General features: G+C 68.1%; 40 protein-coding genes and 8 pseudogenes (1 of these 48 only partly in view). 15 read left to right on the forward strand and 33 right to left on the reverse strand.

Going from position 1 to position 56,570, the window contains the following annotated elements; translation table 11 throughout:
• The 14 genes and pseudogenes from ACIBK5_RS40690 to ACIBK5_RS40755 all read right to left on the reverse strand — a co-directional run.
• Positions 1-706, reverse strand: the 5' portion of a protein-coding gene (locus ACIBK5_RS40690; protein ID WP_399028124.1) for a transposase. Its footprint begins 65 nt before the window's first position; only the first 706 of its 771 coding nucleotides appear in the window; the start codon lies at positions 704-706; its stop codon lies off the left edge, out of view.
• A 377-nt stretch (positions 707-1,083) separates the two neighbouring features.
• A complete protein-coding gene (locus ACIBK5_RS40695; protein ID WP_399028051.1) occupies positions 1,084-2,067 on the reverse strand; it encodes a hypothetical protein in 984 nt (327 codons plus the stop codon).
• Positions 2,068-2,339: 272 nt separating this feature from the next.
• Complete coding sequence (locus ACIBK5_RS40700; protein ID WP_399028053.1) at positions 2,340-2,681, reverse strand: phospholipase D-like domain-containing protein; 342 nt, start codon at positions 2,679-2,681, stop codon at positions 2,340-2,342.
• Positions 2,682-3,160: 479 nt separating this feature from the next.
• The gene (locus ACIBK5_RS40705) at positions 3,161-3,553 is read right to left on the reverse strand and encodes a hypothetical protein (protein WP_399028055.1); all 393 of its coding nucleotides are present in this window, start codon (positions 3,551-3,553) and stop codon (positions 3,161-3,163) included.
• Between the two features lie 637 nt (positions 3,554-4,190).
• A pseudogene (locus ACIBK5_RS40710) lies at positions 4,191-4,889 on the reverse strand (GGDEF domain-containing protein); the annotation flags it as partial.
• Positions 4,890-5,315: 426 nt separating this feature from the next.
• A pseudogene (locus ACIBK5_RS40715) lies at positions 5,316-6,809 on the reverse strand (SAV_2336 N-terminal domain-related protein); the annotation flags it as partial.
• Positions 6,736-7,755: an AAA family ATPase gene (locus ACIBK5_RS40720; protein ID WP_399028057.1), complete on the reverse strand. Its 1,020-nt coding sequence runs from the start codon at positions 7,753-7,755 to the stop codon at positions 6,736-6,738. The gene ACIBK5_RS40720 and the pseudogene ACIBK5_RS40715, both read right to left, overlap by 74 nt.
• The gene (locus ACIBK5_RS40725; RefSeq protein ID WP_399028059.1) at positions 7,752-9,839 is read right to left on the reverse strand and encodes a hypothetical protein; all 2,088 of its coding nucleotides are present in this window, start codon (positions 9,837-9,839) and stop codon (positions 7,752-7,754) included. Before ACIBK5_RS40725 ends, ACIBK5_RS40720 begins: the two co-directional genes overlap by 4 nt.
• Entirely contained in the window at positions 9,836-10,834 is a 999-nt protein-coding gene (locus ACIBK5_RS40730) for a hypothetical protein (RefSeq protein WP_399028061.1), read from the reverse strand. The genes ACIBK5_RS40725 and ACIBK5_RS40730 overlap by 4 nt, the downstream gene beginning before the upstream one ends.
• Positions 10,835-11,586: 752 nt before the next feature.
• Positions 11,587-14,994 (reverse strand): hypothetical protein, encoded by a 3,408-nt coding sequence (locus ACIBK5_RS40735; RefSeq protein WP_399028063.1) that lies wholly within the window; start codon positions 14,992-14,994, stop codon positions 11,587-11,589.
• Between the two features lie 231 nt (positions 14,995-15,225).
• Positions 15,226-15,672: a transposase gene (locus ACIBK5_RS40740; protein WP_399028066.1), complete on the reverse strand. Its 447-nt coding sequence runs from the start codon at positions 15,670-15,672 to the stop codon at positions 15,226-15,228.
• Positions 15,673-15,892: 220 nt separating this feature from the next.
• Positions 15,893-16,048, reverse strand: a pseudogene (locus ACIBK5_RS40745) (winged helix-turn-helix domain-containing protein); the annotation flags it as partial.
• 122 nt (positions 16,049-16,170) lie between these two features.
• Positions 16,171-16,539: a hypothetical protein gene (locus tag ACIBK5_RS40750; RefSeq protein ID WP_399028068.1), complete on the reverse strand. Its 369-nt coding sequence runs from the start codon at positions 16,537-16,539 to the stop codon at positions 16,171-16,173.
• Positions 16,440-16,928 (reverse strand): AMP-binding protein, encoded by a 489-nt coding sequence (locus tag ACIBK5_RS40755; protein ID WP_399028070.1) that lies wholly within the window; start codon positions 16,926-16,928, stop codon positions 16,440-16,442. The genes ACIBK5_RS40750 and ACIBK5_RS40755 overlap by 100 nt, the downstream gene beginning before the upstream one ends.
• A gap of 517 nt (positions 16,929-17,445) precedes the next feature.
• On the opposite strand from ACIBK5_RS40755, the gene ACIBK5_RS40760 reads away from it, so the two are divergent.
• The gene (locus ACIBK5_RS40760; protein ID WP_399028072.1) at positions 17,446-22,038 is read left to right on the forward strand and encodes a sacsin N-terminal ATP-binding-like domain-containing protein; all 4,593 of its coding nucleotides are present in this window, start codon (positions 17,446-17,448) and stop codon (positions 22,036-22,038) included.
• Positions 22,039-22,334: 296 nt separating this feature from the next.
• Here the strand turns inward: ACIBK5_RS40760 and ACIBK5_RS40765 are convergent, their stop codons facing one another.
• On the reverse strand, positions 22,335-25,241 hold the full coding sequence (locus ACIBK5_RS40765; RefSeq protein WP_399028074.1) for an N-6 DNA methylase: 2,907 nt from the start codon (positions 25,239-25,241) through the stop codon (positions 22,335-22,337).
• A gap of 160 nt (positions 25,242-25,401) precedes the next feature.
• Between ACIBK5_RS40765 and ACIBK5_RS40770 the strand changes: the two genes are divergently transcribed.
• Positions 25,402-25,524, forward strand: coding sequence for a hypothetical protein (locus ACIBK5_RS40770; RefSeq protein ID WP_399028076.1), 123 nt, complete (start codon positions 25,402-25,404; stop codon positions 25,522-25,524).
• Positions 25,521-26,807: a hypothetical protein gene (locus tag ACIBK5_RS40775; RefSeq protein ID WP_399028078.1), complete on the forward strand. Its 1,287-nt coding sequence runs from the start codon at positions 25,521-25,523 to the stop codon at positions 26,805-26,807. Before ACIBK5_RS40770 ends, ACIBK5_RS40775 begins: the two co-directional genes overlap by 4 nt.
• A gap of 195 nt (positions 26,808-27,002) precedes the next feature.
• On the opposite strand, the pseudogene ACIBK5_RS40780 reads toward ACIBK5_RS40775, so the two are convergent.
• Both ACIBK5_RS40780 and ACIBK5_RS40785 read right to left on the reverse strand, forming a co-directional pair.
• Positions 27,003-28,037: pseudogene (locus ACIBK5_RS40780) on the reverse strand (PP2C family protein-serine/threonine phosphatase); the annotation flags it as partial.
• 1,035 nt (positions 28,038-29,072) lie between these two features.
• A complete protein-coding gene (locus ACIBK5_RS40785) occupies positions 29,073-29,978 on the reverse strand; it encodes a LysR substrate-binding domain-containing protein (protein WP_399028080.1) in 906 nt (301 codons plus the stop codon).
• Positions 29,979-30,052: 74 nt separating this feature from the next.
• On the opposite strand from ACIBK5_RS40785, the gene ACIBK5_RS40790 reads away from it, so the two are divergent.
• From ACIBK5_RS40790 to ACIBK5_RS40810, 5 genes are read left to right on the forward strand one after another with little or no spacing between them, the layout of a single operon-like run.
• Positions 30,053-30,718: an RraA family protein gene (locus ACIBK5_RS40790; protein ID WP_388459246.1), complete on the forward strand. Its 666-nt coding sequence runs from the start codon at positions 30,053-30,055 to the stop codon at positions 30,716-30,718.
• Entirely contained in the window at positions 30,715-31,395 is a 681-nt protein-coding gene (locus ACIBK5_RS40795; RefSeq protein ID WP_399028082.1) for an RraA family protein, read from the forward strand. The genes ACIBK5_RS40790 and ACIBK5_RS40795 overlap by 4 nt, the downstream gene beginning before the upstream one ends.
• The gene (locus ACIBK5_RS40800) at positions 31,392-32,006 is read left to right on the forward strand and encodes an RraA family protein (protein WP_399028084.1); all 615 of its coding nucleotides are present in this window, start codon (positions 31,392-31,394) and stop codon (positions 32,004-32,006) included. The genes ACIBK5_RS40795 and ACIBK5_RS40800 overlap by 4 nt, the downstream gene beginning before the upstream one ends.
• The gene (locus ACIBK5_RS40805) at positions 32,003-33,196 is read left to right on the forward strand and encodes an aminotransferase class I/II-fold pyridoxal phosphate-dependent enzyme (protein ID WP_399028086.1); all 1,194 of its coding nucleotides are present in this window, start codon (positions 32,003-32,005) and stop codon (positions 33,194-33,196) included. The genes ACIBK5_RS40800 and ACIBK5_RS40805 overlap by 4 nt, the downstream gene beginning before the upstream one ends.
• Complete coding sequence (locus ACIBK5_RS40810) at positions 33,193-34,014, forward strand: alpha/beta fold hydrolase (protein ID WP_399028088.1); 822 nt, start codon at positions 33,193-33,195, stop codon at positions 34,012-34,014. Before ACIBK5_RS40805 ends, ACIBK5_RS40810 begins: the two co-directional genes overlap by 4 nt.
• Positions 34,015-34,343: 329 nt before the next feature.
• Here the strand turns inward: ACIBK5_RS40810 and ACIBK5_RS40815 are convergent, their stop codons facing one another.
• The 8 genes and pseudogenes from ACIBK5_RS40815 to ACIBK5_RS40850 form a co-directional block, all read right to left on the reverse strand.
• On the reverse strand, positions 34,344-35,168 hold the full coding sequence (locus ACIBK5_RS40815) for an HpcH/HpaI aldolase/citrate lyase family protein (protein WP_399028090.1): 825 nt from the start codon (positions 35,166-35,168) through the stop codon (positions 34,344-34,346).
• Positions 35,165-36,034: a hypothetical protein gene (locus tag ACIBK5_RS40820; protein WP_399028092.1), complete on the reverse strand. Its 870-nt coding sequence runs from the start codon at positions 36,032-36,034 to the stop codon at positions 35,165-35,167. Before ACIBK5_RS40820 ends, ACIBK5_RS40815 begins: the two co-directional genes overlap by 4 nt.
• A 42-nt stretch (positions 36,035-36,076) precedes the next feature.
• On the reverse strand, positions 36,077-37,438 hold the full coding sequence (locus tag ACIBK5_RS40825) for an MFS transporter (protein WP_399028094.1): 1,362 nt from the start codon (positions 37,436-37,438) through the stop codon (positions 36,077-36,079).
• 47 nt (positions 37,439-37,485) lie between these two features.
• Positions 37,486-38,952, reverse strand: a complete 1,467-nt coding sequence (locus ACIBK5_RS40830; protein WP_399028096.1) for an aldehyde dehydrogenase — start codon at positions 38,950-38,952, stop codon at positions 37,486-37,488.
• Positions 38,953-38,967: 15 nt separating this feature from the next.
• Positions 38,968-39,561, reverse strand: a complete 594-nt coding sequence (locus tag ACIBK5_RS40835; RefSeq protein ID WP_376647776.1) for a thiamine pyrophosphate-dependent enzyme — start codon at positions 39,559-39,561, stop codon at positions 38,968-38,970.
• The gene (locus ACIBK5_RS40840; RefSeq protein ID WP_399028098.1) at positions 39,561-40,097 is read right to left on the reverse strand and encodes a phosphonopyruvate decarboxylase; all 537 of its coding nucleotides are present in this window, start codon (positions 40,095-40,097) and stop codon (positions 39,561-39,563) included. Before ACIBK5_RS40840 ends, ACIBK5_RS40835 begins: the two co-directional genes overlap by 1 nt.
• Before the next feature lie 143 nt (positions 40,098-40,240).
• Positions 40,241-41,053 (reverse strand): annotated as a pseudogene (locus ACIBK5_RS40845) (alpha/beta fold hydrolase).
• A 37-nt stretch (positions 41,054-41,090) separates the two neighbouring features.
• Entirely contained in the window at positions 41,091-42,044 is a 954-nt protein-coding gene (locus ACIBK5_RS40850; RefSeq protein WP_399028100.1) for a LysR family transcriptional regulator, read from the reverse strand.
• 130 nt (positions 42,045-42,174) lie between these two features.
• Between ACIBK5_RS40850 and ACIBK5_RS40855 the strand changes: the two genes are divergently transcribed.
• Both ACIBK5_RS40855 and ACIBK5_RS40860 read left to right on the forward strand, forming a co-directional pair.
• The gene (locus ACIBK5_RS40855; RefSeq protein WP_399028102.1) at positions 42,175-43,374 is read left to right on the forward strand and encodes a CaiB/BaiF CoA transferase family protein; all 1,200 of its coding nucleotides are present in this window, start codon (positions 42,175-42,177) and stop codon (positions 43,372-43,374) included.
• 44 nt (positions 43,375-43,418) lie between these two features.
• Entirely contained in the window at positions 43,419-44,588 is a 1,170-nt protein-coding gene (locus tag ACIBK5_RS40860) for an acyl-CoA dehydrogenase family protein (RefSeq protein ID WP_399028104.1), read from the forward strand.
• 453 nt (positions 44,589-45,041) lie between these two features.
• Here ACIBK5_RS40860 and ACIBK5_RS40865 read toward each other — a convergent pair whose 3' ends face one another.
• Positions 45,042-45,641, reverse strand: a complete 600-nt coding sequence (locus tag ACIBK5_RS40865) for a hypothetical protein (protein ID WP_399028106.1) — start codon at positions 45,639-45,641, stop codon at positions 45,042-45,044.
• A 1,258-nt stretch (positions 45,642-46,899) separates the two neighbouring features.
• A complete protein-coding gene (locus ACIBK5_RS40870; RefSeq protein WP_399028108.1) occupies positions 46,900-48,141 on the reverse strand; it encodes a hypothetical protein in 1,242 nt (413 codons plus the stop codon).
• Between the two features lie 199 nt (positions 48,142-48,340).
• On the opposite strand from ACIBK5_RS40870, the gene ACIBK5_RS40875 reads away from it, so the two are divergent.
• The 3 genes and pseudogenes from ACIBK5_RS40875 (at position 48,341) to ACIBK5_RS40885 (ending at position 49,519) form a co-directional block, all read left to right on the forward strand.
• Positions 48,341-48,676 carry a hypothetical protein gene (locus tag ACIBK5_RS40875; protein WP_399028110.1) on the forward strand — a complete coding sequence of 112 codons (336 nt, stop codon included), beginning with the start codon at positions 48,341-48,343 and terminating at the stop codon, positions 48,674-48,676.
• 58 nt (positions 48,677-48,734) lie between these two features.
• Positions 48,735-49,037, forward strand: a complete 303-nt coding sequence (locus ACIBK5_RS40880) for a hypothetical protein (RefSeq protein WP_037645701.1) — start codon at positions 48,735-48,737, stop codon at positions 49,035-49,037.
• A 39-nt stretch (positions 49,038-49,076) separates the two neighbouring features.
• Positions 49,077-49,519 (forward strand): annotated as a pseudogene (locus tag ACIBK5_RS40885) (hypothetical protein).
• A gap of 161 nt (positions 49,520-49,680) precedes the next feature.
• Here ACIBK5_RS40885 and ACIBK5_RS40890 read toward each other — a convergent pair.
• Positions 49,681-50,355, reverse strand: coding sequence for a restriction endonuclease (locus tag ACIBK5_RS40890; RefSeq protein ID WP_399028112.1), 675 nt, complete (start codon positions 50,353-50,355; stop codon positions 49,681-49,683).
• Between the two features lie 707 nt (positions 50,356-51,062).
• Between ACIBK5_RS40890 and ACIBK5_RS40895 the strand changes: the two genes are divergently transcribed.
• Together ACIBK5_RS40895 and ACIBK5_RS40900 are read left to right on the forward strand one after the other, a co-directional pair.
• Positions 51,063-51,887: a hypothetical protein gene (locus tag ACIBK5_RS40895; protein ID WP_399028113.1), complete on the forward strand. Its 825-nt coding sequence runs from the start codon at positions 51,063-51,065 to the stop codon at positions 51,885-51,887.
• Entirely contained in the window at positions 51,884-52,507 is a 624-nt protein-coding gene (locus tag ACIBK5_RS40900) for a class F sortase (protein WP_399028116.1), read from the forward strand. Before ACIBK5_RS40895 ends, ACIBK5_RS40900 begins: the two co-directional genes overlap by 4 nt.
• Before the next feature lie 7 nt (positions 52,508-52,514).
• On the opposite strand, the gene ACIBK5_RS40905 is transcribed toward ACIBK5_RS40900, so the two are convergent.
• The 5 genes and pseudogenes from ACIBK5_RS40905 to ACIBK5_RS40925 form a co-directional block, all read right to left on the reverse strand.
• Positions 52,515-53,294 (reverse strand): MucR family transcriptional regulator, encoded by a 780-nt coding sequence (locus ACIBK5_RS40905; RefSeq protein ID WP_399028118.1) that lies wholly within the window; start codon positions 53,292-53,294, stop codon positions 52,515-52,517.
• Positions 53,295-53,312: 18 nt separating this feature from the next.
• Complete coding sequence (locus tag ACIBK5_RS40910; RefSeq protein ID WP_399028120.1) at positions 53,313-53,927, reverse strand: antibiotic biosynthesis monooxygenase family protein; 615 nt, start codon at positions 53,925-53,927, stop codon at positions 53,313-53,315.
• Positions 53,863-55,529, reverse strand: a pseudogene (gene alaS / locus ACIBK5_RS40915) (alanine--tRNA ligase); the annotation flags it as partial. The pseudogene alaS and the gene ACIBK5_RS40910, both read right to left, overlap by 65 nt.
• Positions 55,530-55,545: 16 nt before the next feature.
• Positions 55,546-56,115 carry a GNAT family N-acetyltransferase gene (locus ACIBK5_RS40920; RefSeq protein WP_399028122.1) on the reverse strand — a complete coding sequence of 190 codons (570 nt, stop codon included), beginning with the start codon at positions 56,113-56,115 and terminating at the stop codon, positions 55,546-55,548.
• A pseudogene (locus tag ACIBK5_RS40925) lies at positions 56,112-56,570 on the reverse strand (tRNA (adenosine(37)-N6)-threonylcarbamoyltransferase complex transferase subunit TsaD); the annotation flags it as partial. The gene ACIBK5_RS40920 and the pseudogene ACIBK5_RS40925, both read right to left, overlap by 4 nt.

Raw genomic sequence — 56,570 nt, forward strand, 5'->3', positions numbered from 1 at the left:
CCCGTTGACGGCAGTCGCGGAGGATCTTCCAGTTCTTCATCCGGGCGAAGGTGTGCTCGACGCGGGCACGGACGCGCCGGTGTTCGGCGTTGTCTTCCTCCTGGCCGCGCAGGAGGGGGCGTCCGGCTCGTCTGCGGTGCGGGACGATCAGCCCGGTGCCGAGGTAAGCGCCGTCCGCGATCACCGTCGTGCCTGCCGCGAGAGCGGGCAGATCGGACTCCCGCCAGACATGCGCATCCGCCTTGTTGCCGGCTGCCGGCCGGGCTGATGCCACCACCAGGCGGGTGTCGGCATCAATGATGACCTGCACATTCGCCGAGAACCCGTAGTTGCGCGAGGAAGCACCGACCGTTCGGTCACGGACCGGGATCAGGGTGCCGTCGACGATCCATAACCGTTCCACGCCCGCCACCGGCCTGGGCGCCGGCTCCAGCGCAAGCAAGGGCCGCAGACGCTGGATGACCCGGCAGACTGTGGCGGGCGAGCAGCCGAAGAGCGGTGCGAGCTGCCGCATCGTGAGGTTCGTGCGGTAGTACACGGCTACCAGCAGCACCCGCTCGGCCAGCGGAAGACACCACGGCCGGCCACCACCGGGACCGTTGCCGCCTCGCTCCCGCACCACCCTCAGCAGCTTCTCAAAGCGCTCCATCGGCAACCCGGTGAACGTCTCCACCCACACCGGCTCGGCCCTCAACACCCCACCCATACAGGCAAAATGCCCGCTACCAAGCCTTCTGCAACACCCTTTAGCGTTGTAGGTGCGGGTTACAGCAGGCTGATCGCTCGTGGATGATGCGCGGCCGAGTTCGCGGACCATGTCTCCGGTCTTCTCCTCCCACCAGCTAGCGAAGATCCTGCGGTGGCACCATCGAGGCCAGGCGGAACCGTCCTGTGGCCGGGGAAATTGCCGTGATCCCGTGCGTCGGGTTACCTGTTCGATTCGTCATGCAGCTGGAGTCGCGAGACCTGCCCGTTCCCGGCGGGCAAGGGCACCACGGAGCAGTCGAGCCGGACCCCGTGGACGGGCGTTCAGTCGAGCGGACTGGACGCCCGTCCCGGCCATGGCTTGGGTCCGGGCGAACGTCAGCAGCGGAACCCGTGGGTCGTGCCCCGGGGCTCGACGTCGGTGTAAGGCTTGAACCACTCGTCCCACAGGTCGTCTTCGGCCACGTCTGCTTCCAGGAAGTCGTGCGCCCTGTCGCTGACGTCGAGCAGCCTGCTCTCATTAGCGAGGAACTCCCAGTCGTAGTCGAACCGAGAGGCCGGAAGGGTTTGGTAGACCTCGTCCGCGCATACGGATTCGATACTGAACCCGCCGATGCTGCTCACGGCATGGCCGAATAGCACGCTCTCGGCCAGGCAGCGCGGTTCCGGGATGCCACCGGCGAGCAGATCGGCCGCGAGGTCGTAGTACGCGCGAGCGCAGTGAAGCAGGAACCAGTTCGACTGGGCCTCCGCACTGACCGGAACGCTTTCTTCCCAAAAGTCGGGGTCATAAGCGGCGAGGTACGTCTTGTCCGCAAGGTCCTTCAGCTGCCGATGGAGAACGAATGCGGTCCTGGGCGTTACACCAACACCGCCGCAGTCCCCACAGCCGCGCCCCCGGGGGGACGAGTCGCAGACAGCGCACTTTGCGCAGTCCTCGTCCACAGCGCAGCCGCAGTTCCGGCAGTTCCCGCAGTCGGTAGCGCTGAAAAGCGAGAACACGGCCGCGTTGCGCTGTCCCAGGCTCTCCGTAACGGCCCGCGCGGTTCTGCGCGCAGCCTGGGCCCGTGGGGCGTCACCATTTGCGTCCTCGATCTCCTCCGCGATGTCAGTGATTGCCCTCCTGAGGGGGCCAGGCAGGGAAGCCGAACACCGGTGAACCTTCGCGAGGGCGCCTGTTCCTCCCTGGAGAGCCGCATTGAGTGTGTGGGTGAGCAGCTGGGATTCGTCGCGATCCTCGAACGTCCCGATCTTCGAGAGCTCCGGTCCGCGGGGTGTCCCCCGCATGCTGAACAGGATGGCGCCGTTGCCCTTTGGCTGGGTCAGGAAGAAGAGATGCGACGGTGCGGAACGTGCCGGCATGGCTGAGCCTCCGAGTGGTGCGCGCGGGCATCGAGCGCGGGCACGGCAGGGAACACCGCCGCAGGCTCGTGCCTACTACGTGAACGATGAGGTGAGAGACAAGCCGGTGGTCCGGGTGCGTCCGCAGACTCCTTGGCTGAAGCGCAGCTGGTGATCTGGCTACGAGCGAGACCCCGTTGCTGGCACGCGGAAGCCTGCCACAGAAGGTGCCGGGAATGCCAGTGAGTTCACGAAACCTGAGCTGGGGTGAACATTGTTCGATCCCTCAACTCCTACCCCCTCCACCCTGATGTCCTGGTTCCCGGCGTTGCTCTGGCCGTTCGGCCCCGTTTTGCAGACCGTGTCGTAGCAGCGCCAGAGCGGCGGCGCAGCTTGATGCTCGTGCCGCCGCAGCGGGCGCACTTCGGCGGGCGGGTGAACAGCTCGGCGTGCTCGTGTTCCAGGGGCTTGCGGGCGAAGTGGTCGCCGCGCATCGTCACCATGACCTCGCGGGTCCACGCCTGGGACAGGGTGTTGAGGCTGCCGATCATCACCGTCCGCTCGTCGATCACCGCGATCTTCTGGTGCATGACGTTGACGGAGACGACCATGTGGACGACGGCCCGCAGGTCCACGATGAGGCTCTGGCTGTCCGGGCGGGCCTGGAGCTGGTCCTGTCGTCGCGGATGAACACGGTCACGCGCACGCCGCGTCCGGCCGCCTCGTGCAGCAGTGGCAGGATGCCGCGCACCCGGTTCGCGACCCACGGAGCCCACAGCCAGACCGAGGTGCGGGCTTTGCGGATCTCGTCCTCGAAGGTGCTGAAGAATGTCGTCTCGTCGTCGATGCCCGTGACCTCGACATGCCGGGCCAGCACGTCGGCGAGGACGCGCCGAACTCGCCGAGTTTCCGCGCATCCTCGTAGGGCGGGGTGATCAGGTGCCCAGCCCGCAGGCGCCGGACGCCGGGGGTGCCAACCAGCGCGGCCATGGGTACCGGGTTCTCGGTGGCGACATCGAGGTCCTGACGTATCCGCCGGTGAGGACCAGCGGATATGGGGAGCCGAGGGCGATCACATTCGCCAGGAGCCGCGTGTGCAGCTCTGGCATGTCCGTCACGCGGCTGCCCGGCTGCGGGAGGCGAGCTGGGGGAAGGTGTCCTCCCACACAGTGCGCACGGTGCGACCGACCAGGGCGTGCAGCACCGGCCACAACTGGAGGAGCAGATCCTGGTTGAGGTAGCGGGGCAGGTCGTCGCGCAGTCCCTCGTGCAGGACAGTGCGGTACAGGCCCATGCGCTGGCGAGGCTTGCTCATGTCATATGAGGTCATCCCCGACCAGGCCATGTGCAGAGGCAGCTCTACGACCCCTTGGATCGGGCCGTGCAACTCCTCCAGCGACTCCGGCAGACGCCGCCGGAACTTCTCCCGGTACAGCGCGAGGTCCTCGGCCTCCGCCCCCGAGAGGTTCTTCGGCATGGGTGCGGGGTATTGTGGGCTGGAGGGCATGCCTCCATTCTGGGGCCGGAGTAGTGGCGGGTCATGATGAGCCAGCTGGCCTCTGGAGTGAGCGGGACGGAGGCTGCTGAGGCAACTGGTCGTGGCAGCTCGCTCTGGCCCGAGTGGGCGGGATGGGCTATCGACCGTGACGCTCGTTTGACGCTCTGGGCGCGCTCACGCTGCGCGGCGAGCCGAGAAAGCTGCTCTGACCTGGTTTTCCGTGACTCGCTCAGTCCGACATCTTTCCGATGACACCAACAGAAGTGGGCAGCTCGTCATCGGATTCTTTGGCGACCGCCTGTACAACGCCGGAACCAGCTGAGCCCCTTCGCGCCGCTCCACCTGGAAGACCTGGATCTGGCTCCCCAAACGGAACGGTGCCGACCCACACGGGTGGGTCGGCACCGGGTTCTAGTCTCAGACGTCGACGCGGGCGACTCTTACGGCCACCTTGAAGTACAGCTCGGTGCCGTCGAATGCCCCGACCTCGCTCACAACCACGCCGAGCGCCTGCTGCACGGACGCCTCCATGAGCTGCGTGGTCAGCTGGTCTCCGTCTGATTCACGAATGAGGCGAAGGCGGTTCTGCTGAACCACGCGGCGCACAGCTGTGAATACCGCACCGTGACTGCGGCAAAGGTGCGCATCAGCCCGCTGATCTCCTGCCTCTCGGCCCTTCTGCGCGACCTTGGGAGCGAAATCGTTTCTCAATGTACATACGTTCGTCGGCCGAACTGAGCACTTCGTTCGCGGTCATGCCGCAGTGTGCCCACCCGATGCCGAAGCTGGCGCCCACCCGGACGGCCCGGCCCTCGGCGCGGATCGGCTGGATGATCTCGTTGCGCAGGCGCACGGCCAGGTCCTGGGCGTCGGCACGGCCGAGCCCGTCGGCGAGGATCACGAACTCGTCGCCGCCAAGCCGGGCGACGGTGTCGCCGTCGCGGACGCCTCGGGAGAGCCGGCGCGCGACCTCGATGAGCACCGCATCGCCTGCGTTGTGCCCGAACCGGTCGTTGATCGACTTGAAGCCGTCGAGGTCGCAGAAGAGGACCGCGAGCCCCTTGGCGGTTTCGTCATCGGGTTCAGGCGCGACGACGTGCATGTGTGGTGACTCGGCCTCGGACATCTCCACGTCAGGCTGGAGGTCGGAGACTCGTCCGCGCAGGTCGGAGACCATGGGAGAGGCATCGAGCCCACCCGAGTCCGCCTGAGGTTGCTGGCAAAGGCGGGAGGACAGGAGCCTGCGTACTTCGGCGGCGTTCACCAGGTCGGTGAGCGCGTCGTGGGATGCATGGTAGGCCAGCTCGGCCTTAAGGCGCCTGCGCTCTTCGTCTTCCTCGGCATTGGCGGGCCCACCGGGCGATGGGAACATGGCATTCCGCGAGGCGGCGAGTTCAGTCTGCGCTGCCCTGGCCATCTCTTCGCGAGGCGCTTGCTGCTCAGGCCCGGTCGAACTGTCCAATAGCCTGGCAAGAGCGCGGAAATGCCGCGCCAGGGTGCGGTAGAGCTCCGCTGCAGTGAGGGCGTCCTCCGCCGTCGTCGGAGTGTTCGGGCCGGAGCGGCTTTGCCGTGTGCGTGACGCTCTCCCTTGACGGCTGTGGGTGTGGCGGCGCCCGGTTTCGGGGAGACGATCCGCCGGCTCGATTCCCAACAGCCGCGCCGTGGTAGCCGCCGCGAAGGCGATGGGGCGGATGCCGGTTGGCAAGGTCTCCTGAGCGTCGGGTGAGTGGAGGACGACCGGCATTCCGTGAGGGGCCTGAATGCGCTCGGCTAGATGGTCGCTGAGGGCGAAGTAGGTGTCCCACAACTGGTCGCGGGTGAGTAGATCGGTCAGGTGAGAGGAAGCCGCGGGATGGAAGTGATAGATCGTGTCGGCCGATGCGCGGCGAGTGGCGATGAGGAGTCCGGCGGTGAGGAACTCGGCGGTGTCGGCGAGGGAGGCATCCGGGACGAGGCGGTCACGGAGGACGTCCAGGACGGGGAGTGTGAAGGAGCCGAGCGGTGCGGCAGCGATGGCGAGGCGGACGGCTAGGGACCGGCGGTCGTCCGTGAACGCCTCTGCTTGGGTGCGCACTTGGTCGTATGCGGGCATCGCGTCGGGCGGGACGGTCCGGCCGGAGCGACGGTGACGCATAGGCAGCCGACCGGTGGCGGGGAGGAGGACAGCTTCACACCCCGACGGATCGGTGCGCATTAGGGCGCGGGCCCACGCGAGGACTTGATCCGGGTCGAACTGAAGGACGGGGAGCGCTTGCCATGGTTTCGTCTCCTGGGTCTCGCGGAGAAGCCGTGGGCGGCGGTAGGAGAGGAGCCGGTTGGCGGCGGCGGGGACGGACGCGGTTGCGGTGGTCCTGGGAAGATTGAGTCCCGAGCGTTGCCATAGCCGCTTGGGCAACGGGTTGACCAGGGCGACCGGTGCGGTGCGCCCCCACGCATGAAGCATCCGCCACAGGCTGTCCTGTCGCCAGGCCAGTGCCGCACAGTCGGAGACGACGAGAAGGAGGCGGCGGGCCGGCTGGGTGGGGTGCACGGTTTCCGGGTGCAGCGGCAGGCTGGCGCCATGGTGGTCGTACAGCACGGGTCCGTCGCCGGGCGGGTGCTCGAGATGCCAGACCCGGACGTCACGTAAGGCGGCAAGAGCGCGGAGCATCCGGGTGAACACGCGTACCGTCTCGTCCCAGACTGCCATAGCGGTGCCCCGGTCCAAGACGACGACCACCTCAAGCCATGGCTCCGGCGCTGGAGTGAGTAGGGGCACGAGCATCCCGGTACGGGTGTAGTGCTCGACCGTAGCGTCCACATCCAGCCGACGGCGGACCCCTGAGAGCCAGGGGCGGCGAAGAGGACGCAGCGCACGGCCGATGTCGAGGGCGTCGGGGAGGGCGGCCCCGCGGCCGACGCTCACTCGCTTGCCTGGAACGGCGTGCGCCCCGGCCTGCCCTTCCAGCCACACCGAGGCGGCATCCGTCGCATCTCCGTCTGCCGAGGCGTGGGTGCTCTTCGTGCGTCCTGTCGTGTCCTGGTCTTGCTTCCGGCGCTGCGTCTCATGGTCCGCGGCATCGGGAGGCGAACCGTTGGCGCCCCGGTCGGCAGCCAGCCAGGCGGAGGCGAGGACGACGGCGTCGAGGAGTTCCTCGACTTCGATGTCGTCGCCTCCCAGAGCGAGCCGGGCCAGACGCGTGGCGGCGTGCTCAGCCACGCCCCAGCCCCTGCAGCAGCATGTTCTCAAGTGTCTTTCGTTGGCCTGGGCGCGCAACGAGGTCACCGCGCAGCAGATAGACGGCGTTCAGGAGTTGGTCGATCGCGACGTACTCGCCGGCGTTCAGTTTGGCGAGGAAGATTTCGACGAGGTCGGCGGTAGCACTGTCCTCCAAGTCGCCGAGATGCGCGGTCACGATGTCGGTGAGTGTCTCCTGGGAGAGTGGCGGCATCTCGAAGCGGATGCAGCGGCGCAGGAAGGGAGCGGGAAAGTCGCGTTCCCCGTTGCTCGTCAGCACGATGACCGGGAACTCAGTGCACTGAACCCACCCCTGCTCGATGGTGCTCGTGCCGTTCCTGTCAGCGGTGCGGACCTGGACGTCGGGTTTAGGGTGCCTGGACAGCTCGGGGATCTCGAAGCCGCCGCGTTCCAGGACGTCGAGCAGATCGCTGGGCAGGTCCAGGTCGCTCTTGTCGATCTCGTCGATAAGCAGTGCGCGGGGACGGTCATGGGGGAGGAGGGCGGTGCCCAGGGGGCCGAGCTGGACGAATTCGCCGATGTCGTCCGCGTGGTCCTTGCTACCCGCGGGGTACTTCCACCGGGCCGCCTTCCAGAGCGCCCGGCTCCCGCCATCCAGCGTGCGCAGGTTGTGGGCGTGAATGCGGCCCAGGGCGTCGTAGCGGTACAGCGCCTCGGCGAGGGTGCTGCGTGAGGTGATGTGCCAGTGCAGTACCTCTCCGAGGTCGAGCTCGGCGGCGATCTGGCGGATGACGGTGGATTTCCCCGAGCCCGCGCGGCCGGTCAGCAGCAGGGGGCGGCGTAGGTGCAGGGCCGCGTTCACCGCGTCGACGAGGCCGGGGACGGGGCGGTAGGTGGTGGCGGCCTCCTTGCGCGACGCGGGTTCCCGCTGCTGGGCGGGGGTCCGCCATGGGGGAGGGTCTGGCAGCTTGGGCAACTCGGCGCGGTTCTTCGGCGGGACTCCGGTGCCCCGGTAGTACGGGGTCCAGCTCATGCGCGCTCCTTGGAAGTCAGCTCGTCCGGTGCTCTCACGACTGCCCTGGCACGTTTCCGGCAGAACGCCTGCCAGTCCTCGTCATGCCAGGCGGCTCGCACAGCAGCAAGAGGACCGAGATCGTCATCGTGGCTCCGGCACGCGCCACTCACATGCCTCCGATAGGCGTCCGCGATCTTATGGGGCAGAGCCTGCCAGTACCTGACCACGGATGCTTCGACGCCCTGTTGATCGGCGATGGCTCGCTGTCGCGGCCAGACCAGCGCCGGCGTGTGCTCGAGGAGTTCCTGCGCCACGAAGTCCCAGTCGGACTCCGGCACGGTGGCCAGTGCCCATACCTGCTGTCCGAGACCGTGCTTGCTCAAATGCTGTCGCAGGTGGTCGATGGTCTCGAGTTGCGCGGCATGGACCCATCTGGGGCCGCAACAGTCGCCGTCGTCCAAGGAGACCAGCAACTGTTCGCCCACTTGGAGCATGTCGTCGACGGTGAGGTCAGGAGGGGGCGTAAGCAGGCCGGACCAGCGGGTGGTAACAATGTAGTTGACGCCCAGCTTCTCCTTCTTCCGGACCATTTGCTCCTCCGGTGGGTGGTCTAGAAGCATCAGGGTGGGCGCCGCCACGTCGATGTGCCGCAACCGCTTCCCCGCGATGTTCGCCCACGGGGCGGCCCAGGCGACGGCCTCGGTCAGGGCCCTCTCGAGACCCTCGGCTCTGGGACCACAGAGGAAGCGCTGGCTGCCGAGTAGAGCGCGGCCGAAGAGCAGCCAGGCGTCCACGCGCACCACACTTTCGCCTCCGTCGTCGGCCAGCACCAGAACAAGACGTGGGGTCCGTTCACCGTCGGGCTGGTGGTTCAGCTCGCGCAGGCGACTGTTGACCGTGATGGTGAGCTCGAGATCCTGCGCCCAGCCGACGACATCGTCCGGCAGCTGGTCTCCGTGTCCCGTCACATGGGCCATCGCAGCGACCAGGTGAGCCAGTGCACGGTGCCGACCTTCCGCGGCACCTCCGTGGTGAGCGGCGTAGTCGACCATGTCCCGGAGCGCCGGGGGCTGTTCGTACCGCACAAGGTGAAGCGGAAGGCCCGCCAGCATGCCGACCAGCCGGAGGCTGTCCTCGGTCAAGTCCGGACCGAACACCTTGCTGACGATGGTCAGCGTCTTTCGGCCGGCCTCGAGTTCCGTCAACACTTCGCCGAGGCGGTGCACGGCGGCTCGAGAGTGGCCGCTTGCCGTTCGCTGGTTCTCCCTCAGCCATGTGGCAACCTCGTCCTCGGTGGACAGACGCAGATTGCTGTCGACGCGCAGTACCGCCTCCCGTACCGCATTGCTTGCGATCGACCCGAGTGCGTGGTCGAGGAAGGCGGCGCGATTTCGGGCCAGCCAGAGGGCCTCACCGAGGTACGCGCCTCCGTCGAAGACGATCCGTCCCGGCTGCTGGCCATTGATCCGCTTGCGGAGCTGCTCCAGCAGGTCGTCGTCGACCTTCAGAAACTCCCCGGCGTCGGGCAGACCCTCCTCCATCAGACGGGTGAGTTCCGTGCTCAGCCGCATGTCGTACGCCTGCTCCTTCGCGGTGGCCGCGAAGAGGAGCGAGAACCGCACATTGCCTTCCTGGCGCCCGGCGGTAATCACGGGCGTGTTCGGTACCGCACCGCCGGAGAGACAGGTGTCGACGATGGCGACAAGCCCGGTCAGCCCAGGATGGTTGAGAACGCCACCGAGCAGGTCGGGAACGTTGACGTTGGACAGCGACGGCGCGTTCCTACTGCCGGACGTCACGAAGTACAACGGAGCGCCCTCGGCGCCCTCGCCGTGACCGAGCAGGGCCAGTACGAGAGGACCACCGTCACGCCGTGAGATCTCAGCGGCCAGCTCCACTGCGTCGAAGACGCGATTCCTGCCCAGGCCGGTGCCGATCAGCAGGGAGTCCTTACCCCGGTCCACACAACCCCCCGCCTTCGGGTCGACCAGGGCAGCATGCAAGGCACGGGCAGCGTCCTCCAGGCCTTCCAGTCGTCCGCCGCCCTCACACTGTGCACCCACGACAAGCACGTGCCGGGGCGGATCCGTCGGGGCGATCACGGGCGGAGGGCCTCGATCACCGGACGCGCCACAGCACCGTGCCGGAGGTACTTCGTGGCAGTGTGCGTCCAGAAGCCGGGGGAGTCGACGCGCTCTGTGACTGCCTTGACACCGTTCCTGCTCGGGCGGATCCAGTCGGCGAGCTGCGGTCGCCCGACCACGATGTCGTCGCGGTCCCAGAAGTTGAGCCAGGATGCGACGTTTTTCGGACAGGTCGCGGGGGCCGGTACCAGACGGTCGAGAACCACGGTTCCCAAAGCCAGCGGCGACCCCAGGGTCACCCAGAGAGGCACAGTTCCCTCGTACTCGTGTAGCGCCTCGTAGGCGACGACCGTGCCGAGGCTGTGTGAGACCACCACGAGGGGCCGCGCAGGGTCGAGGTCGTCGAGTACACGTGCCCGGACGGTCGAACCCAGCTTCGCCTTCGTGGGGCGGCGGTCCAGGTAGCGGCCAACCTGGGCGAGTTGGAACAGGAGGGCCCAGCCGTTCATCCACTGTGCCGCTTGACGCACTCCCGGCAGGCGGAGCAGGGTCGTCGTGACGCCGACCAGCCGACGGCCGATCTCTCCCGGGCCTTGGGACTGCCGCCCCTGGGCAGCGGCATCGAGCTGGAAGCGCGCGTCGCGGATGACCCTGGCGTTCTGGGGGTTGCTCTCGGACGGGAACTCCTCGGCGAGCTCATCCAGCATCGAGCCAAGCAGCTCTGTGAGGAAGGGAACATCGTGGTCGTCGAGTTCTCCGGCTGCGTCGCCCTGTGCGCCCTTGCGGTTGAACAGATCGCTGTAGTTGGCGAACGTGACGTCCGCCAGCCAGCCCTGGGTCAGCGCGGAGATCACGTCAGCCATCTCGGCGTCCCGTGCTCCGCCGGCCAGTGACTCCAGCCACCCACGACGGTCGATCGCGGTGTCCCTAAGACCGCCGATGCCATGCACTAACAAGAGTTGAGGCTTCCCCGTTGCCATGTCGCTCTTCCTCGTTTCCTCGGCGACGAACATTGTGCTGGATCCGGGATCATGTGGCAGCCGAACCCCACGTCCCACCCGCGACAACGTGAGGGAAGATACCCAGCCTGAGCCCAACAGCTACTCATCGAAGCTGCGTTCAGCCGAGGGTGGTCTTCATGATCCGCACGTCCGCGTAGGGCGGCGGAGTTCCTCAGGGGGCATTCCGTCGGCGGAGGGCTGTCGGACGGCTCGTGCGTTGCCACTTGCCCGAGCCCAGCCGCTCTCGCGTGACTCATCAGTGACAGGCGGGCGGTCACGGCAGGAGCTTGCCCTGAGGTTCGCCAGCGGCAGCCGGCGGGAAAAGCCCCGCCGCCTGGGCGAGCCCCTCCGCGCACGACGACGATCTGCGCGCCCGACAGCGCGGCGCTTTGGCGGGTGATGGGACGGTTCATCCATAAATTCCCTGACGTCTCATAAAATGACAGCCCGTCAGCCCGACGGTCATGCCACCGTGGGGCCCGTCGCGGGGTTATCGCCAGCCCGTGCCGTAGCTGCACTGGAGGTGTTCGCGGCGGTGCTGCCAGGGCTCGGGCGACCAATCAAGAGGAGGACCACTGCAGAGTCCCGTCCAATCCCCCGCCCGCCACCCCCACCCCTCGGATGGCGGCGGCACCGGCAGGGGCAACGGCTAACGACTGCGGAGCCCTTACGCGATGACGGATTTCTCCGTCGCGGCTTTCCTGGGCGAGGAGTTCCTCGCCCAGGAACTTTTGCCCCGGCTTCGCAGAAGAACCTGTTGTTCTTCACGACGACGGAGTCATGTGCACCGGGCCTGTAAGCAAGGTGAGCAGTGTACGGAGCTTGCTGGGCTGCCAACGAGGGCTGTCATTGCCCCGTGTGCGGCGCGGATCGGTGCAAGCGTTCTCCTCGGTCCTCAAGTCTTTTAGCTGTGCGTCCAGCTCTTTCATGCTCATATCAGACAGCACCCATCCTAGTGGAGCGGCGATGCCTGGTCGGTCCGAAGGTGCGACAAAAAAACTCCGCATGTGAGAGCACCGCAAGGAATTCACCTCGATCTTCGGTGATCCGCTGACCCCTGGGGGAGGCCCCGAGAAGCGGAGTAGTGCCAGCTGTTCGAGGGTCGTGACGTCCACTGCGGTGCGGGGGGCCCGGGTCCCGATGATCGGTGCGATGGCCTCGGGTTGCCGCTCTGCGGCCGGAGCTGCTCCTCGTGACTGGTAGTGATTATCGAGAACAGCGATCACAGGGAGCACATAGCGCTGGGAGGGGGCGCATGCCGTTCGCGGTGCTCGCCTGGCCGTGGGAGCGCATCCCGAAGGTCCGTGACGCCGAGTAGGGTTGGTGATGTTGCGGTTGTGTTGGGCGACGCGTGGCTCGAGTTTCTCCCATAGCTCGAGCAGAACTGCTAGGCCGCTGCCTTCGAGTAGTCCTCCGTCGAGGTCGACCGCGGACTGGCTTCCTCCGCTTTTCTGGGCAATGCAGCGATGCATCCGCCCTGTCGGTGAGATGAAGGGAAAGCGCGCGGACAGATGCACTGCCGTGGACAGCCGCAGGCCCTGGTTCCTGGTTTGCGTCTGGCAGTTCTGATCATCGGTGAATGCCGCCGCGTCGATGGCTCCTGCGGCAAATGCAGGGGTAATCATCGCCGCCTCCCCGCTGCCGCTCACAGTGGTCACTTCCGCTCGTCGACAGTTCAGGGATGGCGCCGCGTCGTCGGTCAGGCCGCCAGTGGCCCATTGGGAGGAGATCACGATTCTGCAACCGGTATTGACGTCCGTGCCGTTCAGTAGGGTCACGGGGCGCCAACGGGATTTTTCTGCCTTGGAGTAGGGGCGCGTGACTTCAAAAAAGTCCTGCTTGAGGTCCTTTTCGAGGCCTTCCCAGGAGCGTTCAAATACCGTGGCCCGATCCCCCGGGTGCAGGGCGCCGAGTTTGTTGATGCCGTGCAGCGCGCGCGGCAGATCGCGGTAGAACCAGGCTGCCATGTTCGCCGAGAGAGTGTCCTCTCCCGCCAAGCGTTCGGCGAAAACGCGGCCGGCGTTTGGGGCGGGGCGAAAGTCTTCCTGACCGAGCAGATGGCCGATGAGCCCCAGGCTGCCCCCGGAGACACCACTGATGCCGTAAACCATCTGTTGGCCGCAGGGACTCTGTGTCAGCTTGTCCATCACTGAGCCGGTCCAGTAGGCAGCCCGGATACCCCCACCAGGGGCTGCGACGAAGAGCATGGGAATGGAATTGGCCGGCTTGAGTTCGGGCTGTCTGTCGAGGCAACGATTGGCGGCGGCCAGCCAGTCTTTGAAGGAACTGCCCGGTTGGAAGACGCCTGCAGGAGCATGATCTGGCGGCGCGGGGTCGAGTGGCCTTTCACCATGCCCAGGGACCGTGGTGGACCCAGTTCTCGACTTGAGCCTCACCTCGTGGTATCCCCCGACCGTGTCCAACTGGGCTTGCAGTACGAGAGCTGCAACGACGAGTAGCCAGAACGGCGTCAGCCGGAAGTGAAGGTAGCGGAATACTGGTAGGGGGAGGCGGTATTCCGAACGCCGCGCGATCCAGCTTCCGATGAGAGTGAGCGTCGTCAGAAACAGGAGGAGAACGCCAAGGCTGCGCACAAGGGGTCCCCCCACTAGCGGTTTCCAGGCCATAAATGCCCCAAGTGCCACCGCTACTCCGAACAGAACGCTCCCCAGCAAACCCGGCAGGCGAACACGATTGTCGCTCCACGGCAGACGTGTAGAGGCATCAGCCGACGCAGGGGTGTCGGCCTCGGCAGCGGCCGGGGAACTGGAGGGCACGGACCCCCGATGCTCCGCAGGCCTAAGGGAAGCCGCCGCCTCCTCACCGTCGAGCCAACGGTCCTCGACGAAGCGGATAGCCCTGTGGGCCAGCGGTGCGGCGAAAACTGCGGCTGCGAGACCAACGCCGAACCAGACAACGACCTCTGTGTAAGCATCGAGGCGCACGGTCCGGTCGTGACTGGTAGCGATCGTTGGCCCGAGGAGTAGAGGGCGGGCGTAGGCACGGGTGAGGGCCAGTCCGGCGATGATGAGCGGAATCACGGCCAGTACCCGTCCGACGTTCCGGACCTGGCCGCGCAGCTGGACCGGGGGAATTCCTGTCCGCATCTGTGCTGGCGCAACCAACCGAGCCGAGTCGCTGGCCGAGGTCTCCTCGCCCCCGCTCCAGGACACGGTGAGTAGGAAGCTCCATGCAGCTAGGACCACGACAATTACAGGCACGGAGAGGGCCCCCGGCGTGGCCTGTTTCGTCACGATGAGCGCCACGGCCGCAACTGCGACGACCAACGCAAGAGCCGCCAACCCGAGCAGGCCCCTCCGGCCCCTGCCTTCCCGGGTGTCGGGCACACCATCGAGCAGAGCCCAGCGTCCTGCGACCCATAGGGCCAGACAGAGTCCGACAAGTGTGGCGGCCGGCCCCGCTACATTCCCTAGCAGGGCCATGAGGTCGTCGCTGCCCGCCCATGATCGTTCGATGTCAGGAATCTGTTCCAGCGGTCCTTCCCCGGGCATGACTGCCAACAGTGCCAGGAGGAGCAGCACTCCGAGCTGATTGCGATGGCGCGTCCACACGCGGCACCCTGACATGGTTCCGGCCTTCCACCTGGTCAGCCATCGCTTCAGGGACAGCGGTAGCGTCCGGGCAAAAGCCATGCCGCCGAAGAGGACAGCGATGGCGAAGAACGCCCACTTCAAGAACGAGAAGGTTGTAACAGCGACTGCGATAGCGTCGTTCCTCGGCAGCCTCGTGAGACCGTCGACTAGACACCCAGTGAGGATCGTCTCACCCCAGTCGCAGACCAGTACGGTGAGGCAGAGCCACTTAAGCCATTTGGCGGGAAAGGGCGGACTTTCCAACTTGGCAACTACGGTCCAGATCCTGCGCAATACGAGGTACAAAGCAGCCACGTAAGCAGGGGCGAAAATCAGAATATCCAGTAGGAGATGAGTGTCGATCCAGGCAAGGACGAGTCCGCTGCGCCCGCCCTTGCTGGCGGCGGTCGCCCATACGTCGATCGCGTCGACCGGATTTTTGTGCTTCCACCAAAGAAAGCCAGGCCACCCGCTGAGCGCATCGGCTGCGTACGCCTGCTTGTTGTCGACCTGCAGCGACCTCAGAAGACTGGAGATCTCCTTCATCACCAGGGCGGCGGCGATAGCGAGAGGCGGCACTGTCCACCATCCCACCCGCTTTCTGTTCCGCCATGCTGCAGACCAGGCACTTGTCGCAGAGCCCGGCAGCCAACGGAATGCCCTCATCGGGATCTGAGATTTTCGCACGCGATCATGTTGGGATACACGCAGCACGGAGAGCACGCCAACACGCCCACTCTGATGGCGGCGACGGCTGAGTTTACCCAATCCCTACAGCCGGCCCCGACTAGAGATCTTCAATGGCTGAGGTTACGGCGGTTGGAAGTCGAGGCCGGTCTTGGCGATGAGGCCGTCGATGAGGCCGGGTCGGTACTGCATCCGTTTGAGCCGGGTCTTCACCAGCGCGGTGAGCTGGTCGAGGCTGTGTTTGGTGAGGTTGGCCAGCGACCGTTTCAGGTGCGACCACACGCCCTCGACCGGGCTGAACTCGGGCGCATACGTTGGCAGTTGGTAGACGGTCAGCCATAATCGGGCTTCGACCAGCTTCCGCATTCTGCGGCTGACGTGCGTATTGAGATTGTCCCAGACCAGGACGATCGGGCCGCCGAGTTGCTGGTGTGCGGCGTCGAGCAGGCGGGCGTAGTCGGTCTCGGTGAAGCCCCTTGCGCCGGCCCTTGGCGGGGGACCGCGGTCGAGGTGGATGCGGTAGATCAGCCGGGGCCGGTGGCCGGGCTTGGTGCAGATCAGTGCCGCCATGGAGACGCGTTTGGTGCCCGCGGCGGTGACCCGTATGACCGGGGTGCGGCCTCGCCGACCCCACGTGCGGCCTTTCGGCGGCCTCAGGCCCTGGCCGGCTTCGTCCTCGAAGCAGAGCCAGGCACCCAGTCCGCCGCCGTCTTTTTATGACGGGCCACTGCTCGTCCTTCCAGGCTGCGATCTTCTCCTCATCGCGCTCGGTGGCCTTGCGGGACGGGACCTGCACGCTCCAGCCGATGCGGTGCAGCAGCAGGTCCATCCCCGCCAGGGTGTACTCCACCCCGAACCGGCGGCGCACGACCTCGGCGATCCTCGCCAGAGTCCAGCACTGGTCGCTCCAGCTGGCAGCGGCCGCCTCGGTGTCCGGATCGAGCATCGCGGTGGTGACGGCTTCGTCGAGGGCCCGGATCAGATCAGGGTTGAGGGAGTTCCGGCTCTCGGGTCAGTTGAGCGGGATCCAGGGCACGGCTCCCGCCTGCAGGGAAACAACCGCGGTCGTCACGGGCGGACCTCCGGACCGTTCTGCCGCTGCTGACGAAGGACGTAGCGCTGGATCTTTCCGCTGGGTGTCTTCGGCGGCAGGTCGACGAAGTGCATCGTGCGGGGGTAGGCGTGCGCGGCGAAGCGCTTCTTCCACGGCTGAAGCTCGGCGGCCAGCGCGTCGGAGACCTCCGTTCCGTCCTGGAGGACAACGAAGGCTTCCAGGACCTCGCCGCGCACCTCGTCGGGTGCGGCGATCACCGCGCACTCGGCCACCGCGGGATGCGTCACCAGCGCCGACTTTTTCTCCGGACCGATGCGGTATCCGGCCATGATGATGACGTCGTCGTCCCGGGACGAGAAGTGGGAGTAGCCCTCGTCGTCCACCCGGCCGACATCACCCGTGTGATACCAGCGGCCGTCCGCACTGAACTTCTCCGCGCTCTTGCCGGGATCGCCGTCGTAGCCGCGAACCAGGCCAGCGCACTTGCGGAGAGGTCGGCGGCGATACGGCCGACCGTGCCGACGGGCGCGATCTCGTCCCGGCCCGCGTACAGCACGTCTAGGCTCCACCCGGGCATCGGATGACCCATCGACCCGGGACGCACCGGCCGGCGCAGCGTCGGGAACTGGTGGTTGTTGATCAGCATGCCCGCCTCGGTCTGCCCGTAGTGGTCATGGACTTCAAGGCCGAACGCCCGATCGGCCCAGGTGTTGACCTCAAGGGGGATGGACTGTTGGTCATGACGCTCGGTTGACGCTCCGGGCGCCCACACGCGGGACAGTCAGACCCAGAAAAGGGCTCTGACCTGGTCTTTTTCGAGACTTGCTCAGGCCGACATCATTCCGATGACCTCGCACGTGGAGTGCGTGGCGATTCTTGCGCCTGCCCAAAAGGGTCTCTGACCTGCGGTTTTATCGGGTTCTTCAGGTGTGCTCGGCGGTGCTTGACCTGTTTCCCGAAGTTCACCGCGTGGAGCCTGTTGTAGGTAGTCGCCGCGTGGCTCACCTGCGGTTTCACAACGGGAGCGTGAGTCCAGAACGCTCTGCTCAACTCCGTCAGGGACGGGTTGAAGAAATGTCTTGACGCTCGTTCGACGCCGTTCCTGACGGAGTGTGAGGTGGTCGTGCTAGGACCGGATGGCGCGGGCCAATCGACTTTTCGGGCTCAGCCCGTCGAGTAGCGCGTTAGGTCTGTTCTATGGACTTGAGCTATACGGCGACAGGTCTCGGATAGACGTGTGCTGATTGCGCTGGCCTCGTTACCCTGTGTCGCAGGGAGTGCCGAGGTGCGTGGGGGCGGAGATGAGCACGGGGGATGCGGTGCGTCGAACGGCTGCGGTGGAGCAGGCAATTGCGTCCGCCGATGCGCTCTTCTCCATGGAGGGCATCCCAGAAGGAGCCGTCGTACCGGAGCCGGAGGGTGAGGCGGCGACTGAGGCGGCGGTCGAGCGACTCGGCAGCCGGTTCGCGCGACTGGACGGTCAAGTACGGCACGCGTTGAGACGTACCCGAGATCACGCGGGGAATCTGTCGAGCGACCGTCTCCAGGGACTCTCGGAGATCGTGCAGAACGCCGAGGACCTCGGCGCCACGGACGTACGCATTCTGATGTGGGGATGTGAACTCCTCGTCGCCCACAACGGCAGTCCCGTACGGTTGCCGGACGTTCTGGCCCTGGCGATGCCCTGGCTGACGAGCAAGGCAGAGCAGGCGGAATCCACCGGTAGGTTCGGGATCGGCCTGATGACCCTCCAGTCCCTCTCCCCGCATCTGGAGGTTCACTGCGGGCATTACCGGTTCCGGGTCGGCGATCCTGACATCGCCGTGGCCAAGCCGTTCCCGTTGCCTGACTGGTTCGCGGGCGACACCTGGACGGTTCTACGGGTTCCACTGGAGCCGGGCGTGCTCGGCGCGGACGAGGTGGACGCGTGGCTTGCCGAGTGGGGAGACAGCGCGCTGCTCTTCCTCGGCAGTGTCGGCAGCGTCACGCACTTGGACGAGCAAGGTCGTGTCCGGCGCCGGCTGGCGCTCGACCGTGAGACCGGCGAGCCGTTCGAGGCCGTGGTGGGCGGGCAGAGCGCCGACGTGGAGACCGGCGGGGCACGCGCCGGCGACGGGTCCCGGTGGCTGATCTGCCGTACGACCGTTCCCAGCCCCTCCGGGATCACCCGGTCTCACAAGGCGGTGGGGTCCACCACCGCAATCGCTGTGGCTCTTCCTCTCGGACCCGATGACGCCGGGCGGATCTACGCCGGTCTTCCGGTCGCGGACACCGCTCTGTCCCTCTGTATCAACGCCCAGTTCGATCCCATCGCCAGCCGTCAGGCGCTCGACGACACCCCGTGGAACAGCGCACTGATTGAACTGGTGAGCGACCTGTGGAAGGTCGCCGCCCTGTGGCAGTTCCGGCGGGATCCGGCACGGGCCTGGCGCACCGTGCCGCTCCCTGACGACATGCGCGACTCCCGCGACCCGGTCGCTGCGCTGGAGCGACTACTCCTCGACCGTGCCAGGGCGGGCGTGTCCCACGGTCTCGTCCTGGACGTCCCGGGCTACGGGCCGCTCGGCCTGGATGATCTCGCGGTGGAGGACGAGACGCTGGTGGGCGTGGTCACCGAAGAAGAGATCTCCCGCGTCGCCGAGCGGACCGCCGTGCTACCCAAGGTGGCGCGGGACGAGGACGGTCGATGGCGCGAGGTGCTGGCGGACTGGGAGAACCACGACAGTGCGGTTCCCGTGGCGGTGGGCCTTGACGACGCGCTACGCCTCCTCGACGACGAAACCCGGTCGCCGCAGTCGAACATCAGCCTCGCCGCGGTGGGACTTGCCTCGAATATCTACTCCTCCTTGCTGTCGAGCCGCTGGCTCGTGGACAGCTCAGGGGGCCGCCACCGTGTGCCCCGGCCCGCGGAGCCAGCGGTGTTCACCGACGCCCCGCGTGGCCTCGGCGCCAGTCTCGGATTCTCCCGGGAAATCCATCCGGCATTCCTCGCCGACACCGACGAGGCGCGGTCGGTGAGGACATGGCTCCGTAAGCGGGAGGCGCTGCTGACCGACGCGGACGCGGTGGCCGTGATCCGGCGCCTCGCGGCCATCGGCGCGGCGGGGAGCAGCGGCCCGAACGTACTGCGGCTGACAGATGACCAGCTCATCGAACTGCGCGACGGGTTCGCACGAGTGCCGGACCATGAGCGTGAGACCTTGGGGCGCGACGTGGGCCAGGCAATCCGGCTGCAGGGGCATCGCTACGACCGGGCCGGAAAGCGTGAAGACATCGACGTCGCTCCCGCCCGGGCGTACCTACCCGCCCGGCTGGACAGTTCGGAATGCGAGGAGAGCTTCGCCTTTGCCGCCGGTCGCACGGCCGGGCTGGTGTGGCTGCGGCCTCGGTACGCCGAGGTCCTGCAGCGCGGCGGCGCGGGGATGGGCGCCCGTAAGTTCCTGAGGCTCCTGGGCGCGGAGACCGCGCCGAGGTTGCGCAGGCACCCGGGGGCGCGGGAACGCTTCACGCAGAGCCCGAAAGGGCTGCCGGCGGCGGTCATTTCGGGACCTCGAGCACGCACTGATGCCCTGCGCGTTCTGGAAGCGACCTTCACGCTCGACGACTACGAAAGCCCCGACCTACGTGCCGTCGCCTCTGGCATAGCGGCGGAGCAGGACCCGCAGCTCCGCAGGCGCAGGGCGTCAGCGCTGTTTCACGTCCTCGGGCGAACATGGAGCCGCTTCTCCGACCACGACGAGGTGGATGCCGTCCACGACTACTACGCATGGCAGAACCGGGGCAGGACCGCAGCTTTCTGGCTCTGGCAGTTGCGCGACACACCATGGTTGGACGCCGGTAACGGCGCACTGTCTGCCCCGGCTCGACTCCGCATGCGGACCACCGGCACGGTCGCGGTGTACGGGGCGGACGACGAGCGATTCCTCCATCCCGAGATCCAGCAACTGGTCGGCAGACGCAGTGATGTGCTGCGCGCCCTGGGCATTTCTGCAGAGGCCCGCACGGAGGACCTCGTGGAATGTCTGCAGCGCCTGCGCCGACGGGAGGAACAGGGCGGCGACAGGGATGTGCCCGCGGCGCTGATCCTCTACCAAGCCCTGGCAGAGCGCGCCTTCAGCCGTGGCGAGAGAGCCTCCGGGGAGATGTCTCTGGGCTCGGTCCTTCGGGTATTCGGTGAGGGGAGCGGCCTCGTCCTCACGGACTCCGGCTGGCGCCGGCCGAGCCAGTGCCTGCGCGGAGCGCCGCTCTTCGGTCCGCTCCGTGCGTTCGCTCCCACGTTTCCAGGCAGCGAGGAGTTCTGGCAGCGGCTCGCAGTGCGCCTGCCGACTGTGGACGACGCCACGGCCGTGATCAAGGAGCTGGCACAGCAGGACCGGAAGCAGGATCGGGACGAGCGGGACGGGACGACCCAGTCCATCGTCCTGGAGACTCTGAAGATGCTCGCTGCTCTGGGCCGTACTGATCCCGGCGCGTTGACGGCCAGGCGCTTGGGACGCCTCCCTCTTTGGACGAGCCAGGGCTGGCGAAGCAAGCGGCCCGTGTACGCCGTCGAAGACCCGGTGGTAGCCGAGGCGCTGGGCCGGGAACGTGCGGTGTGGTGCCCGCAAGTCGAATTGGAGCAAATCCAACCGTTAATCGGAGCCCTGCGCGTGAGCGAGCTCGATGCAGAGCATGTCACCGTGTACAGCCCTGGCCCGGCCCCGGCGGACCCGGACGCCACAGCGCTGGTCCGGTCAGCCGTCACCCACCTCCGCGAGGACCTGCAGCGCAACGCCGCGAGCGTTGCGCAGGCCCTGGACTGCTCGTGGGACCAGCTGGCCGACCTGACTGTATGCATCGCCCCTCACCTGGCCTGCTGCCTCGATCTTCCGGACACGGGCGAGACGGTGCACGTGCCCGTGGACGCCGGGATTCACTGGCCCTCGGGCACGTTATATGTACGTGACACTGCCGCTCTGACACGCACATCCGGGGTGGGCCGGTCGATCGCCGCCCGGTTTCCGGGCAGCCGCCGCGAGGTGGCCCTCGCCTGGGGAGCAGCGTGTGACCAGGCCGAGAAGGGCCATACGGCCGTACGACTGAGCCTTGCCGACGACCAGGTGCGGCGCGACCGGGAAGCGGCGGAGGCCGAGCGTGAACGACGGCTCAGAGAACTCGGTAGCGAGGTGGACCAACGCCGCACCGCGACCGAAGCGCAGGCCAGCACAGCAGCTGGTACCCCACGGACGGCAGTGATCCTCCCGCCTGTCCCCAGCACACCACCGCCCGTAACTGGGCCGTCAGTCCCGCCGGTGCCTCCCGCTCCACCGCGGAGGCTCGTGGACCCTGGCAGACTCCGGCTCGTCGACCCAAGCGGCATCATCACGCCATTGAAGCCCTCGGCCTCGGGCGCGCCCACCGCGCGGTTAAGCGGGTATAGCCCGGGTACGTCCGGCCTGCCGCAGCCCCGCGCCGGATCGGCGATCCCCCAACAGCACACGCCACCGCGCCCCTACACGGGCACGGAGCAGGAAAAGGTGGCGCTGGACGTCGTGCGCCAGGCACTCGCCACCGACGACGACTGGCTGCGCGATCTACGGGCCCAACGCGGCCTCGGCGCCGACGCGGTGGATGCACTATCGCGATTCTACGAACTCAAGGCATATAAGGACGCCGAGCCGGACACGGTGTTGCTGACGCCTGCTGAGTTCCAGCGAGCAGCGGAGAACGACGATTTCTTCCTCGTCATCGTCTCGGGGCTGGAGGCCGGAACCGGTCCCATCTCCGTACGCATCATCCCGCAGCCGCTCCAGCAACTGACTTGCCGTCCGAGCAGTAGCGTGACGGTCACGGGAATCAGAGGGGCGCACAGCCGGGTGTACCAACTTGAGGAGGATAGATAGGTCATCCAGCCGTGGCGTTCCGAGACGTGGCGCCCGAGGCGATCACATCCGCCATGAGCCGTGTGTGTAGTCCGGCGCCGGCTCGCGGTCTGGCATATCGGCGCCGTGTGCTGTGGCTATGGTCGAACGGGCGTTGATCTGGCCGAGGACGCGCAGCGTTCCCAAATTTTAGGCATCGCCGGTCTGGTAGTTGCCGTTCGGGAACACATCGGGGAGTGGTCGGGCCGAGCAGCCAACTAGAGGCGGACGTCTCGGAATCGAGCCGGCTGAGCTGCGGACAGTCGATTTCACCTTGTTCATGCTTGTGTCCATGGCCGCAACGAGGCGTATACGGTGTCGCTTTCCAGCTCATGTCCCCGGTCAAGGCTTTTCAGCAGTGCCGTGGAGGCGGTGAGCCGGTCCGGGTAATAGAGTTCGGGGGCCAGGCAGGTGGGACAGTCCTCGAGCAGGCAGAAGGGCGAGAGCTGTATCGGCTCGTTCTGCGGCGTCAGCATGTAGAGGCTGCCATCGACCAAGGGGACGTCAGTCTGGAAAGTGATGGGCTCGAAATCAGGGTGATCGCCCATGAGTACGAGGCCCGAAACTTCGAACTTTCCCACTACGGGAAGCCAACGAAGCCTGTCCATGTGCACCCACCGGGCTCGCGCCAAGAATGTACACCAGGACAAACTGCTGAACATCAGTCGCTCCAGTTTTTCCAGGCTCCTGTCGAATTCCGCCCGCGTCCGCGGCCCCGCACCGTGCCTGATCTTGTTTCTCAGGGTCACAAGAGCGGAGAGATCCGCCATTAATCCCATTTTCCCTTTCTTTTGGGTTGCGGCCTCAGCCAGCCCGGATGCGGGATCGCCGATTTCCTTGGCGTCTGCTCCTACGGCTCGAATGACCGCTACCCAGTGCCCCAGTGCCACACCACCGCCTCCTACGGCCTGCTTCCACTGAACGATCTCGGGCAGATCCTGTCGCCCACGGTTCGCGGCAATGGCATGGGCGACGATGCCGAGGGAAAGGATGAGCGACTCCACACACTGTAGGGCAGCCTCATGCTTCTCCGCGTGCGACGTGCTGTGCCGGAACTTCCGCACCGCCCGAGCAATTCCATAAGGATACGTCTCCTGGAAGATCCTGTATGGCTCGCTCTGCTTTCGGAGATTCTGGGCGATCAGCGAACTCAGTTCCGCCGCTTCGTCGAGTCTCGCGCGACGCTCGTTGCTCGACCCCTTCTCGAAGATACGCAGCCGTGCGGCGCGAAGCTGGTCCCGGATCTTTTCCGACTCGACCTGCCCCTCTGCGAGTCGGGCGATGGATGTACGAACTTCCTCGAAGTCTCCTTCGCATATCGGGACACGGATATCAGCTAGGCCAGCGCGCCTGATGCGAGGAATGACATCGTAAAGCTGAATCTGCTGCTCTGCTTGAGGGCTCGAAAGATAGGTGACGAGATATTCGGAAGGTACTGGATTCTCCAGGGGCCTGATGACGATCAGGCCCTGGCCGGGCTGCACGCCCTCATATTCCGCGGGGAGAATCGTCCAGTGCCGTACGTTCGCCAGGTCGCGACCGACTATGTCGCCTTCTCGTAGCCTCCACCGGGGCTCGCGCCGGTCCTTGCGCACCGGAAGGGTCTCGACGGGGCAGAGATGGGAGGCCAGCAGAGAAGGTTGCAACACTCTTCTCCGCACGTCCGGGTCGCCCGAGGGCGCTGCTGGACCCGTCTCCCTTGCTGCGACCGAACCGCCGCAGATTTCGGCGAAGTCCCCCAGCCGCACACTGTCTCGAGCCAGCTCCTTCGTCTCGTGGGCCTGCCTGTAGTAGTTCAGGGAAAGGTTGTAGCCACTCTTGGCGATCTCCTTCTTCGAAACCAGAAAGCTCTGTTCGCTCGGCCTGCGGCCGCGTTCGCTCGTGTGGCGCAGCAGCCAGCGGCTCACTACGTCAGGAAGGTTGTTCTTGGCGTGCTCAGACCGATCAAGCCTTTCGCTCGGGGTCGGGCCGAGCTTTTCCGGGGAGAGGAGCGGTGTGCGCCGGTCATCGAGACTCCGCCCGTCCGCCGTGACGTCGTAGAACCAGACGCTGTCCGTGCCCCTGCCGCTGGTCTTCGTCAGGAAGAGGATCGACGTGGACACACCTGCGTAGGGCCTGAACACACCGCTGGGAAGTTTCACCAAGGCATCGATTCGGTGATCCTCGACAAGGATTCTTCGTAGTTCTTTGTGGGCCTTGGTTGAGCCGAAGAGAACACCGTCCGGGACGATGACCGCCGCCCGCCCGCCGGGTTTGAGCAGTTGCAGCACCAGGGCCACGAAGAGCAACTCGGTCTTCTTCGTCTGGATGACTCGCTGGAGATCGTCAGCAGCGGCGTCGTAGTCGAGGCTGCCCGCGAAGGGTGGGTTGGTGAGGACCAGCGAGTACCGCCCGCTGTCCTCGACCGTGTTCTGCGCGAGCGAATCGCGATAGCGGATGTCTGGGCTCTGTACCCCGTGGAGCCACATGTTCATCGAGCCGATTCGCAGCATCGTGGTGTCGAAGTCGAAGCCCTGGAACGTGGTTTCGCCGACCTGCTCGTGCCGGGCTGGCCCCTCCGGCGTCTCGGGCCGGTTCCGGTTGACGTACTCCGCTGCCGCGACGAGGAATCCGGCACCCCCGCATGCGGGGTCGCAGATGACCTCTCCGGGCTGGGGAGCCGTCATTTCCACCATGAGCTGGGCGATGTGCCGCGGCGTCCAGAATTGCCCGTTGTGGCCCGCTTTCGCGACTTTGCCCAGCATGTACTCGTACACGTCGCCGCCGATGCCCACCGCGTCGAGGGGTACGCCCTCAAGCGTGTCGACAACCTTTGCGAGCAATCCAGGTGTGGGGATGCTGAAGCGCGCGTCAGCGAAGTGCCCGAGGAATTCCGGGTTGTCGTTGCCGTAGGTGCGGAGCAAGGGGAAAATCTCGTCGCGGACCGTGGCGAACATGTGTTGCGGCGCCTCGTCCAACAGGCGTGACCAGCGCAGCCGTTCGTTCAGCAGCGGCGTACTCACGGAGTCGACCGGTGCGCTGGCGGAAGCGGCGTCCCGTTCCTGAGAAGTATGCCGGACGTCGAGCATCCGTATGAACAGCAGGTACGTGATCTGTTCCAGGATCTCCAGCGGATTCGACAAACCGCCCGACCAGAAAGCGTCCCACAACCGGTCGATCCTGCTCTGGAGTTCACGTGAAAGCACGGTCCAGAGGCTATCCGACTATGCCGTCCGACGGCGGCGGGATGCCGTTCGCCGTCGCTTCGCAGGGGTCCGCGATAGTCTGCGTTCCGGCTGTTGCGCCGTGGCTGTGCGGCGCACCCGGCGTCAGCTGGGGACGACCGAGAGACATACGAGGAGAATCGTGGAGCACGGCGATGCGCGAGCTCGCTGCGAGGAGCCGACGGCCCAGTGCGACGAGGGCGGGATGATGACCCGTCCTGTCTTCATCGTCAAGGACGCCGGCGCCGCCGAGCACCGCCGATGACCGCCGGCGTTCCGCCGCTCGACGACGTCACAGGAGCGCGCCAGGAGCTGACCGTCGTGCTGCCCGTACGGCTGCTGCGCGTCCCCGAGTGGTCCGAAGGGCCCTTCCCCTTCGACATGGGCAACCGCAGCACCGACGCCCGGATCCGGTCGACGTACTTCACTCCCGCTTCCGCCCGTGCGCTGTACGGGGCGCCGGGAAAACCCTGCCGCTGGCACCTGCCGCTCGACGTCAAGCACGACGGCATGCGTCTGCTCGGTATGGAACTGCTCCGCGCGGCCACGGCCCGCAAGCCCCAACACGCGCTCGCCGTTCTGCACTTCACGGTGGAAAGGCCCCTGCTGCCCGTGGTGCGGGCCCTGGCCGGGCGGCTACCGCGTGAAGCCGACGCACCGCTCTCCGGACCGTTCGACCCGGCCCGGCTGCTCGACGGGGTCGCCGACCTTCGCGCGGCCGACGCGCCGTCCTTCGACGCCCGGCCCTACACCATCGCCTTCCTGAGCCCTGCGGCGCAGCACACCCCGGCCCTTCGCGCCGGCCTCGAAGGTGAACTGCCCGCCACCGCGGACCGTTGGCTGTGGCATTTGGCGTCACGCTCCACTCCGGAGGACTTCCCCCTGCCGCCGGAGACCGCTGGTGAGCAGCTCAAGGACACGGTCAGGATCTCGGCGGACTGGAGCGCCCTGGTACTGCGTCAAGGGACCGCTTTCCTCGGCCACCGGACAGACACAGGGGAGGGTGACTTCTTCACCTACGGTGCGCTGCACTCCCGTACCGTCTATCTCGACGCTCTGCTCCTAGGGGCTTTGCAACGCGATCACATCGACGAGCTCACCGACGAGCTCTCCGAGATATTCGTCTCACCCCAGCCGGCACGTCGCCTCTCGGCATTGGAGAGGAACATCGCGGTCTTCCGCAGCACCTACTGGCGGCAGCACCTCACCGCCCACGGCACGGCGAACGATCTGTTGCTCGCCTTCCAGAACCAGCACCGGCTGCCCGTGAGATTCAACGAGATCCTCGCCGAAGCAGCCGACTACAGCAGGCTCGTGCAGACGCAGGAGAGCCAGCAAATCAGCGGAGCGCTGGGCGTCCTGACCATTCTCGGCCTGCCTCTCGGTACGGCGCTCGGCATCCTGCAGGTCCTCGACGACCATTCCGTGGCACACCTGTACATCGCGCTCGCCCTCTCGATCGCCGTCACAGCGGCAGTACTCACCACCCGGTACGGGCGCCTGGTCCTGTCGTCACTACGTGGCAGGGAAGGCAAACCAAGGCCGTAGGGGGTCCCGTTGCATACGGTCGCCGGGCCTTCCGCGCGGGAGGGGAGTCGACGTGGGTGGCGGGGCCTTGGAGGCGGGGCCAGGGGCCGTGGATCACGGCTGGGTCATGGACGCCAAGGTGGGGCGGCTGTCGTCAGGGCAGTGGCTGTTCGGTCCAGATGATCTTGCCGTCGGAGGTGTAGCGGGTCCCCAGCGTGCGGTGAGCTGGGCGACGAGGAGAACCACGTCGTCGCTCGGGCGGGTGGGCAGCAGGGCGTCGAGGACCGCCTCGCAGGTGACCTCCAGGGACCGGCCGGCGCAGGCCAGGACGGTACGGAGCTGGTCCAGGCCGGTGTCGATGTCCTGGTGCCGGTCCTCGACGAGGCCGTCGGTGTAGAGGACCAGCTGGCTGCCCTCGGCCAGTTCCCAGCTCGACCGTCTCGAAGGGCATGCCGCCGAGGCCGGGCGGCGATCTCGAGGGCAGGTCGACGAAGTCCACGTCACCGTCGGGGCCGACGATCGCGGGCATGGGGTGCCCGGCGCGGGTGAGGGTGCAGTGCTGGGACGCCGGGTCGTAGACGGCGTACAGGCAGGTCGCGCCGATGACGCTGGAGTCCTGGTGGGTGATTTTCACCGCCCAGCCCTCGCCCCGGTCGAGACGTGCGACCAGGTTGTCGAGGTGGGTGAGGAGGCCGTCCGGGGCAGGTCCAGGGAGCAGAAGTTGTCGACGGCGGTGCACAGCCGGCCCATGGTCGCGGCGGCGTGCAGACCGTGGCCGACGACGTCCCCGACGACCAGTGCGACGCGGGCGCCGGAGATCGGGATCACGTCGAACCAGTCACCGCCTACCCCCGCCTGCGCGGACAGGTAGCGGTACGCGACCTCGACCGCGCTCTGGTCGGGGCGGCCTCGGGGCAGCAGGCTGCGCTGCAGGGCGAGGGCGGTGTTGTGTTCGCGGGTGTAGCGGCGGGCGTTGTCGATGCAGATCGTCGCGCGGCCGACCAGTTCCTGGGCCAGGGACAGGTCGTCGTCTTCGAACGGGGCCGGCTGCTCGGAGCGGTAGAAGCTGACGACCCCGAGGGTCACGCCGCGTGCTCGCAGGGGCACCGTGATCAGGGAGTGGATGCCCGCCACCAATGCCCGTTCGAGCCGTGCGAGGTCCTGGGCGAGCCAGCCGCCTGCCTCGGCGAGGACGGGTTCGAGCACCGACCGACCGGTCTCCTAGCTGCGCGCCTGGGGTGCGGAGGCGACCTACTGGACCGGGCCGCTGTACTTCGGGGTGGTCGATCGGCACCTTCAACGACAGTTCCACGTTGGCGTTCGGTACGCGTCCAGTGGCTTTGCCGGTCAGGTTGGCGGAGCTGACCAGACAGCGGCCGTCAGCACGGTAGAGCTTGGCGTGGAGAGACGGACACAAGGCAATGGAAATGCGTTCGTCACCCTTGGCAGCTTCGATGATCTCCGGGTCGGAGACCCCGGCGGCTAGCTCCGCCGGGGCCCAGCTCGTGACACACGTGATCTTCGGGACGGCGTGAAGTTCCTCCTCCAGCTCGACGCACACCAAGCAGCGTTTCAACCTGCAGATACTGCGGTGTTGCAGCGTGCGGACTGCACCAACTCGTAAGCACACCCGGCAACTTCGTTTGCGACCGATCCGGGTCGGCGCAGGTCAGCGGGACTCCAGTGACTAGACCGAGGCCCTAGCGTTCTCGATGGATTGCAGAGGGCCCGACTTCATCGGGTGCGCCAGCCGGTCAGCCCGAAAGCCCACAAGCGCGCCTGCCGAGCCAATGGGCCCTGCTGGGGCACTTGGCTGTGGCAACCTTCCGTTCCGGAGAGGAGGGATGTGCTGTGCGTCATGACGCTCGTTTGACGCTCTGGGCTCCTGCAGACGGGATAACGAGCCGAGAAATGGCCTCTGACCTGGCCCTTTCCGAGACCTGCTCAATCCGATAGCTTTTCGATGACTCATCATGTGGAGTGTGTGGCGATTTTGGAGCCTGCCGCGAAGGGCGCCTGACCTGCGTCTTTCTCTGGCGCGCTCGGCCCTTGACGGTGCGTACGGACCTGTTTCCGGGTGCGCATGACGTGGAGCCTGTCAGGTGACTGACGAGCGCCTTTGACCTGCGGTTAGTGCATAGGCATGTTGGATGAGGGATCCGTGGCCTGATCTTCGCGGGGACGGCGAGAAGTCATTTCGACGCTCATCTGACGCTGATCCTGACGGGACGTCAGCGCATTTGCCCGTTGCTGTCGGGACGGGTGCTCTCGAGGGTCCGTCCGCAGTCAGTTGTGCGGTGGCGGTGCCTGTGCTGTGGTCAGTCGTGTCGCCAGGGCGGTGAGGCGTTCGGCCAACGCGCCGGGGTGGGATCTCGTCATGGCGGTGAGTTCGATGGTCGCCGTAGCGTGGCGGAGTGGTCTGAACCGGACGGCGGGGTGTGACGCGGACGCGGTGGCAGGCACGACGGTGACGCCGAGGCCGCATTCGACCATGGCGATCTGTGAGGTCACCGACCGTGCCCAGTGGTTGGGGACGGGGCTGAAGCCGGCTGCTCGGCACAGGGCCGCCATGGCGTCGTGGTAGTCCGGCGAGATATGGCGGTGCAGCCATACCCACGGAGCGCCCGCAAGGTCCGCCAGGTCCAGCGATCCGGAGGCTTCGGCGGCTGGATGGCGGACCGGCAGGGCGGCGACGAACCGGTCGGCGTAGAGCGAGGTTGCCGTAGTGCCGCGGACGGGGGCGGTCTGGCGCACGATCGCCCAGTCGAGCGAGCGGTCGAGGAGCCCTGCCGCGGCCTCGTGGGTGTCGATCTCCTGAGTGCGGATCTCGACGTCCGGCAGAGCCTCGTGGAACCGCTCCAGTACGAGCGGCAAAGGCCAGGAGAAGGCCGAGGCGACGGCGCCCAGGCTCAGTCGTCCGCCGCGCCCGGTGGCGGCCTGTCGGGCGGCGGTCTCGGCTTCCTCGGCCTGCCGGATCAGGGTGCGGCAGTGGTCCAGGAACACGGCTCCGGCGGGGCTGAGGGCGGCCGACCGCTGGGTACGGTGCAGCAGTTGACAGCCGAGCTGCTGTTCAAGCTGCTTGATCGCCTGGGACAGCGGTGGCTGGGACATATGCAACCGCTGCGCCGCGCGGCCGAAGTGGAGTTCTTCGGCGACCGCGACGAAATAGCGGGCCTGCCGGATCCCGACCATGATTCGCTCAACCTCTTATTGATAGAGGAAATCAGACCTTCCGAATATAGCTGGTGGCTGTTGAAGTGGAAGCCATGAGCAACTCATCTCTCCTGGACCGCTTCGCGGCGCTCGACTCCGCCGCGGTCAGCGACGCGCTCGACCAGCTCGGGCTTCCTCCCGGAGTCGGTGGCGTCCGTCCGGTGTGGGGCCCCGCGGCAGTGGTGGGATTCGCCGTCACCGTGGGCCTCGAACCGCGCGCCGAAGGCCCGGCCGGAGCCCACATCGCCACCACGGCCATCGAGAACGCGGACGACCGGAGCGTGATCGTCGTCGACAACCAGGGCCGTACCGACGTGTCGTGCTGGGGCGGCATCCTGAGCCTGGGCGCTTCCCTTCGTGGTGTGCGCGGCGTCGTCGCCGACGGCGTGTGCCGCGACGTGGCGGAGGCCCGTGAGCTGGACTTCCCTGTGTTCTCGCGGGGGGCGATCCCGGCCACGGCGCGGGGCAGGCTGCAGCAGCGCTCCACCGGCGAGCCGGTAGGCGTCGCCGGGCTCACGGTCGCGCAGGGCGACGTCGTCCTTGCCGACGAGACCGGACTCGTCGTCGTCCCGCGGGACCGGGCCGAGGAAGTGGCCGAGATCGCCACCGCGACCGTCGCCCGGGAGCGCGCCATCGCGGACGAGGTGCGCGCGGGCGCGCCCCTCTCCCAGGCCATGCACGACGCCCGCCTCGCCGGAGAGAAGGAGTCGGTCCGATGAGTGACCCCACCGCCACCTCGAACCTCGTCACCGACCTGTCCACCGCGTCGGTCTCCGACGCCCTCGACTCACTCGGGCTCCCCGGCTCACTCCACGGCATCGGCGCGCTGCGCCAGGGCCAGCGGACGGTTGGACCGGTCTTCACCGTCACCTACGAACCGGTCGACGAGGCCGGCGGCACGGTGGGCGACTTCCTGGACGACGTCCCCGCCGGCGCGGTGATCCTGATCGACAACGCCGGCCGCACCGACTGCACGGTGTGGGGCGGAATCATGAGCCAGGCCGCACACGCGCGCGGCATCGCGGGCACCGTCATCCACGGCACCTGCCGAGACGTCGCCATCGCGACCGACGTCGACTACCCGATCTGGTCGGTCTCCCGGTTCATGCGCACCGGCAAGGACCGCGTCCGGGTGTCCGCGGTGCAGACGGCCGTCACCGTCGACGGCGTCCTCATCCGTCCCGGTGACATCCTCGTGGCCGACGACGACGGCGCCGTGGCCGTCCCGGCCGCCCGCTGGGACGAGGTCGCGGACATCGCCCGCCGTATCGATGGAGTGGAAGAGGTCATCGTCGAGGCCGTCCGCGACGGCGCCACACTCGCCGAGGCGCGTGCGCGGCACGGCTACCACTCGCTTCAGACCCCGAAGGACCAGCCCCGGAAGGACCCCTCGTGAGCACGCACGACCTCGCCCGCGGCCACTCCAGCGCGACCCTGTCCGAGGCGTCCGGACTGCCCGTGGCCCTGTCCCCCCAGATCCGGTCGCTGTGGGCCGGTGCCCGGCTGTGCGGCCCGGCGTTCACCGTGCAGGGCGCCGGCGGCGACAACCTCGCCCTGCACCACGCCGTACTGCGGGCCCGGTCCGGGTCGGTCCTGGTCGCCGACCTCGGCGGCGCCCGCTTCGGCCACTGGGGCGAGATCCTCACGGTGGCCGCCCAGAAGCGCGGGATCGCGGGCCTGCTCATCGACGGCGGCGTCCGCGACGCGGCCGAGACAGAAGCGCTCGGCTTCCCCATCTTCTCGCGCAACAACTCCATCCTCGGCACCCGCAAGGACTTCCGCGGCGTTCTCGGGCGCCCCGTCAAGGTCGGTGGCGTCACGGTCCACACCGGCGACCTCGTCGTCGGCGACGTCGACGGAGTCGTGACCCTCCCGGCGTCCGATACCGAGCGGATCCTCGACCGCGCCGACGCGCGCGCGGCCTACGAGAACGAGCTGATGAAGCAGCTTCGGGAAGGCCGCAGCACCCTTGACCTGTACAACAACTTCGAAGCTGCCGGGCGGTGACGACACCGATGACGGACAACCCGATCTTCGCTGTGGCCGCCCGGGCGGAAGCGCTACGGGCTCAGGGCGCGGACGTCATCACGCTCGCCGCCGGTGAACCCCAGGCGGCCAGCAGTGCCGCGGTGGTGGAGGCAGCCGTGGCCGCGGTCCGCGACCCCGCCACCCACCACTACGGGACGGCCCAGGGCGACCCGGCCCTGCGCGCGCTTGTCGCCACCACCGTCGCCGGTGCCACGAGGCTCCCCTGGAGCGCGGACGATGTGCAGATCGCCCTCGGAGCGAAGCACGCACTCTTCCTCGCCGTCCAGGCCCTGATCGACGCCGGTGATGAGGTCCTGGTCGCCGCGCCCGGCTGGCCCGGGCACGCCGAGGTCGTCACCGCCGCCGGCGGTGTCGCCGTCCCGGTCGCCACCGACGAGGCGTTCCGGCTCTCGGCCGAGGCTCTCGACAGCTGCCGTGGCCCGCGCACCCGGGCGGTGATCCTTTCCAGCCCCGGCAACCCCAGTGGCGCCGTCCATCCCGAGGCCCGGCTGAGGGAGATCGCCGACTGGGCGCAGCAGCACGGCATCTGGGTCATCTGCGACGACATCTACCGGGCGTTCGACTACACGGGGACCTACCAGGCGGTCCTGCGGGTGGCTCCGCGGCTGCGTGGCCATACCGCCGTCGTCGGCGGAGTGTCCAAGGGACACGCCATGACCGGCTGGCGCGTCGGCTGGCTCGCGGCGCCGCCGGAGGTCATCGCCTCGGCGCGACGGCACGTGTCCCGCACCATCACCCATGTCCCGACGGTCAACCAGCGGGCCGCCCTCGCCGCCCTGGGCGACACCGGCACCCCTGTCGAGGCCGCACGCGACTACCGCCGCCGGCGCGCGCTGCTGGTGGAAGCGCTGAACGGGATCGACGGCATCGACTGCCCACTGCCCGACGGCGGCATGTTCGCTTTCCCCGACGTCAGCGGACTGCTCCGCGACCGCGGCTGGACCAGCAGCGCCGACCTCGCCGCGTGGCTCCTCGACACGGTCCATCTCGCGGTCGTACCCGGCGAGGCGTTCAACGCCCCCGGACACATCCGGGTGTGCTTCGCTGTCGACGACGACACGCTGATCACCGCGATCGAGCGACTGCGGACCGCCTTCGGATCCACGGTGCATGAGACGGCCGCACAACAGCTGGAGGAGGTCCGATGAGCCCGGTGCGGAAGCTCGAACGCTTCACGCTCCCGCTGACCGTCGGCGCGACCCGCGTCGAGGTGTCCGGCCTCCACCGCGGTGGGACCGGCACGCCCCTGGTCTTCCTGCACGGCTTCGGCTCGACGAAGGAGGACTACGCGGATGTCGTCCACCAGACCGCGCTGGCCGACCGGCCCGTACTGGCCTACGACGCGCCCGGCTGCGGCGACAGCACCTGCGCGGACCTCGGCGCCGTCTCCATCCCCTTCCTCGTCTCCGTCGCCGAACGGGTCCTGGAGGCTCGGCAGATCGACCGGTTCCACGTCGTCGGGCACTCGATGGGCGGCCTGACCGCACTCATGCTCGCCGACGGCGACCCCGGCAGGGTCGCGAGCTTCACCAACATCGAGGGCAACGTCGCACCCGAGGACTGCTTCCTCAGCCGCCAGATCGTCACCCACGCCCACGACGATCCCGACGAGTTCCTGGCCCGGTTCGCCGAACGTGTCGGCGGCTCCCGCTTCTACGGTGGCGCCCTGTACGCGTCGAGCCTTCCCCACAAGGTCCGGGCCGCAGCGGTCAAAGCCATCTTCGAGTCCATGGTCGACCTCTCCGACCACGGCAAGCTGCTCGACCGGTTCCTCGGGCTTCCCGCGCCGAAGCTGTTCATGTACGGGGAGCAGAACTGCACGCTGTCCTACCTCCCCGCCCTGGCCGAAGGCGGCGTGGAGCTCGCCGAGATCGAGCACTGCGCCCATTTCCCGATGTACTCCAACCCGCCGCAGATGTGGGCCCGTATCGCGGACCTCGTCTCACGCGCGGACGCCGACGCCTGACGGCTCGGGCCTCGGGACGACGTCGGCTGTACGGGCGGCGACGTCCAGCCGCCACAGACCGCCACTGCGCGAACCGCGACGACCCCGTCGACTTCACCGTCGACGGGGCCGTCGCGTCGGGCCGGAGCCCTGAGGGAAAAGGGTCCGGCCCGACAGCCTCCGCCTCGTGAGCAACCCGGCAGCCCAGCAGCGTGCGGTTCCCGGCCACCAGGCCACGGTCAGCCCTACGAGCGAGGCGGCGCAAGCGCACGCGAACCCCACTGACTCCACCGCCGTGGCCGGGCACGCGCGTCGCCCTGCGCCGCACCCTGCTCGGAGCACCGGCCCCGTCAGGCTGCGGTGTGCGGTCCGTGTGGTCCGTGGGCCAGTGCAAGGACGTGTCGTGCGCGTTCCAGCACCGGCTTGTCGACCATCTGCCCGTCGACCGTGGTGACCGAGTCCCCGGCGCCGAGGACCGCGCGTGCCCACCGCACTTCCTCGGCCGACGGGGCGAACCCTTCGGTCACGGGGAGGAGTTGGTACGGATGGACGCAGAGTTTGCCCGTGAAGCCCAGCCGTCGGGCGTGGGCGATGTCGGCGGAGAGCGTGTCCATGTCCCGTACGGCGGTGGTGACGCCGTCGACGGGCGGGGAGATGTCTGCCGCGGCCGAGGCGACGACCAGTCTGGAGCGTACGTGGGCCAGGGCCGTGTGATCGTCCTGTGCGATGCCGAGTTGGGCGGCCAGGTCGACGTTGCCGAAGGCGGCACGGGCGACGCCGGGTGTGGCGCACACCTCGCGCGCCCGTTCCACGCCCAGTGCGGTCTCGACGAGTGGGACGAGGTCGCACCGGCCGGCCGTCCGGGCAGCCAAGTCGGCCAGTACGGCGGAGTCCTCCGCCTTGGGCACCATGACCGGGCAGCCGTGGTCGGCCGCCACACGCAGGTCGGCCTCGGACCACGGGGTCCCAGGCGCGTTGATCCGTACGATCGCGCGGTTGCCGAGGGCGAGCCAGGCTGCGGCGTTGTCGCGGGCGCGGTCCTTCTCCTCGGCGGCGACCGCGTCCTCAAGGTCGATGATCACCACGTCGGCGCCGGAGGAGGCGGCCTTGTCGAAGCGGTCGGGACGGTGTCCCGGCACGAAGAGGAGGCTGCGAGCGGAGCGGATCGGGGTCATGCGAAGGTCACCTCCCCCTCGGCGTGTCGTTCCTCCCGATGGGTGGAGACGCGCAGTTCGGCGCGGTCGCCCCGGGGCGTGCCGCAGGCCACGAGGTGTTCGCCGGCGAACACCGGCCGACGCAGCCGGTACGACAGGGAGCGCACCTGCCGGTCGGGGGCGTGACGGCGGGCGAGTTCCAGCATCAGCAGAGCCAGCAGGGGGCCGTGGACGACGAGTCCGGGGTAACCCTCCTCGTCCCGGCAGTACGGGGCGTCGTAGTGGATGCGGTGGGCGTTCGCGGTCAGGGCGCTGAATCGGAAGAGCAGGGCAGGGTCAGGGCGCAGGGGAAGCTGCCACGGCTCGCCCTCGTTGGCGCGGGCCAACTCGTCGACGACGGACGGGTGTTGTCCGGCGCTGCGTCCGGATCGGTAGACGATGTCCTGCTCCTCCACGAGGCAGGTCCGCCCGCGCTGGCGAAACTCGCGGCGCTCGGTGACGAACAGCATCTCCCCGGTGCTTCCCCGCTTGGCGGTCACGGAAGCGAGGGAGCTGACCCGTTCGGCGAGTTCGCCGAGGCGGAGCGGCTCGGTGATCGTGCAGCGGCCGCCGGCCCACATGCGCTGCCGGTGGGGTAGGGGCGGCAGGAAACGGCCGTTCGACGGGTGGCCGTCGGCGCCGAGTTCCTGCCCGGCGGGCCAGTTCAGGAAGTAGAGCCACTGCCACAGCGGGGGGAGCGGTTCGCCGGCCTTGTGGGCGGGGTCGGGCAGGTTCAGGACGGCCGACAGGGCCGCCGCCGGGCCGGCGCCCAGCGGGTCCTCCTCCTCGACCGGCCCCGGAGTCCACGACTCCACGTAGGTGCTGAGCGGGGGTGGGGTGGGCTGCATCGTCCTTCTGTCCTTGAGGTCTTGCGTGCGGCTGGGCTGTGGTCAGGTGAGCGGTGCTGTCTTTGGCAGGGGACGCGAGGCGGGGGTCTCGGCCTCCAGAAGCGACGTGCGGGACGGCTCGGGTACGAGGAGAGTGGCCAGGAAGGTCAGCGCGATGCACCCGGTGACGTACCAGAAGAAGACCATTTCGTGGCCGCTGTTCTTCAGACCCAGCGCGATGGGTTCCGTCATCCCGCCGAAGGTGGCGGTGACCAGGGCGTGCGGGAGGCCGACGCCCAGGGCCCGGACCTTGGTGGGGAACATCTCCGCCTTGATGACGGCGGCCAGAGCCGAGTAGCAGCTCACGATGGTGAGGGCGATCGTCATCAGCAGGAAGGCGATCCACGGATTACCGGTGTGGCCGAGGACGGTCATGATCGGGACGGTGAGCAGCATGCCGCCGACGGAGAAGACGAACATCACCGGGCGACGTCCGACGCGGTCGGACAGATGGCCGGCCACCGGCTGGAGCACCATGTACACGAACAGGGCGGCGAAGCCGATGACGGAGACCGTCGACTTGGGGATGCCCGCCGTGTTCACCAGGTACTTCTGCAGGTATGTGGTGTAGGTGTAGAAGGCGACGGTGCCGCCGATGGCCAGCCCGAACACGGCGATCAGCTCGCGCGGGTACTCGGCGAACAGAGCCCGCACCCCCTTGCGCTCCTTGACGGCCGGATCCTGTACGGCGGCTTTCGCCTGTTCCTCCTGGAAGTGCCGCGACTCCTCCATGGCGCGGCGCAGGTACATCACGACCAGACCGGAGACAGCGCCGATCACGAAGGGGATACGCCAGCCCCAGCTCTGCAACTGCTCCTCGGTCAGCAGGTTCTGCAGCACGATCATCACGAGCAGCGCGGCGAGCTGGCCGAGCACGATGGACACGTACTGGAAGCTGGAGTAGAAGCCCCGTCGGCCGGGCGGGGCGATCTCGGCGAGGTAGGAGGCGCTGGAGCCGAACTCGCCGCCGACGGAAAGCCCTTGGGTGAGCCTGGCCAGCACCAGGAGAGCCGGTGCCCAGAGACCGATGGCGTCGTGGGAGGGGGTGAACGCGATGGTCAGCGAGCCGATGCTCATGAGTGTGACCGACAGGGTCAGCGCCCGGCGGCGGCCGTGCCGGTCGGCGTATGCGCCGAGCAGCCAGCCGCCGAGCGGACGCATCAGAAACCCGACGGCGAAGACGACTGCTGTGGACAGGAGTTGGGCCGTCGAGTTGCCCTTGGGGAAGAACACGGACGCGAAGTAGACGCTGAAGGTGGCGTAGACGAACCAGTCGTACCACTCGACGAGGTTGCCCAGACAGCCGCGTATGACGTTGGCGGTGACCCGGGTCGGTGCGGGGACGGGGGTGCTGGACTGCGACATGGGAAGCTCCGTTGCTCTTGTCGCCGGGGAGAGTCCTTGGGGGCCTTTCAGCGCAGGACGAACGGATTGCCGGTGGCCGCGCCGGTGTTGATCCAGACGCTCTTGTCCTCCAGGTACGCCGCGATGGCGCCGATGCCGTTCTCGCGGCCGATGCCGGAGTCCTTGAAACCGCCGAAGGGCGTCAGGTAGCTGACCGCGCGGTAGGTGTTGACCCAGACGGTGCCGGAGCGGATGCGGTCGGCCATGCGGAAGGCGCGGCCGATGTCGCTGGTCCAGACGCCGGCGCCGAGGCCGAAGCGGCTGTCGTTGGCGAGGGTGACGGCCTCGGCCTCGTCGTGGAAGGGGATCACGGCGAGGACGGGACCGAAGACCTCCTCCTGGGCGATGCGCATGCTGTTGCGTACGCCGGTGAAGACGGTCGGCTCGACGAACCGGCCTCCGCCGTTCGCGGCCTTGCCGCCGAGGGCGAGCCGGGCGCCTTCGCGCTGCGCGATGTCGATGTAGTCGAGGACCTTGGCGTACTGGGCCGGAGTGGTGATGGGTCCGACCTGCGTGGCCTCGTCCATGGGGTCGCCCATCCGGGCGGTGCGTGCGAGGTCGACCAGGTGGCCCACGACCTCGTCGTGCACGCGCTGCTGCACCAAGAGCCGTGAGCCGGCGATGCAGGTCTGTCCAGTGGCGGCGAAGATGCCGGAGACGGCGCCGTTGACGGCGGCGTCCAGGTCGGCGTCGGCGAAGACGATGTTGGGCGACTTGCCGCCGAGTTCGAGGCTGACGCGCTTGAAGTCGCGTGCGGCGGCCTGGTTGATACGGCGGCCGGTGGCGTCCGAGCCGGTGAACGTGATCTTGCGAACGAGAGGGTGCTCAACGAGCGCGGTGCCGACGTCCTGGCCGAAGCCGGTGACGACATTGACCACGCCGGGCGGCAGTCCCGCCTCGTGGAGGAGCCGGACCAGTTCGAGGGTGGAGGCGGAGGTGAACTCCGACGGTTTGACCACCACCGTGCAGCCGGCGGCCAGGGCCGGGGCGATCTTCCAGGCCAGCAGCAACAGCGGGGAGTTCCACGGTGTGATGACCGCGACGACCCCGACGGGCTCCTTCTTCGTGTAGGCGAAGTAGCCCTTCTTGTCCAACGGGGGGACGGTGCCCTCGACCTTGTCGGCGAGGCCGCCGTAGTAGTGGAACCACTGGGGCAAGTAGGTCAGTTGGCCGTACATCTCCGTGAACAGCTTGCCGTTGTCGCGGACTTCGGTCTCCGCGAGGCGGCGGGCGTTCGCGGCGAGGGTGTCGCCGAGCCGCCGGAGCAGCGAGCCGCGGGCGCTGGCGGTGAGCTCGGCCCAGGGTCCGCTGTGCAGCGCGTGGTGGGCGGCTCGGACGGCGTCGTCGACGTCTTCCGTGGTGCCCCTGGCGATCTCGGCCCATGGGGTGCCCAGGTAGGGGTTGTCGGTGGGGAACCATTCGCCTCCGCCGGGCTTCCGGCTCTCCCCGTCGATGAACATCTCGTAGCGCTGCATGGCGAGTCCCGTCGGCTAGAAGGTGCTCAGGCCGAGTGCGGCGCGGAAGGAGTTCTTGTTGGCGACGCCGTCGCGGGGCGGCAGAGCGCGCGGCGGCTCGTCGGTGGTGATCAGCACCTGTGCGTACGTCGTCGCCGCACGCGCCTTGATCCGCAGGGCGAGGTCTTCCGTCCGGCCGAGGTCGGTGATCCGCACGGCATCGCGGATGCCGAAGCCCTGGGCGACGGCCACGAGGTCGGTGCCGAGCCCGGTGTGGCTGGGCTGCATACCGGTCTCGCCGAAGTGGGCGTTGTCCAGCACCACAACCGTCAGGTTGTGCGGGAGTACGGCCCCGATGGTGGCCAAGGCGCCGATGCCCATGAGGTGTTCGCCGTCGCCGGTGATGGCGACGACCGGGTGGTCCGGCCGGGCCAAGGCGAGGCCGAGGGCGAGTGGGGCGGCGGCGCCCATCGCGCCCCAGAGGTAGAAGGTGCCGGGGCGGTCACCGGCGGCGAACACGTCGTAGCTGGGCGAGCCGAGGCCGGTGACGATCAGGGCGTCCTCGGGGAGGCGGCCGATCAGGTCGGCGACGAAGCGGCGCCGGTCGAGGCGGGGGAGAGTGACGGTCATCAGTTGCGCTCCCACTTCTTGCGGCCGATCAGCTTCTGTCCAAGGAGCACGGCGACGCGCTCACCGGCCTCGAACGCCGAGTCCAGGGCGGCCTCGACGGTCTCCGCGACGTCCGTAGGGTCGTCGGCCCGTAGGACGGTGATGCCCATGAGTTCCAGGGCCTGCTGGGTGGTGCGGCCCATGGGGCCCTGCCACGGGTTGAACTCGGCGTACTCGCCGCGCATCGTCACCAGCGTGAGGAAGGGGAACCGGGCCATCTCCAGCAGCGAGAACATGTTGACGCAGTTGCCGACGCCGCTGCTCTGCATCAGCAGCACCGCCCGCTGACCGCCCAGCCACGCCCCGCTGACCACGGCGACGCCCTCTTCCTCGGTGGTCAGCACCACGTCATGGATGGCGGGGTCGCGTCGGGCCTCACGGATGGTGTGGGAGTGACCGGAGTCGGGGACGTAGGCGATCTGCTGGACTCCGCGCTTCTTCAGCGCGGTGAACACGTCCTCCTGCCAGGAGGGTGCCGGGGCATGTGTCTGGCTCATCCGTAGCGACTCCGCTGATCGGTCGGCTCGAGGTGCCACACATCATGGGCGCTGATGGATGAGGTTGGACAATAGAAAGGTGTGATGCCCGCATGCCTCGCTCGCATAGCGGGGAGCCGCGGGCCCGATGACCCGTGGTTCGGCTACGACCATGCGTCTTCGCCGAGGAACGCCTCGACGAGCGGACCGGCCTCCGTGCGGCACTCCTCGAAATAGGCGTGGCGGGCGCCCGGAAACAGATGCGTCCGGGCGTCGGGGATGCGGGCAGCGAGCAGGGAGAGGTTGTCCGGCGGAGTGAGCCGGTCCTGGTCGCCGTGCAGGATCAGCGTGGGGGCGGTGATGAGGAAGAGGGCGTCCCAGGCATCGTGCCCGTTACTGGCGACCAGATGGCCGTGGCGGACGTGCGGGGGCATGCCGGGATCGCCGAGGGTGGTGTGAGGGCCGGGGTGGGTGGCGCGCCAGGCGGGGGAGTACATCAGGTCGGTCAGCGCCTGCCGGGCGGCGTCCGGGTCCGGCTGGGCCAGGGCCCGTCGTACGGACCTGTCGCGCTCGACGGCGTGCGGGCCGCCGGGCGAGGTGCAGCCCAGCACGAGCCGCCGCACACGGTCCGGATGGTGGGCGGCCACCCACTGGGCCACGCGTCCGCCCATGGAGGTGCCGTAGACGTCGGCCCGCTCGACGCCCGCGTGATCAAGGACGGCGATGACGTCCTCGGCGAACTGCTGTGTGGAGTACGGCCCTTGGGGCTTGCCGCTGTCGCCGGTGCCGCGCTGGTCGAGGGGGATGATGGAGTGCGTGGCGTGGAAGTCCCCGCGTACGGCGTCCCATCAGTGGTGGTTGTTCGCCTGCCCGGCCAGGAGGACGAGCGGATATCCGCAGCCCTGGCGCTGGTAGGACAGCGCGATGCCGTCCTGGGCGCGGGCGATGGCGGTCGACCGGGGGCCGGTGTCGTTCATGGAGGTTCCTTCGATGGTGTTCTCGGGATGCTGCGCGTCACTCGTCCTCGGCGGCAGCGTGAGTCACCTGGATCCGGGCGGACGGCCATTTGCCCTGGGCCACCGCCGAGTTGATCCTGCGGACCAACTCTCGCGCGACGACCTCCACGGCGGGCGGGGTGCGCCCGGACCGCGGAGTGCCGAGGACGATCGACCGCCACACGTCGGGCTCGCTCAGCGGCGCGGCGCTCAGGACGCCTTGTGCCACATCCTCGGCGATGCCGATGCCTGGCAGGACGGTCCAGCCGTGTCCCGCCTGGACGAGCTGCTTCTGCACCCGCATGGAGTTGGTCTGTACGACGACGTCGAGGGTGGATCCGGCGCGCACCGCCGCCGCGTCGATCAGCCGGCGCAGCGCATGCCCTGAGGCGGGCATGACGAGCGGATGCCCCGCCGCCTCCGTGAACGGCACCGGACGGTCGGCACGCAGGCCGGCCGAAGGCGGAGCGACCGCCCACAGACGCTCGCGTACCAGCGGGTGGGCATTGAGCGAGGGCGTGCTGTCCAGGTTGTAGAGCAGGGTCAGATCCAGGTCGCCGTCGTCGAGCCACTGCTGGAGGTGCCCCGAGTAGGCGGTCATCAGTCGAAGTTCGACGCCGGGATGGCTGCGGGCGACGGCGGTCACCAGCGGCTCGGAAAGCAGGTCACTGGTGCTTTCCAACAGGCCGACGGTGACGATGCCGGAGACCTCGCCCGGGGCCGGTTGCACCTCGGCGCGAGCCCGCTCCAGCTCGTTCAGGGCCCGCCGGGCACGGTCGACCATGATCTCGCCCGCCTCGGTGGGCCGCATGCCCGTCCCGGTCCGCTCGAAGAGGTCGACGCCGAGTTCCTGTTCCAGGGTGCGGATCTGCCGGGTCACCGCGGGCTGCACCAGATGCAGCAGCTCCGCGGCACGCGTGACGCTGCCCACCTCGGCGACCGTGACGATCGCCTTGAGCTGCTTGATGTCCAAGAGGGGGCCTTCCTTCCGCAGCCATCCGGTGTGCGCATGGGGGTATCACGCAATGTTATTTCACTGATATCACCATGAGCATTCATGATGGTAGCTCCGGTTCGGGACCCACATCCCCTGGAGGCCACCTATGACCGAGCCCACCGAAGCGCTGCCGCTGGCCGGCTTCACCGTCGTCAGCCTCGAACAGGCGGTGGCCGCCCCCTTCGCCACCCGCCAGCTGGCCGACCTCGGCGCCCGGGTCATCAAGGTGGAGCGGCCGGGCGGAGGTGACTTCGCCCGCCGCTACGACACCGCGGTGCACGGCGAGTCCAGCTACTTCGTGTGGCTCAACCGGTCCAAGGAGTCCGTCACGCTCGACCTGAAGTCGGACGCGGGAAGAGCCGTCCTGGAGCAACTCCTCGCAGACGCGGACGTGTTCGTGCAGAACATTGCCCCCGGCGCGGCCGCACGCATGGGCCTGGGCGCTGATGCGCTCGCCGAACGATTTCCCTCTCTCATCCCGTGTGCCATCTCGGGCTACGGTTCCAGCGGCCCGTGGGCCGACCGCAAGGCGTACGACCTGCTGGTGCAGTGCCAGACCGGCCTGGTCTCGCTCACCGGCAACGAGCACGGCTCCGCCCGTGTCGGAGTCTCGATCGCCGACATCGCCGCAGGCATGTACGCCTACTCCGGCATCCTCACCGCACTGCTCACCCGCGCCACCACCGGCATCGCCCGCGCCGTGGAGGTCTCGCTGTTCGAGGCACTGGCCGAGTGGATGAACCAACCCGCCTACTACACCCGCTTCGGCGGCACCCAGCCCCCGCGCCTCGGCACCCAGCACGCCACCATCGCCCCGTACGGCGCCTACACCGCCGCCGACGGCAAGGACGTGCTGTTCTCCGTCCAGAACGAGCGCGAATGGGCTGCTCTGTGTGACCGGTTCCTCGGTCTGCCAGGGCTCGCCGCCGATCCACGTTTCGCCAGCGGCTCCTCCCGGGTCGCCCACCGCGAGGAGCTGAACGCGATCGTGGCCGAGCGGTTCGGAGAGCTGGACGGCGACGAGGTGATGAAGCTGCTGGACGCGGCGGGCATCGCCAACGCCGGGGTGAACGACGTGACGGAGTTCCTGGAGCACCCGGTCCTCAGCGGCCGGGACCGCTGGCGGGACGTACGGATTCCCGGCGGAGCCACGGTGCGGGCGTTGCTGCCGCCGGCGGACCTGGCGGGCCTCGCGCCGCGTATGGATCCCGTCCCCGCGGCCGGCGAACACACCGAGACGGTCCTGGCCGAGCTGGGGTACGGCACGGCCGACATCGACAGCCTGAGGGCCGAACGCGTCATCTGAACCGCCCTTCGCCACCCGCTAGTTCAGCAAGGAGCCTCGCCCCCATGAGCACCCTCGACATCCTGTCCGAGGACGAGCAGTTCATCGTCCGTACGGTGCGCGACTTCGTCGACAAGGAGGTGAAACCGGTCGTCCGGGAACTGGAGCACGCGAACACCTACCCCGAGGCTCTGATCGAGCAGATGAAGCGGCTCGGCGTCTTCGGCCTCGCCGTCCCCGAGGAGTACGGCGGTACTCCCGTCTCCACCCCGTGCTATGTCCTGATCACCGAGGAACTGGCGCGCGGCTGGATGAGCCTGGCCGGCGCGATGGGCGGCCACACCGTGGTCGCCAAGCTGCTGTTGCACTTCGGGACCGAGGAGCAGAAGCGCCGGTACCTGCCCAGGATGGCCACCGGCGAGATCCGCGCGACCATGGCCCTGACCGAGCCGGGCGGCGGCTCCGACCTGCAGGCAATGTGCACGGTCGCCCGCAAGGACGGTGATCGCGGATACGTGGTCGACGGGGCGAAAACCTGGATCACCAACTCCCGCCGGTCCGGCCTGATCGCTCTGCTGTGCAAGACCGACCCGGACGCCACGCCGGTTCACCACGGCATCTCGATCCTGCTCGTGGAGCACGGTCCGGGGCTGACCGTCTCCCGTGACCTGCCCAAGCTCGGCTACAAGGGCGTGGAGAGCTGCGAGCTGTCCTTCGAGGACTACCGGGCCCCGGTCGATGCCGTACTCGGCGGGTGTGAGGGCAAGGGCTTCGCACAGATGATGAAGGGGCTGGAGACCGGCCGTCTCCAGGTCGCGGCCCGCGCCCTCGGCGTCGGCCGGGCGGCGTTCGAGGACTCCCTCGCCTACGCCCAGGAGCGGGAGTCGTTCGGCAAGCCGATCTGGAAGCACCAGTCGATCGGCAACTACCTGGCGGACATGGCGACTTCGCTCACAGCCGCCCGGCAGCTCACGCTGTACGCGGCCCGGGAGGCCGACGCCGGCCGCCGGGTGGACATGGAGGCGGGGATGGCGAAGCTGTTCGCCTCCGAGACCGCCATGCAGATCGCCCTCGACGCCGTGCGCATCCACGGCGGTTACGGCTACTCCACGGAGTTCGACGTCGAACGCTACTTCCGTGACGCCCCGCTGATGATCGTCGGCGAGGGCACCAACGAGATCCAGCGGAACGTCATCGCGAGCCAGCTCGTCAAGCGCGGTGGTCTGGACGCATGAGCCTGCTGTCTGAGCTGGGCGAGTACGAGGTGAGCGGGAGCTGGGGCCTGAGGAGGCCAAGGACGAGCTGCTCCGAGAACGAGCCCTGCGTCGGCGCCCGAAGGCGCTCGCCGTGTGCGAGGTGGTAGCGACCGTCCGCCGGAGGTATCGCGTACCGGCCGTGACGCTCATTTGACGCTCCGGACGTGCAACGATCCGTCGTGTGGCCTGGAGAGCCCTTCTGACCTGCTGTTTCTCTCGGCCTTGCCGACGTGACGCGTTTCCGATGACCCAGCACGTTGAGTGCGTCGCGATCCTTGAGCCTGCCGAAAAAGCTGGCTGACCTGCTGTTTTGGCGAGTGTGCGTTGTGTGCGTTACGGGCGATATCTTGGCGCATATCTGACGCACATGGGGCTCTTCTGACGGCCCGTCAGTTGATCATTCATTCGTCTGACAGGCCGTCAGGTATTTGTTCACTCGGTTGATGATTTGCCGGGTGCGGCCTGAGGATCTCTGCCTGCTGGCTTTGGGGCCGAGGATGGACCTCGGTTCGCGGCGGGCTTCATGGTGGCGAGGTACGGCTCAAGATCTGCGCGGCCGGGGTGCGGCGGCGTGGGCAGCTTCGGCGCCGAGGTCGCCTTCGTGAGCTGCTGAAGGTGGGCGTCTGCGAACGCGAGCCACTCCTCGATCTCGGCCCGTTCCTGCCCGGGTGGCAGGGATGCGGCGTGGTCGCGTACTGCTGTGACGAATTCGGTCAGGCGATTGGCTTCGTGCCACGCGTCTGCCTGCTTTTCGAGGCGCTCGACGCGATAGGCGTGGGCGAATGCGGCGTGGGCTTTGTGCAGGGCGTTTTCCCGGTTCTGTCGTGCCGCTTCCTGGGCTTGTTCGTCTGCGTGCCGACGTTGTTCCGCGGCTTCGCCTCGGAGGTCGACTTCCTGCGCGATTTCGGCGAGTTGGTCTTCCAGGAGGCGGCCGTCGAGGTCGGTCCATTCCCTGCCGCGGTGCGGGGTGCCGCCCCGGAGGATGAAACGCAGCCGGTTGGCGGGGGTGTAGTCGTAGCGGGGGATGCGCATCCATGTGTGCTTCTGGGCGTCGGCGCGTTCCTTGTCGGTGGGGATGTGTTTGCTGTGGTCGTGTTCCTGTAGGACGAGGATGTGGACGGATTCGTCTTGGGCGGTGATGGTGAAATGCGGTGGTGCCTGTCGGCGGTGGCGTGGCGGGGGAGTGTCTGGAGTGGGGCCGAGTGCGGTCGTGTGGCCGCATGGGGTTTGGTGAGCCTGGCGGGCACGGTGATGGGGGTGAGTTCGGTGAGCCGCCAGGCGGGGATGTCGACGAGCTTGATTTCGTAGCCGCTGTAGGACTGCTTTCCGCGCAGTTCCTGTGAGTGCGGGATCTTGCCGGACTGGCGTGCGGCGCTGATCCGCGATGCCCAGTTCACTGCGTGCGAGCCGGATTCGTTTGCCTTGACGAGGCGGTTGTTGTTGGCTGTCAGTTCTTCGAGGAGCTGGTCGGTGTAGTTCGTGCGGGTCTTCGGCGTGGTTTGGGGGCGTCGTGTCGCCAGATCCTCCGGCGCCTCAGGTGCTTCGGCGTCGTGGTCCCGTGGGCCGATACCGGTATCGGCGAGATACTGTCGTCCCTTATCGGTGAGCTCGGCGTTCCAATACCCACGCCGTTTGGTGACTTTGATCAGTCCTCGGCATTGCAGAGCCTGAGCGCTCACCTTGTACGTACTGTCCGGCCAAAACCCCGAGGGGCACCCTTGACTCACCCAGGAGAGTACGGCGTGCTGCCGCTCGTTCAGGTCCCCGCGCCCGCGGCCCTCCCACGGTTGTGCACCTGCGCTGCCCCGCTCACGATGCCCGTTCCCGTTACGGGAATTCAGGCAGGCTGAAGGACAGTGCTTCGTTCAGATGACATCTACGGGTGAGGGCCCGTGAGTTCGGCCGGTGTCGGGTACGGTGTCGGCGGCCGGGGCCGCTCGCCCGTGGAATGGGCGGGGCGGGCGGGCCTGTCACGGACCCTTCGGCGGTCCTCAGCGCGCGGCTTCGCACACCTAGACAACTCGTTGCCTTTTAGCGGCCCCCGATTGGCAAGTGCGATCATGCTGGTATCCAGCACTGGGAGTGCCCTGGTCTTCCCCAACGAACACCAGGGCTACAGTCTCTGCGTTGCCGCGCAGACCCCACTGTGGGATCTCAAATTCCGTGTCGGAATCTCACGGTCGGTGTCGGATGGAAGTCGGATCCGACACCATGCTGAGATTCGCCGGTCGCAGTAGGCAAGAGAGAGCGCGGTCAGTGGGTTGCTGCTTTTCTACGCTGGTGCCCACGTTCACTCGTTGGGGGACTCCGTTGCCAGCGGGATGCCGCACTGCAGGCAGCCGTTCGCGTGGTCGTCCCGGCAGACGTAGCCGATGGCACCATCCACGCACCATTCGGCGGCCTCCTCGGACAGCAGGTCGGGCCCGGCATGGAGCAGCCGACGAAGTTCCGTGGTGTCCGCAATGTCGACCGGGCGGTTGGTGAACCACTCGTCGAACCAAGGCTTGTCTCGGTGCACGTGCCAGTGCGCATTTTCCCGGTTGTCGACAGCCGTAGTGAACCGATCGACGATGCGCCCCCAACTCGGTGTTCCGAACCAGCCGTTGTCGGACGCGCAGAAGAATTCGATCAGGGTTCGCAGGCCGAACGTCTTCTCGCGAAGGCAGTACGCTCGCCCCCAAGCGATCGCGTCCTGTGCCATCTCCGCGAGTTCTTCGCGCGGATCAGCCTCGTGCGCCGGGTCGTCAGGATTGTGGCAGGCCAGCCCGAGCTCGAGAACAGACTGCCCGGTCGGTAGAACCCGGGACGGGTTGACGATCGCGAGACCGAGACCGATCCAGTCGACATGGTCGAACGACAGCATCGAGCGCACGAGTCGGGTGGTTGCCGTGTTGATCCGCATCATTGTGCCGTCGTGGAGCGGACTCTTCCCGGCATGCCAGTTCTCGACGGGTGTGTTGCGCCACACCGCGAGCGTGATGCGGGTGGCAGCGAGCCACAGCAGGGCGTCGTCGTCGAGGTGCCCGAACCGCTTGGCGCACTCCTGGGCGCCGTAGGTGATCAACTCTTCCGGTTTCGGCCACCTGTGGCTGTCGGGCCCTTCAGGCGCGTACTCGTAGTCGTCGGCGTACTCGTCGAGGATCGCGCTCAACTCGGCAGCGCTGTAAGCCTCGCTGTACTCGGAGCTGTCCGGCTCCTCGACGGTGTACATGTCGTGGTCCCAGGAGACGTACACGTCGCGCCAGAGCACTACGTCATCGCACTCGCCGGCGTTGTCCGTCACAACCGGCCTGATGGTGATCGGGGCAGTACGCCCGTCGGTTCGCTCGCCGTCCTTCTCGGCGGCCCATGCGGTGATGACCCCGAGCGGCTTCGGAAGGAGAGGACCGACCTCGGTGATGCTGAACGGCTCGTCGTCGTCATCGGTGTCGAACCGGCTGTTGACGAACGCGACCGCCTCGGAGGGCGTGCTGACGATGGACTGGCTACCACTCTCGTTGTCAACCACTCGCCACAACGGGCTGTTCTTCACGATGCTCTCCGATCGCGGTGAGTGCACCCGGGGCGGGTGCGATGCGCCGGGTCGCTCGGCACTGACTCCAATTATGGGCTGATCAACCCATCCGTAGTCCCGAAGACGCTTGTCGGCGACAACGTTCGGTACTTTGGCGTGCAACCTGCTTTTCGCGACCGCGGCAACACAGCAGAGTCCCACAGCGGAGGAGGCGAAGATGGCGCTGAACAAGAAGGGTTCCCGGCGCATAACCGTTGACGGGATCGAGTGCCGCTGGCGGATCCGCAGGAAGCCCTCCTACATGCAGGGCCTCTGCTGGACACCGCTGACCTATGCGGTTGAAGCGGCCAGCGGCAGCCAGCCGGGCACGACCTTGATCGTCACCAGCGGTCAGGCCCATCCCAGCAACTGGGTGGGCGTCGAGGCGGAGCCCATTCGTCCGGCTCACGTTGCTGCCAGCATTCGAGAGGCACGGGATCAAGGCTGGGATCCAACCCGGGTCGGTTCTCCTTCCCAGCTCGACCGACCCGCAGGATTCATCGCCCAGTCATGAGACAGAGCGGAGTAGGGCGGCGCATCTGGCCCGGCATCATGGCCTGGTGACCACATGGATGCGCTGCTACTGGGACGAGGAAGACACCTGGTTCTACTTCGAGGTCGACGCCGAAGGCTGGGTGATCCGGCAGGTCGAACTCGAAGGGCCAGAGCTGATCCCGATCGCAGCTGCTTCCCTCGCCGAGTGGCAGCGGGCCCGCGACGCAGGCCGCCTCGGTGATTACGACAGCAGATTCGGGATCACCGCCGAGCTGCCCGTCTCGGAATGGGAAGGCCACGACCCCGAACAACTCACCTTCGAGGAGTTCGAGGACGTCTGGGGCCCTGCCCGTCAGCAGATCGCATCCCGGCCCAGCTGACCTCTCGGCGCCGCACTGGCTTCTTGGCATCATCGCGACATGACCCCGACCCTTCCCCGCACCGTCCGAGCCGTCGACACCGCTCAGCTCCTGGACCTGGCCCAGGAGGCCGCCATGCATGGCTTCAGCCAGCGGCTCCCGGTCGACTGGCTACGAGAGCACCTCGCCGCAGAAGCGACGCACTACCTGTTCCCGACACTCATGCAGCGGCTCACGCACCGTCCCGAGGTGCCGCTGCAGTGGAGGTGCCAGCAACTGCTGACCGTCAGCACCGGCGAGCAGATCTGGGGCTCCTCGATGTCCTTCCTGACACCTTCGACAAGATCTCGGAGACCTTGGACACGGCGTCCAAGAAGGACATCGTCAACCGCATCGAGCAAGCAGTGAAGGTGCGGAAGTGGATGGAACGGACGGCCGCCGATGCAGGCTCATTAGGTCCGGCGCAGCCGGCTGGGCAGTCTGAGGAAATGACATCGATCTGAGACAGCCGCCTGCCGACACGTCGTGAGACTGGAGGGGAACGTCCAGGTCATAGCGCCGGCGCCTGACATCGAAAGTGAGAACCTACACCCACGAGGGCCGACGCCGTGTTCCATGGCATCGGCCTTCTCATGCGTGGGGCGGGTGGGACAAGGGCCGGGATTCAGAGCCGAGTCGCCGCCCCGCGCCGGGACGGTTTGCGCGGTGCGGGCAGTGCAGGCAGCAGCTCCCACAAAGGCCGGCGACCCCGGGCCCACTGCTCCAGCAGGTGCCGGTCGACCAGGTGCAGGCGCTGGTGGCGGGCAAACTGCTGCGCCGGGGCCGAGACCCGGCCGTTGGTCACCAGCACGACGACGTCGCCCTTGTGCACGGGCCGTCCGGTGCCGTTGAGGGTTTGCAGATCCGGTGTGCCGACCGCCGATCCGGTCAGTCCGTTGCGTCGGTGCTTGCACTGGATCACCCAGTAGCGGCCCTGCGGGTCGTGCCCCTTCACGTCAGCGCCGAGGTCACCCCGGCCGCCGCAGCGCAGAGCGTCGCGTGACCCGTCGCGCACCAGCAGATCGCGTATGGCGTGCTCGAAGGCACTGTGGTGCATCGCGTCGATCTGACCGAGCGAGTAGGTCAGGCCCTCTACACGCAGCTGCGCGGAACGGATCTGGTCGATCCTCCGGTAGCACCACGCGGCCAGCGTCGCGGCGGCCACCAGGCTGAGGACTACCAGGACCCACCAGTGCGCCCACACCCACTGGCCGACCTTGACCAGGACCAGACCGACCACGACCAGCACGCCCAGGGCGACCAGCAGCTCCTCATCGCCACCGCGGCGCCGGCGGCTCACTGCCCCTCCCCCGACCGCTGGCGCCCTCGCGGCAGGCCCCTGCCATCTTCCCGGTGTCCGGGCACAGCTCCCCCTCACTGTCGCAGATCCCCGCTACACCTTCATGAGAGCACCCGGCACTGACAGCCCGACCCACCACGAGATCAACCGGCTGAAAATAGCTCTGCGGCCTCAACCCGCATGAATTGTGGATGAGTTGGCTGCGACCGGATTGTCAGTGGGCGCCGCTAACGTCGAATGTTGCGCCGAGGAACACCCGGCCCCGCCCGGGGGTTTGACCACCCCCTCTCACAGCGAGGACTCCTCACCGTGCCCCGTGTCCGCTCATACGTCCGCAAGGACGGCGTCGTCGTCCGCGCCCACAACCGCAAGGCCCGCCCGCGTACAGCCGCGTGACTAGTTCGGCGGGTGTCGGCGAGAGCGGTACGGGCTGTCGGCCCGCATCGCTTTGAACGCACCGCCGCCCTCTTGCGTTTCATGGGTAACTGCACAGCAGTTGCAATAGGCCGGTCCCCGGGTCGAATCTCACACGCACCGTGGTGACCGTCCTCACCGCCTGCGCCGTCCGGGCCGGTCTTCTGCAACTGCTGTGCGGTCAAGGGGCGCTGAGGCTTCGGACGTCGGTCGGTGGACCGGGTCCGGCAGTGCCTGGAATCCGTACGAGTCATGCGGCCCGCCCGCTCGGGGCCCGCGGAACAGGAACGAACGTGACATCCCAGCGCATCGGCCGTCTCGCGGTACTCGCCGCGCTTCCCCTCGCCGCCCTGACCGTCACCGCCTCGCCCCCGGCGGTGGCGGCGGAGGACACCCCGGCCTTCCAGATCGACCTTGAGCAGCTGAACGACACCGGCTCCAAGGGAACGGCTTTGGTGAGCCTGCGCGGTGACGAGATGACCGTGTGGATCAAGTCCGAGGGGCTGGTACCCGGGCAGCCGTCGGCGCAGCATCTGCACGGGTCCACCGAGGGGCGTGACTTCCAGTGCCCGGACGCGAGCGCGGACAAGAACGGCGACGGTGTCCTCGACAACACCGAGGCCACCGTCCACTACGGCGACATCAACATCGCGCTCACCGTCTCGGGGGACACCGACGCGGCGACCAGCGGCTTGGCCGTGGACCGGATGCCGGTTGCCGACGAGGAGGGCAAGGTCACCTACAAGCGGACCATCAAGGTCGGTGAGGACGTGGTCGAGAAGATCAAGGACCTGCACATCGTGCAGCACGGCATCGACCGCAACGACAACGACAAGTACGACTTCGAGGGCGCCGGCAAGAGCGAACTCGACCCGAAGCTCCCGCAGGAGGCGACCGCTCCGGCCAACTGCGGCGTCGTCAAGGGCGCGGCGGTCGGGTCGGTTCCCGTGGGCGGGATCGAGACCGGCGGCGAGGCCGGAACGGGCGGGACGGCGTGGGGCACGGCGATCGGTGGTGCGGGCGCGGCCTCGGTCGCGGCGGCGGGTGTGGTCATGATCGCCCGGCGGCGGATGGCGTCCCGCGGCGTGGCCGTGGTGAAGGCCGGGGGTGCGGAGTGAGCCGGCCCGTCACCGGGGTGCGGCGTGGTTCGGCCGCGCTGGCAGCCGTCGCCACGGCTGCTCTTCTTCTGACCGGGTGCGGGGGACAGGACACGGCCGGGGCGCAGACCCCACCGGGGCCGGTGACCCAGGCCCCGGGCGCGGCCGGGCAGGCCGCCGCGGCCCTGGAGCGTTCGGTGCCGCAGCGGGTCATCATTCCGTCCCTCGGTGTGTCGAGCGAGCTGGAGACGCTGCGGCAGGACGCGAAGGGGGCGATGACGACCCCGAAGGACCCGGACCTGGCGGGCTGGCACGAGCCGGGCCCCACTCCTGGCTCCGAGGGGCCTGCCGTGATCGCCGGGCATGTCACCTGGAACGGCGCGGACGCGGTGTTCAAGGGGCTGAAGACCATGAAGGCCGGTGACACCGTGCAGGTCGCCCGGCAGGACGGGAAGACGGCGACGTTCACGGTGGATCGTGTGGAGGAGTATCCGAAGAAGGAGTTCCCCACGCTGGAGGTGTACAAGAACGTCGACCACGCGGGGCTGCGACTGGTCACCTGCGGCGGCGACTTCGACGCGGCTCGGCACTACTACCCCAACAATGTCGTGGTGTTCGCGAGCATGACCGGGGTCGCGTAAGCGGCCATCAGTGGACGCGGATCCGGGCCGCCACCCACGGGATGCTCCGGCCGGTGGCCGCCGCCAGCTCCCGCAGGGTGGCGCCCTCCGCGGTCCGCCCGCGCAGCCACGTGGTGATGTCATCGGCACCTACGCGCTCGGCGGCGGCCCGGTCGTTGAGCCAGGTACGCGAGCGCTTGCCGACGGCGGAGTTCTGCCCGGGCGGCCGGACGGCTATGCCGTACTCGCCCAGCAGACGGCGCACCCTGCCCTTGCCGAGAGCGAGGACGCGCGCCGTGTCCTCGATGCCGTGCTGCCGGTCGACGTACACGGTCCGCAGGGCCTGTTCGAGATCGGTGAATCCCCCGGCGCGCAGCGCGGCCGCCGTACGGGCGCCGGCGACCCGGGCCTGGGTGCGGCGGCCGGTGTCGAGAGCGGCCTGGCGCAGCCGCCGCAGCTCCGTGGATTCCGCGCGCTTCGTGGTCGTGTTCCAGCGTCGTCGGTTCAGTTCGCCCGTGCGCGCCATCGTCCGGCCCGTCGCGAAGTACGCCTGGGACTCCTCGGACGCCTGGTATTCGGCACGGCTTCTTCGGGACTGTTCCGCGGAGAGGGAGCGGGCGCTCAGGGCCCGGGTGCGCAGCAGGCCGAACTCCTGTCGGTATTCCTCCGCCGTCATCCCGTGCACGCGGAGGTGAGCCCCCAGGGAGCGGAACGACCGACCACACACATGGCAGGCCACCGTGTCGGTGGCCTCGTCCCGTATGAGACGACCGAAGTCGGGGTGTTCCCGGCCGCCTTGGTCACTCACCGTTCCGCGTGCACCGCCTCATCCGGTGTGGGACGACTCGACGCGGAACAGCCGGGGCTGGACGTCGGTCGCGATCTCGGCCGCCTGGTCCATGTGGACGCGGGCCTCGGGGTTGGCGAGCATCGCGCGGTAGTGCTGCTCGGACTCCCACTGGGCGTAGTTGATGACGCGTTCGCCGTCCTGGGAGGCGTGGAAGTTGGCGCAGACGAAGCCGGGCTGGTGCCTCATCGTCTGCTCGGTGGCGTGGGACAGCAGGGCGACGAGCTCGCTCTGGCGGTCCGGAGACACGGCGAACACGTTGATCAGCGTGGCCACCGGGCGGGTCGTGTCGATCTTCGCGGTAACAGTCATAGATGCATTTCTTCCCTTACGGCAGGAGCGGGGATCCGGCGCCGCTCCACATTCCGCCGAACGGACGCGCAGCCGCGCTCTCACGCCGTGGTGAGCACCGCGGGCAGGGACGCGAGCGTCTCCGCCAGGTCCCCGGTCGGCAGTCCGCCGCCCTGAGCCAGGTCCGGCGATCCGCCGCCCCTGCCGTGCAGCAGTCGTTTGACCAGGGCGGAGGCGTGGCCAGCTCGCCGGCCGTGCCCCGCACCTGATGCGCGACCAGTCCGGGCAACGGGCGCTGCACATCGAGGACTTCGGCCTCCACGGACGTACCGGACAGCCGCCCCGCGTCGCTGTCCTGGCCGCCGGACTCGGCGTAGAACGGGGTGCGGTCCAGCACGGCCGTGACGATCTCGCCCTCGCGGGCCACGGGCCACGGGCCACGGGCGCCGGGCCGGAGGGGCCGAGCAGGGCCAGGACCCGGGACTCGGTGGTCAGGGTGTCCCAGGCGCGCCAGTCGGTCGGGCCGTGCTCGTCCAGGACGGGCCGCAGGGCCGGGGTGTCGGTGCCGCCCGACTTGCGGGCGCGGGCGTCGGCCCTGGCCCGTTCGCGCTGCTCGCGCATCAGGGCCGTGAAGCCCTCACGATCGACCTCGACGCCCTGCTCGGCCGCCATCTCCAGGGTGAGGTCGATGGGGAAGCCGTAGGTGTCGTGGAGGAGGAACGCCTGGGCGCCGGGGAGTTGCCGCCCGCCCTCCGCCTTCACCCGCGTCACGGCGGTGTCGAGGACGACCGTGCCCTGCCTCAGCGTGGCGCGGAAGGCGTCCTCCTCACCGGCCGCCTGGTCTGCGATCCGGCCGAACGACTCGGCCACCTCCGGGTAGCTGGGCGCCATGCGGTCCCGGGCGACGGCGAGCAGGTCGCCCAGGACCGGCTCGGTGTAACCGAGTTGACGCATCGAGCGGACCGAACGGCGCAGGATCCGGCGCAGGACGTAGCCGCGCCCCTCGTTGCCGGGGATCGTGCCGTCGGCCAGCAGCATCAGGGCCGTGCGGACGCGGTCGGCGACGACGCGCAGGCGTACGTCCGTCTCGAGGTCCGCGCCGTAGCGGGCTCCGGTCAACTCCGCGGCGCGGTCCAGGACCGGACGGGTCTCATCGGTCTCGTAGAGGTTGTCGACGCCCTGGAGCAGCGTGGCCATGCGTTCCAGGCCCATGCCGGTGTCGATGTTGCGGCGCGGGAGTTCGCCGAGGATCGGATAGCCGGACTTGCCGGGACCCTCGCCTCGCTCGTACTGCATGAAGACCAGGTTCCAGAACTCCATGTAGCGGTCCTCGTCGATCGCAGGACCACCCGCACGGCCGAGCGCCGGGCCGCGGTCGTAGTACAACTCGGAGCAGGGCCCGCACGGCCCTGGTACGCCCATGGACCAGAAGTTGTCCTCGTCGCCGCGCGCCACGATCCGCTCGTCGGGCAGCCCGGAGATCCGCCGCCACAGGGCCCGGGACTCGTCGTCGGTGTGGTGCACGGTCACCCAGACGCGGTCCGGGTCGAGACCGTAGCCGCCCTCCGCGACCGGGTTGGTGGACAGCTCCCAGGCGAAGGCGATGGCCTCCTCCTTAAAGTAGTCGCCGAGGGAGAAGTTGCCGTTCATCTGGAAGAAGGAGCCGTGCCGGGTGGTGCGGCCGACCTCCTCGATGTCCAGGGTGCGCACACACTTCTGCACGCTCGCCGCCCGCGGCCAGGGAGCCGCCGCCTCACCCGTCAGGTACGGCTTGAAGGGCACCATGCCCGCGTTGACGAAGAGCAGCGTCGGGTCGGGCGTGGGCAGCGGGGCGCTGGGGACGACGGTGTGGCCGCGCTCGGCGAAGAAGTCGAGGAAGCGGCGGCGGATCTCGGCGGTGCGCAAGACGGGCTCCGGGTGCTCACAGAGGGAGGGCGACAAGGGGCCGGGCGGGGTGGCGGGGGCCGAGGAAGACGACGATGCCCTTGCCCTCGGGGGAGGGGTGGGTGGCCTGAGCCCAGCCCTGGCCGCGGTAGAAGGACATGGCGCGGGGGGACTGCACGGAGGTCAGCAGCCAGGAGCGGCCCCCTGGGGCGTCGGCGGTCACCGCCTCCAGCAGCCGGGCGGCGAGACCGGTGCCCCGGGCGGCCGGGCGGACGGCGAGCTCGTCGATCTCCAGGGCGCCGACCAGCCACTCGGTCGTGTGCTCGGCGCCGAGACCGGCCGCGGCCTGGGGATAGCAGCGGTCGGTGGGGAAGGGGGCGAGGGTGGTCCAGGCGGTGGCGAAGCCGACGACGTCCGGGCCCTCGAAGGCCAGCGCGGCGGTGAAGCCCGGCCTGCCCGCGTCCACCGGCAGCCGGTCCACGAATTCCGTGGCCTTCTCCTCGTCCTCGTTCCAGGGCGGGGCGCAGAACGCGTCGACGTAGACGGAGCGCAGGGCGTCAGCCTGGGACAGCAACTCGGCGCTCTTGAAGACCTGGATGTCCGTCACGCCGCCACCGCCCTGGCCGAGAGCGGATGCAGAGCGGCGTACTCCAGCGGTGCCGACGGGTCGATCGACACGTCCAGTGGGGCGGGTTCGGCCCCGGCCCGCACCAGAAGGTCGCCGACGGCGGCGATCATCGCGCCGTTGTCCGTGCACAGCCGCAGCGGCGGTACGCGCAGCTCGATGCCCGCGGACCGGCAGTGTTCCTCCGCCAGCGACCGCACCCGCGAGTTGGCGGCGACCCCGCCGACCACGACCAGCGTGCCCACGCCGTGCTCGGCGCAGGCCGCGACCGCCTTGCGGGTGAGCACGTCGGCGATGGCCTCCTGGAGGGAGGCCGCTCCGTCGGCCACCGGCAGTTCCCGTCCCGCATGCCCCTCGGCCCAGCGGGCGGCGGCCGTCTTCAGCCCCGAGAAGGAGAAGGCGTACCGGTCGTCACGAGGGCCGGTCAGCGGGCGCGG

Origin of the sequence: Streptomyces sp. NPDC050546, assembly GCF_044457425.1 — a bacterium.
Classification (GTDB): domain Bacteria; phylum Actinomycetota; class Actinomycetes; order Streptomycetales; family Streptomycetaceae; genus Streptomyces.

Excerpts from the sequence above, each read along its gene's own strand:
- ACIBK5_RS40830 (WP_399028096.1), bottom strand. The coding sequence starts at position 38,952 with ATGCAGCGCTACGAGATGTTCATCGACGGGGAGAGCCGGAAGCCCGGC.
- ACIBK5_RS40840 (WP_399028098.1), bottom strand. The coding sequence starts at position 40,097 with ATGAGCCAGACACATGCCCCGGCACCCTCCTGGCAGGAGGACGTGTTC.
- ACIBK5_RS40810 (WP_399028088.1), top strand. The coding sequence starts at position 33,193 with ATGAGCCCGGTGCGGAAGCTCGAACGCTTCACGCTCCCGCTGACCGTC.
- ACIBK5_RS40705 (WP_399028055.1), bottom strand. The coding sequence starts at position 3,553 with ATGCCCTCCAGCCCACAATACCCCGCACCCATGCCGAAGAACCTCTCG.
- ACIBK5_RS40855 (WP_399028102.1), top strand. The coding sequence starts at position 42,175 with ATGACCGAGCCCACCGAAGCGCTGCCGCTGGCCGGCTTCACCGTCGTC.
- ACIBK5_RS40880 (WP_037645701.1), top strand. The coding sequence starts at position 48,735 with ATGCGCTGCTACTGGGACGAGGAAGACACCTGGTTCTACTTCGAGGTC.
- ACIBK5_RS40740 (WP_399028066.1), bottom strand. The coding sequence starts at position 15,672 with ATGGCGGCACTGATCTGCACCAAGCCCGGCCACCGGCCCCGGCTGATC.
- ACIBK5_RS40775 (WP_399028078.1), top strand. The coding sequence starts at position 25,521 with ATGACCGCCGGCGTTCCGCCGCTCGACGACGTCACAGGAGCGCGCCAG.
- ACIBK5_RS40795 (WP_399028082.1), top strand. The coding sequence starts at position 30,715 with ATGAGTGACCCCACCGCCACCTCGAACCTCGTCACCGACCTGTCCACC.
- ACIBK5_RS40910 (WP_399028120.1), bottom strand. The coding sequence starts at position 53,927 with ATGTGCAGCGCCCGTTGCCCGGACTGGTCGCGCATCAGGTGCGGGGCA.
- ACIBK5_RS40730 (WP_399028061.1), bottom strand. The coding sequence starts at position 10,834 with ATGTTCGTCGCCGAGGAAACGAGGAAGAGCGACATGGCAACGGGGAAG.
- ACIBK5_RS40865 (WP_399028106.1), bottom strand. The coding sequence starts at position 45,641 with ATGCGCATCCCCCGCTACGACTACACCCCCGCCAACCGGCTGCGTTTC.
- ACIBK5_RS40820 (WP_399028092.1), bottom strand. The coding sequence starts at position 36,034 with ATGCAGCCCACCCCACCCCCGCTCAGCACCTACGTGGAGTCGTGGACT.
- ACIBK5_RS40815 (WP_399028090.1), bottom strand. The coding sequence starts at position 35,168 with ATGACCCCGATCCGCTCCGCTCGCAGCCTCCTCTTCGTGCCGGGACAC.
- ACIBK5_RS40835 (WP_376647776.1), bottom strand. The coding sequence starts at position 39,561 with ATGACCGTCACTCTCCCCCGCCTCGACCGGCGCCGCTTCGTCGCCGAC.
- ACIBK5_RS40790 (WP_388459246.1), top strand. The coding sequence starts at position 30,053 with ATGAGCAACTCATCTCTCCTGGACCGCTTCGCGGCGCTCGACTCCGCC.
- ACIBK5_RS40825 (WP_399028094.1), bottom strand. The coding sequence starts at position 37,438 with ATGTCGCAGTCCAGCACCCCCGTCCCCGCACCGACCCGGGTCACCGCC.
- ACIBK5_RS40695 (WP_399028051.1), bottom strand. The coding sequence starts at position 2,067 with ATGCCGGCACGTTCCGCACCGTCGCATCTCTTCTTCCTGACCCAGCCA.
- ACIBK5_RS40720 (WP_399028057.1), bottom strand. The coding sequence starts at position 7,755 with ATGAGCTGGACCCCGTACTACCGGGGCACCGGAGTCCCGCCGAAGAAC.
- ACIBK5_RS40860 (WP_399028104.1), top strand. The coding sequence starts at position 43,419 with ATGAGCACCCTCGACATCCTGTCCGAGGACGAGCAGTTCATCGTCCGT.
- ACIBK5_RS40875 (WP_399028110.1), top strand. The coding sequence starts at position 48,341 with ATGGCGCTGAACAAGAAGGGTTCCCGGCGCATAACCGTTGACGGGATC.
- ACIBK5_RS40785 (WP_399028080.1), bottom strand. The coding sequence starts at position 29,978 with ATGGTCGGGATCCGGCAGGCCCGCTATTTCGTCGCGGTCGCCGAAGAA.